Here is a 54,901-nt window from a genome sequence, read left to right as displayed (position 1 = left end):
TTGCAAGCGCTGCTGCAAGACGTCAGTGCGACGCCCGGCGTCGGCAAAGTCCACGTGCTCGCCCATTCGATGGGCGGTTGGCTGGCGATGGAGGCTTTGCGCCAGGAGGCGATCGCCGGCGATCGCGACCTCTCCGGCCATCTCGGCGATGTCATGCTCGCCTCGCCCGACATCGACATGGACGTCTTCGCCGGGCAGATGGCGCGCCTGAGACCAGCAAACGTCACCGTCTTCGCCACCGCCAACGATCGCGCGCTGTCGCTCTCCAGCGCCATCGCCCAGTCGCGCCAGCGGGTCGGCGCGATCAACCCGTCGAAGCCCGAGGACCGCGAGCGGCTCGAGGCGCTCGGCGCCAAGGTCTACGACCTCACCAATTTCTCCGACGGCTTCATCGACCACGGCGCCTATGCCGACGCGCCCGACGTGCTGCATGCGATCGGCGCGCAGATGGCGACGCCGCGGCCGCAGGACGCCAACACGATGTCGAGCATCGACGCGAGCGGCTACATCGATCCGTCGGCGCCCCCCGCCGCCGTTCCGACGCCCGCAGCGACGCCGGGTCAGGCGTCGGCGGTGACCGCGGCGCCGCTCCCGGCGGGGACGCCTGTCCCTGCCGCAACGCCAGCTTCCGTTGCGACGCCGCAGGCCGCCGCTCTTCCCGCGCCGACGGCGACGGCGAATTGAACGGTTCGCCGCAGAGGCGGCCCTTGCCCCCGCGCCCCGCTGCGCCCCATATTCAACTCGCGACTTTCGGAGCCCGGCCATGACGAGCAAGCTCGACCAATTGCGGACCATGACGACGATCGTCGCCGACACCGGCGACATGGAATCGATCCGCGCCTACCAGCCGACGGATTCGACCACCAACCCGACCCTGATCTTCAAGGCTGCGCAGCTTCCCGCCTACAGCTATCTGTTCGACGAGGCGGTCGGCTGGGGCCGCAAGACTGGGGCGTCGCCCGTGGCGGTGACCGAGCGGCTGATCATCGACTTCGGCGCGGAACTGACGCGCATCGTTCCCGGCCGGGTCTCGACCGAGGTCGACGCGACGCTGTCGTTCGACGTCGCCGCCACGATCGCCAAGGCGCGTGAAATCATCGCCGCCTACGCCGAGCGCGGCATCGGCCGCGAGCGCATCCTGATCAAGATCGCTTCGACCTGGGAGGGCGCGCAGGCCGCCGCCACGCTGCAGCGCGAGGGCGTCGACTGCAACATGACGCTGTTGTTCTCGCTGGCCCAGGCGGTCGCGGCCGCCGACGCCGGCGCATTCCTCATCTCGCCGTTCGTCGGCCGGATCTTCGATTGGCACGTCAAGGCGGGCGGCGGTCCCTACACCGGGGACACTGACCCCGGCGTAACGTCGGTGCGGTCAATCTACGCCTACTACAAGACCCACGGAATCAAGACGGTCGTCATGGGCGCGTCGTTCCGCAACACTGGCGAGATCGAAGCGCTCGCCGGCTGCGATCGGCTGACCATTTCGCCCGACTTGTTGCACAAGCTCGCCGACGACAGCGGCATGCTCGCGCGCCGACTTTCGCCGCAGGCCCCCGGCCCGGCGCCGGCCAAGATCGCCCTCGACGAAAAGAGCTTCCGTTGGCTCATGAATGAGGACGCAATGGCGACCGAGAAGCTTGCCGAAGGCATCCGCGCTTTCGCCAAGGACCTCGCCTCGCTGCGCGAACTGGTGTCGCGCAAGCTGGCGCTGGCGGCGTAGTTGCGCGACGTCGCGGCGCGCCTCGACAAATACACATGTTTATTACGTGTAATTGTCTCGAGACACCCAGCGTCGGCGACCAACGCTAGGCCGCGCGTGATTTGGCGCCTAGCGCTTTGAAATCGCGGCGACGCCGACCAAACCTGTCGCGGCCCTTGCCTTTGGCGGCCGCCTCCCTTATAGCCGCGGCCATTCCACAGGCGGATTTCTGCGCGCCCTGCTTCAAGGGTTCGCTCCGGTGGCCGGGTTCGCCCGGCCGACATGATCCGCCGAGGCTCAACCGGAAAGGACACCGCAGTGTCGCTGCCTGATTTCACTATGCGCCAACTCCTCGAGTCCGGCGCGCATTTCGGCCACCAGTCGCATCGCTGGAACCCGAAGATGGCGCCGTACATCTTCGGCACGCGCAACTCGATCCACATCATCGATCTCGCCCAGTCGGTGCCGCTGTTGCACCAGGCGCTGAAGGTTGTATCCGACACGGTCGCCAAGGGCGGCCGCGTGCTGTTCGTCGGCACCAAGCGCCAGGCCGCCGAGGAGATCGCCGAAGCCGCCAAGCGCTCGGCGCAGTATTTCGTCAACTCGCGCTGGCTCGGCGGCACGCTGACCAACTGGAAGACCATCTCCGGTTCGATCGCGCGGCTGCGCAAGCTCGACGAGCAGCTTGGCGAAGGCGCCAAGGGCCTGACCAAGAAAGAGCGTCTGATGATGTCGCGCGAGCGCGACAAGTTGGAGAAGGCGCTAGGCGGCATCAAGGACATGGGCGGCGTCCCCGACCTCGTCTTCGTCATCGACACCAACAAGGAAGCGCTGGCGATCAAGGAGGCCAACCGGCTCAAGATTCCGGTTTTCGCCATCCTCGACACCAATTGCGATCCCGACGGAATCACTTATCCGGTGCCCGCCAACGACGACGCGGCCCGCGCCATCAATCTCTACTGCGACCTCGTCGCGCGCGCGGCGATCGACGGCATCTCGCGCAGCCAGGGCGCGGCGGGCATGGACGTCGGCGCGGCCGAAGCGCCGATCGCGGAGGCCCTGCCCGAACCGACCGCCGCTGGCGAGACGGATGCCGCCGGCGAGATGGAACCGGCGACCTCGACCGACCGGTTCGAGCTGCTCGCCGCGCCGCGCGGCGCGCCCGACGACCTCGCCAAGCTGACCGGCGTCGGCCCGCAGATCGTCAAGAAGCTCAACGAGCACGGCGTCTTCCACTATTGGCAGATCGCCGCGATGACCAAGGACGAAGCCGACAAGCTCGACGCCGACCTCAAGTTCAACGGTCGCGTCGCCCGCGACAATTGGGTCGACCAGGCTCGCACGCTGCTCGCATCGGCGTGATTTCTCTCTCCCGCAAACGGGAGAAAGGCGCGCAACGGGGCGCAACTCCGCCGCTCCATTCGATTTCATTCTGGGGAATACTGCCATGGCCACGATTAGCGCCGCGCTGGTGAAAGACCTGCGCGAGAAAACCGGCGCGGGCATGATGGATTGCAAGACCGCGCTCGGCGAGACCGGCGGCGACATCGAAGCCGCCATCGACTGGCTGCGCAAGAAGGGTCTCGCCAAGGCGGCCAAGAAGAGCGGCCGCGTCGCCGCCGAAGGCTTGGTCGGCGTCGCGGTCGAAGCCAATCTCGGCGTCGTCGCCGAGGTCAATTCCGAGACCGACTTCGTCGCCCGCAACGACGACTTCCAGTCGCTGGTCCACGGCGTCGTCGCGGTCGCGCTCGACAAGGCGCCCGACATCGACGCCGAGTCGGTCAAGGGCGCGCATTATCCCGGCGGCGGCACGGTCGCCGACGCGATCGCCAACGCCGTCGCCACTATCGGCGAGAACATAACGCTGCGCCGGGCCGCCGGACTGCACGTGTCCAACGGCGTCATCGGACACTACGTCCACAGCCAGCTCGTCGACGGGCTCGGGCGCATCGGCGTGATCGTCGCGCTTGAATCGACCGGCGCGGCGGAGCCGTTGCGGGCGCTCGGCCGCCACGTGGCGATGCACGTCGCTGCGGCGAGTCCGCTCGCTCTCGATCCGGCCGGCGTCGACCCGGCGACGATCGCCCGCGAGAAGGCGGTGCTGGCCGACAAGAACGCCGGCAAGCCGCCGCACGTGCTCGAGAAGATCGTCGAGTCGGGCCTCAAGACCTTCTACAAGGAGGTCTGCCTGCTCGATCAGGCGTATGTCCACGACCCCGCCAAATCGGTCGCCCAGGCGGTCAAGGAGGCGGAGAAGAGCGTCGGCGCGCCGATCGCCGTCAAAGGCTTCGTTCGCTTCGCGCTCGGCGAGGGCGTCGAAAAACCGGCCGAAGAAGGGTAAACTTCCGAATCGAGCGGGCGGCCTGCGGGCCGCCCTTTTCTTAGGGGCCGACGACAGGAGACGAGCGTTGACCGACCGCGCGCGCGAAAAGCCGATGTTCGACCGGGTCGTCGTCAAGCTGTCGGGCGAGGCGTTGATGGGGCCGGACCCGTTCGGCCTCAATGCGCCGACGGTGCAGCGCATCAGCGCCGATCTCAAGGCCGCCTCCGAGCTCGGCGTCCAGGTGGCGGTGGTGGTCGGCGGCGGCAATTTTTTCCGCGGCCTGCTCGGCGCCGAAAAGGGCATCGAACGCGCCCGCGCCGACTCGATCGGCATGCTCGCGACCGTGATGAACGCGCTGGCGATGGAGGGCGCGCTCGAGCAGCTCGGCCAGCCGGCCCGCGTGCTGTCGGCGGCGGCGATGCCATCGCTGTGCCAGCCCTATTCGCGCCAGGCGGCGCTCGGCCATCTCGTCAAGGGACGGGTCATCGTGCTCGCCGGCGGCACCGGCAATCCGTTCTTCACCACCGACACCGGCGCCTCGTTGCGCGCCTGCGAGCTCTCCGCCGGGGCGGTGATGAAGGCGACCCAGGTCGACGGCGTCTACACCGCCGATCCGAAGCGCGACCCCAACGCCAAACGCTACGACCGCCTCACCCACGACGAAGCGATCGCCCGCAACCTGCAGATCATGGACACCGCCGCCTTCGCGCTGGCGCGCGACAATGGCATCCCGATTGTCGTCTTCTCGATCAACGAGCCCGGCGCGATTCGCGCCGCCCTGCTCGGCCAGGGCCGCGCGACCTACGTCATGCCGTGACCCCAGTCCGTGGTCACGACCGCGTGAAAGGCGCTTGGATCGGACGACGAATGGCTTAGGATCGCTTCCAGCGCCCAACGCGGCGAGGGAGGACTGTCCATGGGGCCCGCTTCGCCACGGCACGGGAAGATTCGCACCGTCGTCCAAGTGACGAGCGGCAATTTCCTGGAGATGTTCGACTTTTTCTTGTTCGGCATCTACGCCGACTATATCGGCAAAGCTTTCTTTCCTAACGAAAGCCAATTCGTTTCCCTCATGTCGGCGTTCCTCAGCTTCGCGGCGGGCTTCGCGATGCGTCCGATCGGCGCACTCGTTCTCGGCCCCTACATCGACCGGATCGGCCGCCGCAAGGGGCTGATCGTCACGCTCTCAATCATGGCCTGCGGCACAGTGCTGATCGCCTTCGTGCCCGCCTACGCCACGATCGGCCTTGCGGCGCCGCTGCTGGTGGTGACCGGGCGGCTGTTGCAGGGCTTCTCCGCCGGGGTCGAACTCGGCGGCGTGTCGGTTTACCTCTCCGAAATGGCGCCGCCGGGACAGAAGGGATTCTACGTCAGCTGGCAATCGGCGAGCCAGCAGGTCGCGATCGTCGTCGCCGCGCTGATCGGTTTCGCCATCGCCAAATTGATGGCGCCGGCCGACGTCGCGGCCTGGGGATGGCGCATTCCGTTCGTCATCGGCTGCCTGATCGTGCCGCTGCTGTTCGTGCTGCGCGCCTCGCTGCAGGAGACGGAGGAATTTCTCGCCCGCGTTCATCATCCGAGCTTCGCGGAAATCACGCGTACGCTGACCGCCAATTGGGCCGTGGTCGTCGGCGGCGTCGGCATGGTGGCGATGACGACCGTGTCGTTCTACCTGATCACCGTCTATACCCCCTCCTTCGGCAAGAATGTCCTGAAGCTCGCCGCGTCCGACAGTCTCCTGGTGACCATCGCAGTCGGCGCCTCGAACTTCTTCTGGCTGCCGATTTCCGGCGCGCTCTCCGACCGGATCGGCCGCCGGCCCATCCTCGTCGCCACGACTCTGCTGACGCTCGCCACCGCCTATCCCGCCCTGTCCTGGCTGGTCAGCGACCCGACGTTCGGCAAGATGACGCTGGTCGAGCTTTGGCTGTCGGCGCTCTACGGCTGGTACAACGGCGCGATGGTCGTCGCGCTGACCGAAGCCGTGCCGGCGAACGTACGCACCTCGGGCTTCGCGCTGGCTTACAGCCTCGCCACGACGCTCGGCGGCTCGTCGCTGGCGATCTCGACCTGGCTGATCCGCGAGACCGGCGACAAGGCCTCGCCGGGCTACTGGATGAGCTTCGCCGCGTTGTGCGGTCTCGCGGCCACCTTGTTCATTTATGCGGGCCGGGCGCGGCGCGCTGTCGCGGCTGCGCCGGCGTAATGGCCACAAAGCAGTTGCGCGGCAAAGAAAACGGCGCTCAACTGACGCAAGAGCTTTCGGTCGTAAACGAAAGCCACGGGAGAGGATTCCGATGGACGACAACGACGTCGAACGACGCGTCACGGCCAAGGTCGCCTGGCGTTTCGTGCCGTTTCTCGTGCTTTGCTACTTCATCGCCTATCTCGACCGGGTCAACGTCGGTTTCGCCAAGCTGACGATGGACGCCGACATCGGCATCACCGACACGATGTTCGGCTTCGGCGCCGGCGTGTTCTTCCTCGCCTATTTCCTGTTGGAGGTGCCGTCCAATCTCGTGCTCGACCGCGTCGGGGCGCGGCGTTGGATCGCGCGCATCATGTTCTCCTGGGGGCTGATCTCCGGCGCGATGGCCTTCATCCCGGCGATCGCCAAGGAAACCGACTTCAGCGGCGAGCACACGTTCTACTTCCTGCGCGTGCTGCTCGGCTTCGCCGAGGCGGGCTTCTTCCCCGGCATCATCTTCTTTCTGACGCTGTGGTTCCCCGCCGCCTATCGCGCGCGCATCATCGGCTATTTCATGGCTGCAATCCCGCTCTCCTCGGCGCTCGGCTCGCCGGTCTCCGCTTCGCTGCTCGGGCTCGACGGCGCGCTCGGCTTCAAGGGCTGGCAATGGCTGTTCGTCGCCGAGGCGGCGCCGGCGCTCGTGCTCGCGATCGTCACCTTTTTCTACCTCACCGACCGGCCGGCCGACGCGCATTGGCTCGAGGCGGAAGAGCGCGAGTGGCTGATCGACCGGCTCGCGGCTGAGGACAACGCGCGTGTTCACGTTTCGCCGGCCAGCGTGCTGCGCAGCCTCTACGACCCCCGCGTGCTCGCCGCTTCGCTGATCTATTTCGGCGTCGTCGCCGCGCTCTACGGCGTCGGCTTCTGGCTGCCGTCGATCGTCAAGGGTTTCGGCGTGTCGATCGCCCTCACCGGTTGGATCACCGCCATTCCCTACGCCGTCGGCTTCGTCGGCATGATCCTGTGGGGCATGAGCTCGGACTCGAGTATGGAGCGCATCGGCCACCTTTCGATCGCGCTGGCGATCGCCGCGATCGGCATCGGCGCCTCGGCGGCGCTCGACGATCCGCTGCTGAAGATGGTCGCGCTGACCTTCGGCGCCTTCGGCGTCTTCGCCTCGCTGCCGATCTTCTGGACCCTGCCGACGGCGATCCTCTCCGGCGCCACCGCGGCGGCGGGCATCGCGGCGATCAATTCGATCGGCAACCTTTCCGGCTATTTCGGCCCGTTCGTCATCGGCTGGATCAAGGATGCGACCGGATCGTTCGCCTGGGGCCTGGCCGCGGTCGCCGCCTGCGCTGCGGCGGCGCTGGTCATCGCCCTGGCGTTGGGACATGATCGCCAACTCGAGAAGGCTCCCGAAAAAGCGCGATTGTGAAGACGGACACCGCGGACAATTCCGAGCAGATCGCATTCTGGAACGGCGCCGCCGCGCGGCGCTGGCTCGACCTCGACGCCAAGCAGGACGTCGTATTCGCGCCGATCACGGAGGCGCTGTTCGAACGCGCCCGGCTCGCCGCGGGCGAGCGGGTCCTCGACGTCGGATGCGGCGGCGGCGGCACGACGATCGAGATCGCCCGCCGCGTTGGTCCGAGCGGGCGCGCGGTCGGCCTCGACGTCTCGGGACCGATGCTGGAGGCGGCCCGCCGGCGCGCGTCGCCCGAATCGCCAATCGCGTTCATCCTCGCCGACGCCGCCACCCACGTTTTCGCGCCGGCGTCGTTCGACGCACTCGTCTCGCGCTTCGGCGTGATGTTCTTCGCCGACCCTACCGGCGCCTTCGCCAATCTGCGCGGCGCGCTCAGGCGCGGCGGACGGGTCGTCTTCACCTGCTGGCGCGCGGCGAAGCTCAATGCCTGGCAGATGACGCCTCTGAGAGCGGCGCTGCGCTGCGTTCCGCGCCTGCCCGAACGCGGTCCTGAGGACCCTGGCCCTTTCTCGTTCGCCGACGAGGCCCGCGTGCGGCGCGTCCTCGATCGCGCCGGCTTCGTCAAAGTCGAGCTCGCCGCACTCGATCTCGAGATCGATATCGCCGCCGGCCTAGGTTTCGAATCGGCGGTGACGACGACGCAGTCGATTGGCGCGGCAAGTCGAGCGATGGAAGGGCGGCCGGACCACGAGCGCGCCGCCGCCGTGGCGGAGATCCGCGCCGCGCTGGCCCCGCTGCGCCGCGGCGACACGCTGCCGCTCGGGGCCGCGGTCTGGATCGTCGAAGCGGTCAATCCGTAGGTCTTGCGCTCAGGTCGGCCGGGCGATCTCGAGCACGACGTCGGCGAGACGGTCGGCGGCGTTGGCGACGCCGACGGACTGGGCGGCGGCGGCGGCTTTGCCGAGCGCCGCCGGGTCGGCGAGCGCGCCGCGCAGCAGGTCGGCGAGCCGCTGCGGCGTGAACTCGGCCTGCGGCAGAACGGTCGCCGCGCCGGCGGCGGCGAGGATCGCGGCGTTGGCGGCCTGATCCTGATCGAGCGCGTGCGGGAACGGCACCAGGATCGACGGCCGACCGATGACCGCGAGCTCCGACACGGTCGAAGCGCCGGATCGGCCGACGACGAGATGCGCGCCGGCGATCCGCGCCGGCAGGTCGGCGAAGAATTCGGCGAGCTCGACCGGAAACTGCAGCGCGGCGCAGGCGTCGGCGACGCGCCCGTTGTCCTCGCCGCGCGCCTGCATCGTCAAACGGATGCGCGCTCGCTCCTCGGCGCTGAGCAGCGCCAGCGCCGCCGGAACGACGTCGGCCATCACGCGCGCGCCTTGGGAGCCGCCGGTGACCAGGAGATGCAGGCAGCCGTCGTCGAAGCCGGGATAGGGCGTCGTAGCGGCGGCGATTGCCGCCGGGCGCACCGGATTGCCGGTGTAGCGCGACTTGGCGGCGAGTGCGGCGGCAAGCCCCTTGATCTCGGGAAATCCAGTCGCGATGCGCGACACGCGCGGGGCGAGAAAGCGATTGGCGCGGCCGACGACCGCGTTCTGCTCGTGCAGCACGCTCGGCGCGCCCAGCAGCCACGCGGCGAGCAGCGGCGGCACTGTCGGATAGCCGCCGAAGCCGACGACTGCGCGTGGCTTCAGCCGCGGCAGCAACGCCAGCGCCGCCAGAAGGCCGAGGCCGAGCACGAGCGTCGCGCGCGCCTTGTTGAGCGCGCCCGCGCCGGTGGTGGTCGCGGCGGGAAGGCTGTGGATCGCGTCGACGGGAATTTCGCCGCCGTACTTGAGCGCGCGCGCGTCGGTGACGAGCTCGACCGCGGCGCCGCGCTCGCGAAGCGCGGCGGCGAGCGCGACGGCGGGGAAGAGATGGCCGCCGGTGCCCCCCGCAGCGAGCAGGATCGGCCGGGGTCTGGTCACGCCGCCTCCGCCGTCCGGGCGCCGAGAACCGCGAGCGGCCGCCTGCGCGTGAGCGCGATGAGGAAGCCCATGCCGAGGCCGAGCGCGACCAGCGACGAGCCGCCGTAGGAGATGAACGGCAGCGTCATGCCTTTGGCGGGAATCGCGCGCAGGTTGACCGCCATGTTGATCCAGCTCTGCACGCCGAACATCAGCGTCAGGCCGGCGGCGGCGAAGCGGCAGAACGGATCCTCGTTGCGCAGCGCCAGCCACAGGCCGCGAACGACGATGAAGCAGAAGAAGGCGATCAGCGCCAGACAGGCGATCATGCCGAATTCCTCTCCGGTGACCGCGAAGACGAAGTCGGTGTGCGCATCGGGCAGGATGCGCTTGTACACGCCCTCCCCTGGCCCGCGGCCAAACCAGCCGCCCGAGAGAATGCTCTGCAGCGCCGTGTCCACCTGGAAGGTGTCGACGACCCCGCCGACCGAGTCGGGATCGAGGAACCGCAACACGCGTTCATGCACGTGCGGCGACAGCTTGAACGCGGCGAAGCCGCCGACCACGCCGGCGCCCCCCAAGCCAAACACCCAGAACCAGTGCAGCCCGGCCATGAAGAACAGCGCCGCCCAGACCACCGAGATCAGCATCGTCTGGCCGAAGTCGGGTTCGAGGATCAGCGGGACGATGGTCACTGGCAACAGCAGCAGCGCGAACAGCTTGCCGGCGAGCGTCGGCGCTCCGACCCGACCGCCCTCGGCGAAGGCCCAGGCGCACAGCACGACGAAAGCCGGCTTGACGAATTCCGACGGCTGCACGCCGCCGATCCACCGCCGCGAGCCTTTGACCTCGACCCCGAACATCAGCGCCAGGACGACCAGCGCCAGGCTGACGGCGAAGACGATCAGGGCTGTGCGGCGCACGCCGCGTGGCGTCAGGAACGAGACGCCGATCATCACCGCGGCCGACGGCGCGAGCAGCTCCGCCTGACGGTTGACGAAATGGAAGGTCGACAGGTTGAGTCGCTCGGCGACCGCCGGGCTGGCGGCGAGCGCCATCACCAAGCCGAACACCATCAGGGCGAAGAAGGATCCCAGCAGCCAGGGATCGACGGTACGAAACCAGTCGGCGACGGGCCCGCGCTCGGCTCTCGACATCATCTCCCGCTCCTTTGTCCCGTCTCAGACGCGGCGGCGATGCGCGCGGCGACCAGTGCGCGGAAGCGATCGGCGACCGGCTCGGCCGCGGCGCTCGCTAGCGCATCGCGCGCGGCGGCGGCGACCGCGTTCTCCAGCGTCCCGCAGCGCTCGAACGCGACCGCGCCCTCGAGCGTACGCGCGAATTCGTCGCTTGCGGCGCCGATCAGATAGGCCTTCGCGACGCGTGGAAAATGCGGCCGCAGCGGCTCGACGCCGCCGGCCTTGGCCTTGCCGCCGAGGATCCAGAAGATATCGTTGAAGCTCAACAACGCCTTTTCCGCCGCATCGGCGTTGGTCGCCTTGGAGTCGTTGACGAACAGCACGCGGCCGAGCCGCCCGACCTGCTCCATGCGGTGGGCAAGGCCGGGGAAACTCGCCATCGCCCGCGCGATCTCGGCTCCGCTCACGCCCAGCGCGCGCGCCGCGGCGAAAGCGAAGGCGGCGTTCTGGCCGTTGTGGACCCCGCGCAGCGCCGGCGCCTGCCTGAGATCGACGCGTTCAGGCTCGCCGCGCGCAACGACGAGGCGATCCTCGACCCAGACGTCGGCGAGCGGCGACGGCACGGCCGAGATCGTCACGACGCGCCGCCCCGCCGCGCCCAGTCGCTCGGCGACTGCGCGGCAATAGTCGTCGTCGACCCCGACCAGCGCCACGTCGGACCGCGCGACCAGGCGCTCCTTGATCGCAGCGTAATTTTCCATTGTTCCGTGCCGGTCGAGATGATCGGGCGTCAGATTGATTAGCGCGCCGACCGTCGGCTTGAGCGACGGCGCGAGATCGATCTGGAACGTCGAGCATTCGACGACGTGGACTCGCGAGAGCGCCGGCGGCGGCAGATCGAGGATCGGCACGCCGATGTTGCCGCCCATCGCGACGTCGCGCCCCGCTTCGCGAAGAACGTGGGCGATCAAGGCGGTGGTGGTCGACTTGCCGTTGGTGCCGGTGATCGCGACCAGCGGCGCCTCGGGCGCGCGGGCGGCGCGCTCACGCGCGTAGAGCTCTATGTCGCCGATGACCGCGACGCCGGCGTTTGTCGCCTTGTCGACTGTCCAGTGCGGTTTGGGATGGGTGAGGGGCACGCCCGGCGCGAGAACCAACGCCGCGAATCCGCGCCAGTCGGCGGCGGCGAGATCGACCGGCGCGAAGCCCGCCGCGACGGCGCGCTCGCGCGCCTTCGCGTCGTCGTCCCAGGCCGCGACCTCGGCGCCGCCGGCGACGAGCGCGCTGAGCGTCGACAGGCCCGAGCCGCCGAGGCCGAACAGCGCGACGCGTCGACCGCGAAAGGTTTCGACCGGCGTCATCGTCACCTCAGCTTCAGCGTCGCGAGGCCGATCATCGCCAGCACGAAGGCGATGATCCAGAAACGCATGACGATCTGCGGTTCTGACCAGCCGAGCTGCTCGAAATGATGGTGGATCGGCGCCATCTTGAACACGCGTTTGCCGGTGAGCTTGAACGACGCGACCTGCACCACCACCGACAGCGCCTCGATGACGAACAGCCCGCCGATGATCGCCAGCACGAACTCGTGCTTGATCGCCACCGCGGTCACGCCGAGCAGGCCGCCGAGCGCGAGCGAGCCGGTGTCGCCCATGAAGATCTGGGCCGGCGGCGCGTTGAACCACAGGAAGCCGACGCCCGCGCCGATCAGCGCGCCGCATATCACCATCAGGTCGCCGGCGTAGGGGACGTGATTGAGCAGCAGGTAACGCGAATAGAGCACGTTGCCGGCGAAATAGGCGATCAGCCCGAGCGTCGCGGCGGCGATCATCACCGGCACGATCGCCAGTCCGTCGAGCCCGTCGGTGAGGTTGACCGCGTTGCCGAAGGCGACGATGACGAACGGGCCGAACAGCAGGAAGCCCCAGCCGAGGTCGACGACGTAGCCGTTGTAGAACGGCAGCGCCAGCGAGGTCGCGCCGACCGCGCCGACGCGCATCAACCCGTAGCAGGCGACAAAGGCGATCGCGAACTCCGCCGCCAGGCGCGCGCGCCCGGAGAAGCCGAGATGCGACTGCTTGGTCACCTTGAGATAGTCGTCGTAAAAGCCGATCGCCGCGAAGCCGGCGGTGACGAACAGCACGATCCAGACATAGGGGCTTTCGAGGCTCGCCCACAGCAGCGACGAGGCGAACAGGCCGAACAGGATCATCAGGCCGCCCATCGTCGGCGTGCCCTTCTTGGTCAGCAGGTGCGAAGCCGGCCCGTCGGCGCGGATCGGCTGGCCCCTGCCCTGTCTCAAGCGCAACGCCGAGATGATCATCGGCCCGAAGAAGAAGACGAGCAGCAGCCCGGTCGTCGCCGCGCCGAGGGTGCGGAAGGTCAGATAGCGGAAGAGGTTGAAGACGCCCGCGACGTGTGAAAGATCGGCCAGCCAGGTCAGCATCGAGATTTCCTAACGTCGCGTTTCGGCGGAAGAGAATCGTTCGCGTAGGGCCGCCACCACCGGCCCCATGCGACTGCCGTTCGATCCCTTGACCATGACGACGTCGCCGCCGCGCAAAGCGTCGACGAGTCGGGGAAGAATGTCGTTCGACCGCTCAGCCCAGGCGGCGCGCATCGCCGCCGGCGCGGCGTCATAGAGCGCACGGGTCAGCGGGCCGGCGCCGAACAGCAGGTCGACGCGATTGTGTGCGAGCGCCGGGGCGAGCGCCGCGTGCATATCCGCGCTGTCTGGGCCAAGCTCGAGCATGTCGCCGATCACCGCGATGCGCCGTCCGGCGGCGGCAGGTTCGACGGCGCCGAGCAGCGCCAGCGCGGCGCGCATCGAGGCGGGATTGGCGTTGTAGCTTTCGTCGATGACGGTGAACGGGCCGCTGGCGCTTGTGAGCGTGAGACGCGCGCCGCGCCCCTGCTGCGGCGCGAATCCGGCGAGCGCCACCGCCGCGCCGGCGCCGTCGGCGCCCAGAGCGTCGCAGGCGAGCAGCACGCCGAGCGCGTTCTCGGCCATGTGCCGCCCCGGCGCGCCGAGGACGAAATCGAGTTCCCGCCCAAAGACGCGCGCGCGGACGCGCGAGCCGCCGTCGACCGCCGAGACCTCCACGAGTTGCGCGTCGCAGGCGGCGTCGGCGCCGAAGGTCGCGACCCGCGCGGCCCGCGCCCGCGCCGCGGCGGCGAGCCGCTCGAACTGCGGCGCGTCGCGATTGAGCACGGCGACGCCGCCGGGCTCGAGCCCGGAGAAGATCTCGGCCTTGGCGTTGGCGATTCCTTCGAGCGAGCCGAGATGCTCGATGTGCACCGGCGCGATCGTCGTCACTAGCGCGACATGCGGCCGCGCCATGGCGACCAGCGGCGTGATCTCGCCGGCGTGGTTCATGCCGATCTCGATCACTGCGAAGACGGCGCCGGCGGGCAGGCGCGACAGCGTCAGCGGCACGCCCCAGTGATTGTTGTAGGAGGCCGCGGAAGCATGGGTCGGTCCGAAGCGACCGAGCGCGACCCTCAGCATTTCCTTGGCGCTGGTCTTGCCGACCGAGCCGGTGACGGCGACGACGCGGGCCTTCGCGCGCGCCCGGGCGGCGCGCCCAAGCCGCTCCATAGCAGCCAAAGTGTCGTCGACGGCAAAGGTCGGCTCGTGCGCGGCGAGGCCTGCGCCGCGCGACTTGGCGATGACCGCTGCGGCGGCCCCCGCTTCGAAGGCGCGCGCGAGGTAATCGTGGCCGTCGCTCGCTTCGCCCTTGATGGCGAAAAACAGGTCGCCGGGCGCAAGCGTGCGGGTGTCGATCGACACGCCGCCGACCGGCGCGGCGAGCTTCGCGCTCGGCGCCCCGAGCGCGCGCGTCAGTTCGGCCTCGGTCCACAGCGCGGTCATTCCGCCCCCTCGAGCGCCGCCCGCGCGGCTTCCGCGTCCGAGAACGGCAAGGTCCGATCGCCGACGATTTGGCCGGTTTCGTGGCCTTTCCCGGCAATCAACAACGCATCGCCGGGATTGAGCGCTTCGATCGCGGCGCGGATCGCCTCGCCGCGATCGGCGAACTCGCGCGCCCGCGGCGCGGCGGCGAGAATGGCGGCGCGGATCGCCCGCGGATTCTCGGAACGTGGATTGTCGTCAGTAACATAGACGAGATCGGCGGCACGGGTGGCGATCGCCCCCATCATCGGCCGTTTGCCGATGTCGCGTTCGCCGCCGCAGCCGAAGACGACGGCGAGCCGTCCTGAGACGAAGGGCCTCAGCGCCGCAAGCGCCTTCTCCAGCGCGTCGGGCTTGTGGGCGTAGTCGACGAAGACCGGCGCGCCGTCCTTGTCGCCGACCCGCTCGAGCCGTCCCGGCGCGCCTTCGAGCCGCTCCAGCGCGGCGAACACCGTCTCCGGATCGGTTCCCGTCGCCAGACATAAGCCGGCTGCAACCAAGGCGTTGGAGACCTGGAAGTCGCCGGGCAGCGGCAGCCTCAGCGGATGCGCGCGCCCGCTGTGCTCGACGACGATGCGCGACGAGAATCCGTCGCGCACGGCGTCGATCAGCCGCAACGCGCCGCCGCGCCGCCCGACCACGTAGAGCCACAGACCGCGCGCGCGCGCCGCTTCGATCGCGCGCGGCGCAACATCGCTGTCGGCGTCGATCACCGCCGGCGTTCCACTCGGGAGCAACTCGCGAAACAGGCGCAGCTTGGCGTCGAGATAGGCTTCCTTCGTCGCGTGATAATCGAGGTGGTCGCGCGACAGGTTGGTGAAGGCGCCGGCGGCGAGCCGCACCCCGTCGAGCCGCTTCTGATCGAGGCCGTGCGAGGAGGCTTCAAGCGCGAGATGGGTGACGCCGACGCCGGCAAGTTTGTCGAGCGTCTGGTGCAGCGCGACCGTATCGGGCGTCGTCAGCGAGCCGTAGACTTCGAGCGGGCGCGAGACGACGCCGAGCGTGCCGAGCGAAGCGGCTTCGCGACCGGCCGCCATCCAGATCTGCCGAGTGAAAGCGGCGACCGAAGTCTTGCCGCTGGTGCCGGTGACGGCGACGATGCAATCGGGCTGGCGCGGATAGAAGCGCGCCGCCGCCTTGGCGAGCGCCGCGCGCGCGTCGGCGACCTTGACGAAGGGCGCGCCGCCTGCCGGCGCGCGCTCGCCGACGATGATCGCTGCGCCCTTGGCGAGCGCGTCGGCGACAAAGGCGAGGCCGTCCTGTTTGGCCCCGGCGAGGGCGAAAAAGGCGTCGCCGGGCCGCACCTTGCGGCTGTCGGCGGTCAGCCCGCCGATCGGACGCTCGGCCACCGCCGCTTCGCTAGGGCCGAGGTCGAGAATTTCGTCAAGCCGCTTCACTCTTTGCCTATCCGGTCGGCGTCCCCGCCCAGCCCCAGGCGCGCGAGGATCGGGAACGGCTGGTCGGGGAAATGGTCGGCAGGCGGCACGCCCTCGAGCGGCTCGATCCGCGTGATCAGATTCCCGGTGGTGCGCCCAGCGTTGTGGGCGGCGGTGTGGTAGCCGCCATCCTCCGGCAGGCCTTGCGGCTCGTCGTACATCACGAGGTAAAGATACTTCGGCTTGTCGGACGGCGCGATGGCCATGAAGGTGGTGAAGACCTTGTCCTGCGAATAGCGGCCGTTGACGATCTTGTCGGCCGTGCCGGTCTTGCCGCCGACGTAATAGCCGGGAATGTTGGCGAAGCCGGCCGAGCCGTGCGTGGCGTTGGACCGCATCAGATAGCGCATCGACTCGGAGGTTTGCGGGCTGATGACGGGACGGCTGGCGGCGCGCGCGTCGGCTGCGCTACGCGGCAGGAATGTCGGCGTCATCATTTCGCCGCCGTTGACCAGCGCCGCCACCGCCATCATCGCCTGCAACGGCGCGACGTTGAGCCCCTGACCGAAGGCGATCGTCATCGTGTTGAGCTCGCCCCAGTGCTTGGGCACCAGCGGCTCGGCGCTCTCCGGCAACTCGGTGCGCAGCCGATCGAGCTGCCCCATCTTCCGCAGGAACGCCTGGTGACCCTCAACGCCCACCATCAGCGCCAGTCGTGCGGCGCCGATGTTGGAGGAATGGGTGAACACTTCAGGCACGGTCAAAACGCGATGGGTGGCGTGAAAATCGTGGATGGTGAAGTGTCCGTAGCGCAGGCTGTCGCGCGCGTCGATGCGCGAATTGAGCGTGACCTTGCCCGAGTCGAGCGCCATCGCCAGCGACAGCGCCTTGAAGGTCGAACCCATCTCGTAGACGCCGACGTTGAGGCGGTTGATCCGCGTTGGGTCCTTGATGAAGTCGGCGGGATCGTTCGGATCGAAATCCGGCAATGATTCCAATGCGATGACTTCGCCTGTGGTGACGTCCAGGATCGCCCCGGCGGCCGCCTTGGCCTTGAAACGCGCCAGGCCGGCGACGAGTTCGTCGCGCAAGGCGTGGGTCGCCTTGAGGTCGAGCGACAGCTTGACCGGTTTCAGCGCCGCGGGATCGAGAACGAAACCCGGAACGTGCGGATCGGTGAGGCTCTGCTGGTCGAGATACTTCTCCATGCCGGCGATGCCGATGTTGTCGGTGTCGACAAAGCCGATCACATGGGCGCCGATCGGGCCATTGGGATAGACGCGCTTGTTCTCCGGCAGGAAGCCGACGCCGGGCAGGCCGAGATGAAAGATTTCCTCCTGCTCCTTGGCGGTGACCTGGCGCTTGACCCAGACGAAGCCCTTCTTCGACCCGAGCCGCTCGCGCAGTTCCTTAGCGTCGACGTCGGGCAGGACGGCGGTGATCAGCTCGACCGCCTCGTCCTTGTCGATGATGCGGCGCGGCTCGGCGAAGACCGACATCGTCTTGACGTCGGTCGCCAGGATCTCGCCGTTGCGGTCGAGAAGATCGGGCCGCGCGCCCGAGACCGCCTGGTCGGCCGCCACCCTGAGGGTCTGCGGCGGATCGTGGGAGACGCCGAGCGAGACCAGTTTCACGCCAATGCCGACATAGGCGAGCGCCATCGCCAGGGCGATGAAGCGGATGCGGCCGGCGCTCTTGTCGAGACGAGCCGAAAACAGCCGGCGCGCAAGTCCGCCGAGGCGCGCGATGAGCCCGGCGCGCCTCGCCGCCGCTTGGTGGGCGGCGATCTCGTCGGCTTCGGGACCCGGCGTCTCGATCATGACCTACCTCACCGCCGGCGTTGCGCCGGTGACGCCGGCGCTCGGCGTCGCCGATTCGCCCAGCAGGCCGAGCGACTCGAGCTTGCGGCCAATCGAGTCGACCTTCGGGGCCTGGTCGGGTAAGTCGTCGGCCTTGACGATCTGGTTGAGCGCCAGCGGCTGCATGTCGAGCTGCGCGTCGGCGAGCGCCTGCAAGCGATCGGGGCGCGTCAGATGGGCGAATTCGGCGCGCAGCAGATTGATTGCGTCGCGCTCCCTGGCGATCTGGTGACGCGTTTTGACGATCTGCTCGGAGGCGTAGATCGTCTGGTACTTGACCGAATAGACGTATGCCGCCGAACCGATCAGCGCGGCGATGGCGAAGACGTGCAACAGGCGCCACATCAGCCCCTCCCCGGTCGCTGCGGCGGCCTTGTCAGCGCCTCGATGGCGACGTCGCGCCCCTGCGGCGGGACATCGGCGCGCTCGGCGAAGCGCAGCTTGGCCGAACGGGCGCGCGGATTGGCGGCGAGCTCCGCGGCGCCCGGCGTGACCGGCTGTCCCCCGGCGAGGCGGAAGGTCGCGGGCGGCGGCGCCGGCTCGCCCGGCAACAGGCGCGAAGCGGCGCGGCCCCGCCCGCCGCGCCGGGCGAAGAACTGCTTGACGATGCGATCCTCGAGCGAATGGAACGTAACGACCGCGAGCCGGCCGCCCGGCGAGAGAATCCGCTCGGCCGCTTCGAGGCCGCCGAGCAGTTGGCCGAGCTCGTCATTGACCGCAATGCGCAACGCCTGGAAGGCGCGCGTCGCCGGATGGGTCGCTTCGCCCGGCCGCGCCGGCGCGACGCGGGCGATCATTTCGGCGAGTTGGAGCGTCGAGACATAGGGCGACGTCTTGCGGTCGGCGACGATCGCGCGGGCGATGCGGCGCGCGGCGCGCTCCTCGCCGAAGTAGAACAGGATATCGGCGATTGTCGCTTCGTCGTCCTCGCGCAGGACGTCAGCGGCGCTGCGGCCCTTGCCTTCCATGCGCATGTCGAGCGGCGCGTCGCGACGTAGCGAGAAGCCTCGCTCGGCCTCGTCGAGCTGCATCGACGAGACGCCGACGTCGAGCGCGACGCCGTCGACGACGGCGAAGCCGCAGCCGCGGGCGATCGCGTCGAGCTCGGCGAAGCGGCCCTCGACCAGCGTCAGCCGGCCGGCGAATTCGGCGACGAGCGGCGCCCCGCCGGCGATCGCCGCGGGATCGCGGTCGATCGCAACGACGCGCGCGCCGGCTTCGAGCAGCGCGCGCGAATATCCGCCGGCGCCGAAGGTGCCGTCGACGGCGACGCCGCCGGGACGCGGCGCCAGCGCGCCGAAGGTCTCAGCGAGGAGCACGGGAATATGGCGGGCCGGTCCGCCGGCGGCGATCCTGTCTTCGCCGCGGCCCGCTGTCATGCGCCCGCCTCCTTCGCCTTGACGCCGAGTTCCGCCCGCAGCCGCCGCACCCGAGCCTTGGCCTCCTCGAGATGCGTGGCGAAGCGCGACGGCTCCCAGATCTGAAACTTGTGGCCCTGGCCGACGAGGGCTGCTTCGTCGGTCAGCGCCAAGGTGGCGCGCAGGCGATCGCCCAGGACGATGCGTCCCTCGGAATCGAGGCGCAGGATCTCGCTCGCGCCGAGCAGCGCCGTCGCCAGGTCTTCGCGCTCGCGCGAGTAAGGCGGTTTCGATTCGAGCAGCGCGTCGATTTCCTTGAGCAGCGCTTTGCCGCCGCAATCGAGCGCCGGCGCGTCGAGCGCGGGCTGAACGAACAGCCCGTCGAACCCGTCCTTGACCAGAACCGCCCGAAATGGCGCCGGAACCGAGATGCGCCCCTTGGCGTCGAAGCGGTTGACGAAGTGCGAGAGGAAGAGATCCATGGGCCCGCCCTCCCGCGAGGCCGAGTCCGGCCATAGCCGGGGCCGGCGCGCTCCAGCGCGCCGCCGACCGCGCGCAGCGGCCTTCATGCGGGATTTCATGGGCTATCATGGGCTGCTATGGGCGTCAACGAAACTCCGGCCGCACCGACCGCAGGCGCGGCTGCGCCGTCCATTAGGGGTTGTTAGGGTTAAGACTCGGTTAGAAAATGGGTCCTTCGCGCGCCGCGGGCCGCGCCGCCGCTGCGTAAGCCGACTCCGGTCTCGCTCCGGCGCGGGAGGAAACCAATGAACGCCGTCCCCGTCCCGCTCGCCGCCGCCCTCGTCTTCGTCGCGGCCACTGCCGCCGCCGAGGAGCGCGCACCCGTGGCCGCGGGCGCGCCGCCGACCGTCGCCGTCGTCGGCCAGGCGAGCGAGGACGCCAAGCCCGACGTCGCGACGATCAGCCTTTCAATAGAAGTCGAGAAGCCGACCGTCGCCGAAGCTTCCAACGAGAACGCGCGCCGCGCCGAGGCGGTGGTCGCTGGACTGAAGAGCGCCGGAATCGCGGCCCAGGACATCGCGACCGTCGGCCTGTCGCTCTACCCGGTATGGGACAGCCAGGGCCAGACGCGCGCCGTTTCCGCCTATCAGGCGATCAACCGCATCGCCGTGCGGGTGCAGCCGCTCGACAAGGCCGGCGCGCTGATCGCCCAAGCGGTGCAGAATGGCGCCGATTACCAGGGCCTCAGCTTTGACGTCGCCGACCGCGAGGCGCGCGAGGACGCGCTGCGCGCCAAAGCGGTCGAGAACGCCGCCCATCGCGCCGAGCTTTACGCGCGCGGCGCGGCGATGAAGCTCGGGCCGTTGCAAGCGATCCGCGCCGACGCGACGCAGCCGGCGTTCCGACCGCTCATGGAGTTGGCGCGCGGCCCTGTGGGCGGCGGCGCGGCGAAACCGCCGCCGATCGAGCCCGGGCTGATCACCCTGACCGAAACCGTCTCGGCGAGCTGGGCGCTGGCGCCTGAGTGAGGCGCGCGCGCTTCACCCGGCGGCGCGGAACGCCGCGTAGCCGGCGGCGCGCAACGCGCAGGCGGGACAATGGCCGCAGCCAAACCCCCATTCGTGGCGGCGGCTGCGATCGCCTTCGTAGCAGGTGTGAGTCACTTCGCGCACGATGTCGACCAGCGTTTCGCCGCCGAGATCGCGCGCAAGCCGCCACGTCGCCGCCTTGTCGATCCACATCAGCGGCGTCTCGACCACGAGCCGCGTCGCCATGCCGAGGTTGAGCGCGACCTGCATCGCCTTGATCGCGTCGTCGCGGCAGTCGGGATAGCCCGAATAGTCGGTCTCGCACATGCCGGCGACCAGCCGCCGGGCGCCGCGACGATAGGCGAGCGCCGCAGCGAAGGTGAGAAACACCAGATTGCGGCCGGGCACGAAGGTGTTGGGCAGGCCGTCGGCGCGTGCGGCGATGGCGACGTCGCGCGTCATTGCGCTGTCGGAAATTTCGGCGAGCGCGGCGAGGTCGAGGACATGGTCCTCGCCAAGCCTGCGCCGCCAATGCGGAAACGCCGCCGCGATCGCCGCGCGCAGCTTGGGGCGCGCTTCGAGTTCGACGCGGTTGCGCTGGCGATAGTCGAAGCCGACCGTCTCGACGCGCTCAAAACGGTCGAGCGCCCAGGCCAGACACGTCGTCGAATCCTGTCCGCCGGAGAACAGCACCAGCGCGCTTTGCTCGTCCATCGTTTTATCCCATTCACGCCGTTGGCGCTCTACGACCGGTAGCGAAGCGCGTCCAGTATCAGCGTGAAGGCGGGGCTAGGCTGACGACGGCTCGGATAATAGAGGCGATAGCCGGGGAACCGCGGGCACCAATCATCGAGAACTTGGACGAGCCGCCCCTCGGCGATGGGCTTCGTGCAAACGTCCTCCGGCAGGTAGGCCAGGCCGTAGCCGTCCAGCGCCGCGGCCAGGATCTGGGGGACGCCGTTGAAGGCGAGTTGTCCGTCGACGCGAACCCTGACCTCCTCGCCGTCTTTGGCGAACTCCCAAGCGTAGAAGCCGCCGTAAGTCAGCAGGCGCAGGTTGATGCAGGGGTAATGGGTCAGCTCCCGCGGCGTCACAGGTCGGGCAGGGGTCTCGAAACACGACGGCGCGGCGGCGACGATCATGCGGGCGTCGGGCGCTATGCGGACCGCGATCATGTCCTTCTCCACCTGCTCGCCGAGGCGCACGCCGGCGTCGAAACGCTCCGCAACGATATCGGTCAGGGCGGATTCCGCGTTCAGCTCGACCTTGATGTCGGGGTAGTCCTTGAGCAGCTTCGACAGGACGGGCCAGAGGATCGTATCGATCGCGTGCTGGCCCGCCGTGATCCGGAAGCTTCCCGCCGGCTTGTCCCGAAATTCGTTCAAGGCCGTGAGCACGGCCTCGATGTCGCTGATCGCCGGGCCGAGCGCGCCGAGCAGACGTTCGCCCGCTTCAGTGGCCGAGACGCTGCGGGTGGTGCGGGTCAGCAGACGCATGCCGAGCCTCGCCTCCAACCGCCGGACCGTATAACTCAGCGCTGACTGCGAAGTTCCTAGCCGAGCCGCCGCGCGCGTAAAACTCCGTTCCTCGGCGACGGTGAGAAAGGCCGTCAGATCGCCTAGCTCCTCGCGTCGCATTGATGAATCTCCAATATGGCCGCTATCTCGATATAGCGTCTAATCGCGGCAATGCTTCTAGCCTATGTTTGGGTCGTCAAGGGCGTCTCCTGGAGGCTGAAAGGATTTCGACCATGGAAATCAAGCGAGGCGGCTCGCGGCCGTCCGGCAAAGGACCTTCGGACTGGTTCACCGGGACGGTTCGAATCGATCCCCTGTTCAGCGCCCCCGCCCCGGCCCGCGTCGGCGGGGCCTGCGTCACCTTCGAGCCAAGCGCACGGACCGCCTGGCACACCCATCCGCTCGGCCAGACGCTGATCGTCACCGCCGGCTTCGGTCTTGCGCAGCGGGAGGGCGGCCCGATCGAGCAAATCCGTCCCGGCGACGTCGTCTGGTTCGCGCCCGGCGAGAAGCACTGGCACGGCGCCTCGCCGACGACCGCCATGACCCATATCGCCATCCAGGAGTCTCTCGACGGCAAAGCGGTCGACTGGATGGAGCATGTCACGGATGCTCAGTACGCCGGCCGCGCCGAGCCGCACTCCGATCTGTGAAAGGGAAAAACAATGACGCTAGGCATCGAAAACAAAGTCGTCGTCATCACCGGCGCGAGCAGCGGGCTTGGCGAGGCTGCCGCCCGGCTTCTCGCCAAGAACGGCGCCAAGCTCGTGCTGGGCGCGCGGCGCATCGACCGGCTGCAGGCGCTGGCGAAGGAACTTTCGCTTGGGCCCGACGCCGTCGTCCAAACCGACGTGACCGTGCGCGATCAGGTCAAACGCCTAGTCGATCGCGCGGTGCAATCGCACGGCCGCATCGACGTGATCATCAACAACGCCGGCCTCATGCCGAGTTCGCGCCTCGAACGCCTTCACGTCGACGAGTGGGATCGCATGATCGACGTGAACATCAAGGGCGTGCTCTACGGCGTCGCCGCCGCCCTGCCCCACATGATCGCTCAGAAGAGCGGCCACATCATCAACGTGTCCTCGGTCGCCGGCCACAAGGTCGGCCCCGGCGGGGCGGTTTACGCCGCGACCAAACACGCGGTCCGCGCACTCTCCGAAGGGCTGAGGCAGGAGGTGAAGCCCTACAACATCCGCACCACCATCATCTCGCCGGGCGCGGTCGCAACCGAGTTGACTCACACCGTCACCGATCCGGTGGTCGCCGAGGGGATGCGCAAGACCTACGAGAACGCGATTCCCGCCGACTCCTTCGCCCGTGCGGTCGTCTTCGCCATGAGCCAGCCGGAGAACGTCGACATCAACGAGATCCTCTTCAGGCCAACCGCACAGGTCTACTGAGGAACACCTACGCCTGTCGGCGACGTTTGACCGCCTCCTGCAAACTGGTCGACGAGCGGAGCCTCGGATCAAGCGTCGGATTCTCTCCCCTCGGCGTCGCCGACGCCGTCCGCTCGCCGCGCCTGGACAATCGCGCCCAGGTGGGGAAGGCTGGCGGCGCAAGCGCGCGACCTTGGTCGCCGCTTCGCCGGGAGCCGGCCATGGATCTCGCAGCCTTTCGCGCTTCGCTCGCCGTCGCCGCGCCGCCTGAGGGCCTGGGTCAGGCGCTGCAGGCGCTGTGGTGGGAGGCCAAGGGCGACTGGGACCGTGCGCATGAGTTGGCGCAGGCCGACGAGGGCGGCGCCGGCGATTGGGTTCATGCCTATCTCCACCGCAAAGAGGGCGACGCCGGCAACGCCGGCTACTGGTACCGCCGCGCCAGCAAGCCGGCGAGCCGCGCGCCGCTCGTCGAGGAATGGGCGACGATCGCCGCCGCATTGCTGGCGCGAAAGGGCTGAGCGGACGTCGCGTCCTCGACCTCGACGCCGTCCGACTCGCGCTTTCTCGGCTTTGCGCGCGACGGCGCCTTGCCCATATGGAATGGGACGGAGGCCGGAGACGCGCATGAGTTGGAACCCTTCTCTCGAACCGAGATGCCCCGACGCCGTCGGCGCCGACGCGATCGAGACCCTGATCGTGCCGCGCGCCCGCGACATCGGCAATTTCGAGGTGCGGCGGGCCCTGCCCGCGCCGAAGCGGCAGATGGTCGGGCCGTTCATCTTCTTCGACCAGGCGGGCCCGGCCGAATTCGTCACCGGGCAGGGCGTCGACGTACGGCCGCATCCCCACATCGGCCTGGCGACCGTGACCTACCTCTATCGCGGCGAATTCCAGCACCGCGACAGCCTCGGCTCAAACCAGATCATTCGTCCGGGCGCGCTGAACTGGATGGTCGCCGGACGCGGCGTCACCCATTCCGAGCGCACCAGCGCCGAGACGCGCCGCGGCCCGCACAGCTTGTTTGGCGTTCAGACCTGGGTCGCCTTACCCGAGGCGCAGGAGGACGCCGCGCCGAGCTTCGAACACCACGCCAAGGCGGCGCTGCCGACGCTCGAAGCCGACGGCGCGCGGCTGAGGGTGATCCTCGGAAACGCCTATGGCGAGCGCGCGCCCGCCAGCGTGTTCTCGGACACGTTCTATGTCGACGCCGTGCTCGACGCAGGCGCGCGCCTGCCCCTGCCGGACGATCACGAGGACCGCGGGCTCTACATCGTCGAAGGCGCGGCGACGGTCGCCGGCCAGACGTTCGAAGCGGGCCGCATGCTGGTCTTCCGTCCCGGCGATCCGATCACGATCGGCGCGGGCGAAGCTGGCGCGCGCCTGCTGCTGCTCGGCGGCGCGACGCTCGGCGGCCCGCGCTACATCTGGTGGAACTTCGTCGCCTCGAGCCGCGAGCGGATCGAGGCGGCCAAAGAGGAATGGCGCAAGGCCGATTGGGGCAAAGGCCTGTTCGACCTTCCGCCCGACGATCGCGACGAATTCATCCCGGCGCCCTGATCCGGCTCTCCTTCCCGTCATTGCAATGACGGCGGATAGCGTGGCCACCTCGCGACTTTGCGCGACATCGGGCCGCACCGCGGCCTTCACGCGGCGGCCTATTCTGGCGACGTCGGCAACGCATCAGAGGAACGCAAAAGTCGTGAAATTGGCGCTGAGACTCGCCGGCGCACTCGCGCTGCTCGGCGGCGTCGCCTTCGTCGTCGTCGGCTGTCTTATCTATTTCCGCTTGCCCAGCGGTCCTGACGCCGATGCGCTCTTCGACGCGCTCGACGCGATTGCGGTCGGCGCGTTCGGCGCGCTCATCGGCGCCGGCCTGATCGTCTACGCCGGCCAGGCGTCGAAACGCGACGCCTGAGCCGAGGCTAGAAGGCAAAACGTCGCGGCCTCTCCCCTCAATTGAGGAAGAGAGGCCGCGCCTCCCTCAAGCGAACTTGGGGTCGAGCTCGCCGCTCGCGTAACGCTTGGCCATCTCGGAGAGCGAAAGGACCTTCTTGATCTTCGGCGCCTGTCCAGCCGTGCCGAACTGCTCGAAGCGCAGCTTGCAGATCTTGATCATCGCGTCTTCGGCCGGCTTCAGGTACTTGCGCGGGTCGAACTCTTCCGGATGCTCCTGGAACACGCGGCGGATCTGGCCGGTGATCGCCATGCGGTTGTCGGTGTCGATGTTGACCTTACGCACGCCGTGCTTGATGCCGCGCTGGATCTCTTCGATCGGCACGCCGTAGGTCTGCGGCATCTTGCCGCCGAACTTGTTGATGATGTCCTGCAAATCCTGCGGCACCGACGACGAGCCGTGCATGACGAGGTGGGTGTTCGGCAGCTTCTTGTTGATTTGCTCGATCACGGTCATCGCGAGGATGTCGCCGGTCGGCTTGCGCGAAAACTTGTAGGCGCCGTGCGAGGTGCCCATCGCGATGGCGAGCGCGTCGACCTTGGTCTCGCGCACGAACTTCACCGCTTCGTCTGGGTTGGTGAGCAGCTGGTCGTGGCTGAGCTTGCCTTCGGCGCCGTGGCCATCCTCTTTGTCGCCCGTGCCGGTCTCCAGCGAGCCGAGCACGCCGAGTTCTCCCTCGACCGACACCCCGCCGAGATGGGCGATGTCGGCGACCGTCTTGGTGACGCCGACATTATAGGCCCAGTCGGCCGGCGTTTTGCCGTCGGACTTGAGCGAGCCGTCCATCATCACCGAGGTGAAGTTGGCCTGGATCGCCGTGACGCACGTCGCCGGGCCGTTGCCGTGGTCGAGGTGCACGCAGATCGGAACCTGCGGATACATTTCGGTCAGCGCGTCCATCATATGCCGGAGCATGATGTCGTTGGCGTAAGAGCGCGCGCCGCGCGAGGCTTGGATGATGACCGGCGCTTCGAGGGCGTTCGCCGCCTCGCCGATCGCCAGCGCCTGCTCCATGTTGTTGATGTTGAATGCCGGCACGCCGTAGCCGTGTTCGGCGGCGTGATCCAGCAATTGACGAAGTGTGATACGGGACATTTGTGCTTCCTTCCAGACCTTATTTCGCGCGCAAAGCTTCGACGCCAGGCAGCGCTTTGCCTTCCATCCACTCGAGGAAGGCGCCGCCGGCGGTCGAGACGTAGGTGAATTGATCGGCGACGCCCGCCGCGTTGAGCGCCGCCACCGTGTCGCCGCCACCCGCAACGGACTTAAGCTTGTTGTCGATGGTCAAGAAAGCGGCGGTCTTGGCGATCTGCATCGTCGCCGCGTCGAACGGCGGCGTCTCGAAGGCGCCAAATGGACCGTTCCACACCAGGGTCTTCGCGCTCTTGAGGGCGTCCTCGACGGCGAGGATCGACTTCGGCCCGATGTCGAGGATCATTTCGTCGTCGCCGACGTGATCGACGTCGACGAAGCGCGCCGGCGCTTGCGCCTTGAGCTCCTTGGCGACATTGGCGTCGACCGGCAGCAGAATCTTGCAGTTCGCCGCCTTGGCGGCGGCGAGGATTTCCCGCGCCGTGCCGGCGAGATCCTTCTCGCACAGCGACGCGCCGACCGCCTTGCCCTGGGCAAACAGGAACGTGTTGGCCATGCCGCCGCCGATGATCAGGATGTCGACCTTCTTGACCAGATTGCCGAGCAGCTCGAGCTTGCCGGAGACCTTCGCGCCACCGACGACTGCCGCCAGCGGGCGGATCGGCGAGCTCAGCGCCAGCGTCAGCGCGTCGAGCTCCTTCTGCATCGCCCGGCCGGCGTAGGCCGGCATGTGGTGGGCGAGGCCCTCGGTGGAGGCATGGGCGCGATGGGCGGCGGAGAAGGCGTCGTTGACGTAGATGTCGCCCAGCTTGGCGAGCTCAGCGACGAACTCCGGCTCGTTCTTTTCTTCCGCCTTGTAGAAGCGGGTGTTCTCGAGGCAGAGAATGTCGCCGTTCTTCATCGCCGCAATCGCCTTGGCGGCCGGTTCGCCGATGCAATCGGAGGCGAAGGCGACCGGCCGTTTGACCACACCCGCCACCGCCGCGGCGACGGGCTTGAGGGTGAACGCCGGATCAGGCTTGCCCTTGGGACGGCCCAGATGGGCCATAAGAATGACTTTGCCGCCCTTGTCGGCGATCTCGAGAATCGTCGGCGCGACGCGCTCGATGCGGGTGAGATCGGTCACCCGCCCGTTTTCAATAGGAACGTTGAGGTCGACGCGTAACAGGACGCGCTTTCCTTTGACGTCGGCGGAATCGAGAGTGCGGAAGGCGGACATCGCCAAGCTCCATGGCTAAGCGGCGCGACAAAAGCCACTGTTGACGTCGACGGAGCCGGCGAAGCCGCCGGCTCCGCACTATTGGTTAGATCAGCTTGGCGAGCGCGACGGCGGTGTCGCCCATGCGGTTCGAGAAGCCCCACTCGTTGTCGTACCACGACAGAATGCGCACGAACGTGCCCTCGATCACCTTGGTTTGGTCCATATGGAAGACCGACGAGCGGCTGTCATGGTTGAAGTCGATGGAGACATTGGGACGTTCGGTGTAGCCGAGGATGCCCTTGAGCGGGCCGTCCGCCGCCGCCTTGATCGCGGCGTTGATCTCTTCCTTGGACGTGGCGCGCTTGGCGACGAACTTGAGGTCGACGACCGAGACGTTCGGCGTCGGCACGCGGATCGCCGAACCGTCGAGCTTGCCCTTGAGCTCGGGCAGAACCAGACCGACCGCCTTGGCGGCGCCGGTCGTGGTCGGGATCATCGACAACGCCGCGGCGCGAGCCCGGTAAAGGTCCTTGTGCAGCGTGTCAAGCGTCGGCTGATCGCCGGTGTAGGAGTGGATCGTCGTCATGAAGCCGTGGTCGACGCCGATCGCGTCGTTGAGCACCTTCACCACCGGCGCCAGACAGTTGGTCGTGCACGAGGCGTTGGAGATGACGAGATGATCCTTCGTCAGCTTGCTGTGATTGACGCCATAGACGACCGTGAGGTCGGCGCCTTCCGACGGCGCGGAGATGATCACGCGCTTGGCGCCGGCGGTCAGGTGCATCGCGGCCTTGTCGCGCGTGGTGAAGATGCCGGTGCACTCCATCGCGATGTCGACGCCGAGCGCCTTGTGCGGCAGCTGGGTCGGATCCTTGATCGCCGTCACTTTGATCTTGTGGCCGTTGACGACGAGCGAGTCGCCGTCGACGCCCACTTCGTGGGGGAAGCGGCCGTGCACGCTGTCGTAGCGCAGCAGATGGGCGTTGGTCTCGACCGGGCCGAGATCGTTGATCGACACCACGTCAATGTCTTTGCGGCCGGACTCGGCGATGGCGCGCAGCACCAGTCGCCCGATGCGTCCGAACCCGTTGATCGCAACCTTTACCGCCATCTTGTTACCTCCAGTTGGTCTCAGGGCCCTCGACACACGCCGGGGCGAAGCGCAAACAGCGCGCCTTTTCGACGATCCTCAGTCTAAAGTCTAGTGCGCACAGCGCTTTCTCAGCGTCCTCGCACGCCCGACCTCGCCGCTCTCAAAGAGCGGCGAGGGCGTCGATTAGCAGCGAGTCGGCGCCCGCGGATTGATCCAAATCCAGAAACGCGTGTCTTTTTGCCGCATTTCTCGTCAGGCGCCGAGCCGAGCGAGCGCCGCTTCAGCCACTTTCGCGGCAGTTATGCCAAAGAGCTCGTAAAGTTGTTTGTACGGCCCGCTGGCGCCGAATGTCGTCATGCCGACGAATGGACCGTCGCCGATCAGCGCGTCCCACCCCTGCCGCACCGCCGCCTCGACGCCGACTTTGACCCGCGCGTCGCCGATCACCTGCTTGCGGTAACTCTCGCTCTGCTCGAAGAACCGGTCAAAGCACGGCACCGAGACGACGCGCGCGGCGACGTTCTTTTCGGCCAGCAGCTTCTGGGCGGCGATCGCGATCGACACCTCCGAACCCGAGGCGAAGATCGACACCGCCGCCTTCTCCGGCGCCGCAGCGATTTCGTATGCGCCGAGCGCGCAGAGGTTCTCCGCGACATGAACCTTGCGCAGGGCCGGCAGGTTCTGTCGCGTCAACGCAAGGATCGAGGGCGAGCGCGACGCCGCCAGCGCCGCCTGCCAGCATTCGACGGTCTCGACCGCGTCGGCCGGCCGCCACAGCAGCAGGTTCGGGATCGCGCGCAGCGCGGCAAGATGCTCGACAGGCTGATGCGTTGGCCCGTCTTCGCCCAGGCCGATCGAATCGTGGGTGAAGACATGGACGACATGCGCCCCCATCAGCGCCGCCAGGCGCAGCGACGGCCGGGCGTAGTCGGTGAAGACCAAGAAGGTCGCGCCCGACGGGATGAAGCCGCCGTGTAGCGCCATGCCGTTGCAAGCCGCCGCCATGCCATGCTCGCGGATGCCCCAATGGACGTAGCGGCCGGACATGTCGCCAGCAGAAATCTCGGGCGTCGCCGGCACTTTGGTGTTGTTGGAGCCGGTGAGATCGGCCGAGCCGGTGATGAGCTCCGGAATGGCGGGTGCAAGGACTTTGAGCGCAGCCTCGCCCGACTTGCGCGTCGCCATCTCCGGCGCGTCGGCGGCGAGTTGGCGCTTGTAGGCGTCGACCGCTGCATCGAAAGCGGGCGGCAGATCGCCGCGTATACGTCGCTCGAACTCGGCGCGCCGCTCCGGCGGGAGCGCGGCCAGCGCCCGACGCCAGCGGGCGCGCTTGCCCTTGCCGCGCGCGCCGACGTCGCGCCAGGCGGCGAGCACGTCGTCGGGCACGACGAACGGGTCATAGGGCCACTTCAGCGCGGCGCGCGCGCCGGCGATCTCGGCCGCGCCGGGCGCCTCGCCGTGGGCTTTGTTGGTGCCGGCCTTGGTGGGGAGACCGAAGCCGATCGTCGTGCGGCAGGCGATCAGCGTCGGCTTGTCAGCTCGCTTAGCGGCCTTGATCGCCTTGAGAATCGCCTGCGGGTCGTGGCCGTCGATGCGCAGCGACCGCCAGCCGGCGGCGCGGAAGCGCACGAGCTGGTCAACCGAGTCGGAGAGCGAGGTCTTGCCGTCGATCGATATGCCGTTGTCGTCGTAAAGCACGATCAGCTTGGCGAGCCTGAGATGGCCGGCGATGGCGATCGCTTCCTGGCTGACGCCCTCCATCAGGTCGCCGTCCGAGGCGAGCACGTAGGTGTGGTGGTCGACCACTTCGCCGAATTCGGCCGCCAGCATCCGCTCGGCGAGCGCCATGCCGACCGCCGTCGCGAGCCCCTGGCCCAGCGGACCGGTCGTCGTCTCGACCCCGAGCGTATGGCCGTATTCCGGGTGGCCGGGGGTCTTGGAGCCGACCTGGCGGAACGCCTGCAGGTCGGCGATCGTCAGGCCGTCGCGGCCGCCAACGCCGGTCAAATAGAGCAAGGAATAGAGCAGCATCGAGCCGTGGCCGGCCGACAGTACGAAGCGGTCGCGGTCGGGCCATTTCGGGTCGGCGGCGTCGAACTTGAGGACGTCGCGGAACAGCACCGTGGCGAAGTCCGCCGCGCCCATGGGCAGGCCGGGATGACCGCTTTTGGCCTTCTCGACCGCGTCGACCGACAGGAAGCGGATCGCGTTCGCCATCGCGTCGTGAGAGACCTGAGCCGTCATGCTTTCTCCGAGGAAAAGGCGCGGCGCGTCGGCCGCGCTTCATTGCGCCGCGTTGATAGGCGTGGCTGCATTCTCCTGTCAATTGCAGCATTGACGCGTTGACGCGCGCTTCATGCGTCGCGTAAACGTTGGGCTCTAAGGGATGGAGTCCAATGGCCCTCGGTCCTTTCGAGCCGTCGTTGAAGCGGATGCGGGCGGCGGTCGATCTGCTTGAGGCGGCGGTCGAGCGTCGCGTGCGGCGCGACGCCAAGCGCGGCGACTCCGATGAGGAGCTGGCGCTGATGCAGGACGATCGCGACCAGCTCGCGGTCGAGCTCGACAGCGCGCTCAGCCGCAATCGCGCCCTGGAGGCGGCCAATTCCGAAGCGGCCAAGACCCTGGCGCACGCCACCGCTGCGCTCGAAGCGGTGATCGAGCGCATGCTCGCCGCCGACGGCGACTAGCGCGTTTTCGAAAGGCGGGCGGCGATGGCGCAAGTGGCGGTCACGATCGGCGGACGCACCTACCGCCTGGCGTGCAATGAGGGCGAAGAAGAGCATTTGGAGTCGCTGGCGCGCTTGGTCGACAGCAAATTCGATACGATTCACAAGTCTTTCGGTGAGATCGGCGACCAGCGGCTGATTGTCATGGCGGCCCTCACGATCGCCGATGAGCTCACCGAGGCGCGCGCCCAGATCGCCACTCTCGAGGCGGAAGCGGGGCGCGGCGCCGATCGCGAGCGGGCCGGCCGGCATGACGCCGAAATCCAGGCCGTCGCCGTCGCCCAGGCGTTTGGCGACCTCAGCCAGCGGATCGAGAAGCTCGCCGCGGCGCTGAGCGGCGCCGCGACGACCTGAGCGCTAAGGCTGTGGCGAAATCACGCCAAAATAGATCTGCGGCGGCGCCTTGACCCCAGGCAGGGTCGGCCGGACGAAAGCCGTCAGGTCGAGAACCTCGATCGGCGCGCCGTCGATCGTCGCCTTCAAGTCTGGCCCGGCGGCGACCACTAGCGCGCCGCGCCGCTTGAGATCGGCGACGTCGAGCCAAGGCGCGTTGTGCGTGTCGCCCCCGTCTAGCGCCCGCACCCGGTAAGGAAGATCGAAAACGATCGACCCCGCCGCCTGGAAGCCGATCTTGCCGTCGTAGCTGACGAGGTAGGGGATAGGGCCGCCGCCGTGGCCCGCCCAATAGCGCTCGGCGAGCGCCGCGAGCGCCGGACCGTCCATTTCAGGATAGGCGCCGGTGCTAAGCGGCGCCTGCAGGCGCCAGGCTTCACGCTCGCCGACATAGCCGACGACGACGACGACGGCCCAGGCTGCGAAGACGAACCAGACGCGGCGTGGCAGGACCTGGAGGCCCGCCCGCGCCGCCGCATGGCCCCACCAGGCGGCGAAGCCGACCGTGACCGGCGTCAGCCAATGATAGAAGACGCGCACGCCGAACGGCGCGGCGAGAATGATGAGCACGACCGGGCCAACGACGGCGAAATGCAGAAAGAGGTCGAGCCGGGTGCGCGTCGCCGGCGCGATCATCGCCCGGATCGCCGCCTTGAGCCGCTCGCCTCCGCATGCCAACCAGGCGATCAGGGCCATCGGCGCATTGGCGAGCGCCGCGTCGATAACGAACGCCGCCATCCAGCCGATGCGCTCGCCCGCGCCCGAATGCGTCGTGTGGGTCGCCCACTTGAGGGTCGTGGCGCCGTGGCGCGCGACGTCGATCGCCTGCGGCGCGACGATCGCGACGGCGATCGCCGCCGCCAGCCACGGACCCGGCCCGGCAAGCCGCTTGCGCCATTCGGGCGTCAGAAGGAAAGCCACACCGAGCGGAGCGACGAGGTGAAGGATCGCGTATTTCGCCCACAGACTGAAGCCGACCGCCGCGCCGAACAGCGCCCAGCTCGCCAGCGATCCGCCCTCGAAGGCGTTCCACGCCGTCCACAGGACGAGCGCCCAGAACGGCATCACGCCGATGTTGTGGTTGAACTTGAGCGGCCAGTAGGTCGCGTAGGGCGAGCCGAGGCCCGCCAGCAAAGCGACGAGGCTCGCGGCCGATCCATCGACGCGACGGATGAACAGCGAGACCAGCGCGAACGCGCAGCAACCGAAGGCGACCGCGATTGCAAACAGAACAAGGTAGCGCCACGGTCCGGTTGTCGAGGCGACGCCGCTGAGCCACGACGACAGCGGCGGGTGGCGCAAATAGGAGAGCCGCCATTCCGGGCCGTCGACCACCCCTTCGGCGACGTCGGCGTCGATCGACCCTTCGAACAGCGCGCCCAGCGCTGTCCAAGCGCAGATCTGCACGGCGACTAGCGCGACAGGCGCCCAACGCGCGGGCGGCGCGGCCTCGCTGCGCAGCGAGACCGGCGGAGATATGGCGCGTTCGGTCACAGGCGGCTCACCATGCTGGCGGCGCGCCCGCGCCGCTTGCGGCGACCGTTTGAGGCCGGTCGCCGTTTGGACCGGGGCATAAAGGCGTCCATGCCGCGGGGCAAGGCAGGCGCCCTCTCCGGCCGCCTTTTCCGTGCTTGACGCCCTCATCGCCCAAGATGCTAGAGTTTGGCGGACCCCGCCAGCCGCCAAAGGAGCGCCGCATGCGCAAGCCCCTCTCATTGCTTTTTGCTTTCGCCGCAGTGATCGCCGCTTCGACGGCCTTCGCCGCCGACAAGGACGGCGTGACGATCGGCATGGCGCTCGAACCGCCGACGCTCGATCCAACCACCGGCGCGGCCGCTGCGATCGGCGAGATCACCCACTACAACATCTTCGAAGGGCTGGTTAAGCTCGACGACAATTTCAATGTTACGCCGCTCCTCGCCGAGAAATGGGCATTCTCACCCGACCTCAAGACGCTGACTTTCACGCTGCGCCAAGGGGTCAAGTTCCAGGACGACGAGCCTTTCAGCTCCAAGGACGTCAAATTCGCGTTCGAGCGCGCCGCCGGCAAGGACTCGACCAACAAGGAGAAAGCGTTCTTCGCCTCGATCCAGTCGATCGACGCCAGCGACCCGGCGACGATTACGCTGACGTTCAAGGACCCGAGCTTCCAGGCGCTCTATCACCTCGGCCTCAACACCGCCGTGATCGTCGACGAAAAGAGCGCCGCGACCGACGCGACCGCTCCGGTCGGCACCGGCCCCTACAAGTTCGTCTCCTGGAACAAGGGCGCCTCGGCGACTCTGGAGAAGTGGGACGGGTTCCGCGACGCGGCCAAGATCGCGATCAAGCACGTCACCTTCAAATTCATCAGCGACCCATCGGCCGAAATGGCGGCGCTGCTCGCCGGCGACATCGACGCCTTCCCGCGCTTCCAAGGACTGCAGAACGTCGCCCAGTTCCAGGCTGATCCGCGCTTCCAGGTACTCACTGGCGGCACCGACGGCAAGACGATCCTCGCCATCAACAACAAGAAGAAGCCGTTCGACGACCTGCGCGTGCGTCAGGCGCTCGCCTATGCGATCGACCGCAAGGCGATCATCGACGGCGCTCAGAATGGTCTGGCGACGCCGATCGGCAGCCACCTCGTCCCCAACGACCCCGGCTACGTCGACTTGACCGGCGCCTATCCGCACGACCCCGAGAAGGCCAAGGCGCTGCTCAAGGAAGCGGGCGTGACGACGCCGCTGCAGGTGACGCTGACGCTGCCGCCGCCAGACTATGCCCGCAAGAGCGGCGAGATCATCGCGGCCGAGCTCGCCGAAGTCGGCGTCCAGGCCAAGATCGAGGAAGTTGAATGGGCGCAGTGGCTGTCAAACGTTTACAAGGGCCACAACTTCGATCTGACGATCATCAGCCACGTCGAGCCGCTCGACATCGGCATCTACGCCAATCCCGACTACTACTTCCAGTATGATAGCCAGGCGTTCCGCGACATCTTCGCCCGCATCCAGGCGGCGCCGGATCTCGACGCTTTCAAGACAGCGATTGGCGACGCACAGCGACAGATCGTCAAGGACTGCGTCAACGGATTCCTCTTCCAACTCCCCGACGTGACGATCGCCGACGCGCATTTGCAGGGCCTGTGGAAAAACGCGCCGATCTTCGCCAACGACGTCGGCGCGATGTCGTGGAAGCAGTAGAGATCGCGGCCGCACCCGATCCGGGCGGGGGCGGCGCGGCCTTGAGAGGTGAAACAGGTTCATAGATGCAACCGTTCCGGATGAGCGCGACCGCGCTGCTCGAGGCTTACAAGAGCGGCGCGTTGTCGCCGCTCGAGGCGATGCGCAGCGTGCTCGATAGGGTCGCGCGCTTCGAGCCGCATATCTCGGCGACCTATCTCCTCTCGCCTGAGCGCGCGCTCGCAGAAGCGAACGCGTCGGAAGAGCGCTGGCGACGCGGCCAGCCGATCGGTCCGCTCGACGGCGTGCCGGCGACGATCAAGGACAACATCGCCACCAAGGGCGAGCCGATTCCCGTCGGCACGGCGGCGAGCGACATGGCGCCCGCCGCCGCCGACGCGCCGCCGGCGGCGCGCTTGCGCGAAGCTGGCGCGATCCTGTTCGCCAAGACGACGATGCCTGACTACGGCATGCTGTCGTCCGGCCTGTCGAGCTTCCACAAGCTCGCGCGCAATCCATGGAACGTCGCGCGCAACCCCGGCGGCTCGTCGGCCGGCGGCGCCGCCGCCGCCGCGGCGAGTTATGGGCCGCTGCACGTCGGCACCGACATCGGCGGCTCGATTCGCCTGCCGGCCGGCTGGTGCGGCCTCATCGGCCTCAAGCCGAGCGGCGGCCGCGTCCCGATCGATCCGTCCTATTACGGCCGCGCCGCCGGGCCACTGACGCGCACGGTCGAAGACGCGGCGCTGATGATGGCGACGCTGACCAAGCCCGACGCGCGCGACTATTCGAGCCTGCCGCCGCAGACGCTCGACTGGCGGGTCAAGCCGCTCGATTGGCGCGGCCGCAAGGTCGGGTTGCTTGTCGAGGCGGGCTGCGGCGACAAGCCGACGCCGACGGTCAGGCGCGAAATCGAGCGCGCGGCGCGCGACATCGCTGCGGCGGGCGCCGTCATCGAGCCACTCGCGCCGTTCCTGACCCAGGACATGCTCGACGGCCTCGACCGCTTCTGGCGCGTGCGCTCGCTGATCGACCTTACCGCGCTGCCGATCGAGAAGCGCGCCAAAGTGCTTCCGTTCATCCGCGCCTGGGCGGAGGCGGCGACTGGCCTCGACGGCGAGACCGTGTTTCGCGGCTTCAATCAGATGCGGGAAATGGCCAAGGCGACGGTCGCCGCGACCCTCCCCTACGACTTCGTGATTTCGCCGACTTCGCCCGACGTAACCTACCCCGCCGAATGGGCGATGCCGAGCAACGACCCCTACAACGCCATGGCCCACATCGGCTTCACCGTCGCCTACAACATGTCGGAGCAGCCGGCGGCGACGGTCAATTGCGGCTATGACCGTGACGGCCTGCCGATCGGACTGCAAATCGTCGGCCGCCGCTTCGACGACCTCGGCGTGCTGAGCGCGGCGATGGCGTTCGAGGAAATGCGCGCCGGCGAAGCGCGCCCGTGGCCCGAGCCGCCCAATCAAAACTGAGAGGAAACGCGATGTTCGACTACTCAAAGATGTTCGATCTTTCCGGGCGCCGCGCGCTGGTGATCGGCGGGGCGAGCGGGATCGGCCAGGCGAGCGCGCTCGGCCTTGCCGCTCACGGCGCGGAGGTCGTCGTCGCCGACGTCAACGTCGCGCTCGCCGAGGAGACAGTCCACGAAATCAACAAGGGCGGCGGCAAGGGCGCAGCGATGAAGATCGACATGCGAGACAAAGCGATCATCGAGGCGGTGGCGCAAAGCCTCGGCGCGCTCGATGCGCTGGTCGTCACGCCGTCGATCAATGTGCGCAAACCGCTGCTCGATCTCACCGACGACGAATTCGACCGCGTCGTCGACCTCAACCTCAAGGGCGTGTTCCGCGTCCTTCGCGCGTTCGCCCCGCCAATGGCGGCGCGCGGCAGGGGCTCGATCGTCGCCTTCTCGAGCGTACGCGCCCAGGTCGTCGAGCCCGGCCAGGGGGTCTACGCTGCGACCAAGGCCGGCACCTTGCAAATGATCCGCGCGCTCGCCGCCGAGCTCGGGACTTCAGGCGTGCGGCTCAACGCCGTGGCGCCGGGCGTGGTCGAGACGCCGCTGACCAAGCAGATCATCGAGAACGAGGCCTGGTATCGCGCCTACGCCGACAAATCGATGCTGAAGCGCTGGGCGAGCCCGGCCGAGATGGCCGGCGCGGTGGTGTTCCTCTGCTCCGACGCGAGCTCCTACGTCACCGGCTCGTACCTGCTGGTCGATGGCGGCTGGACGGCGGCTGACGGCCGCTTCACCCCGCCGCTGCCGAAGCGCGCCGGCTGAGAGGCGTCAGAGCGCGAAGCCGCCGTCGACGATGTGAGCCTGGCCGGTGGTGAAGGCGCTTTCGTCCGAAGCGAGATAGACGGCGAGCGCCGCCACCTCCTCGGGTTTGCCGATCCGGCCCATCGGCTGGCGATCGATGAACGCCTTGCGCACATCCGCGACGCTCTGCCCTGATTGGGCGGCGAGCGTCGCGATGCGCTGGTCGAGCGACGGGCTCTCGACCGTCGCCGGGCAGATCGCGTTGCAGCGGATTCCGCGGCGAATGAAATCGGCCGCGACGGCCTTGGTCAAGCCGATCACCGCCGCCTTCGAGGCGCCGTAGAGATAGCGGTTGGGAATGCCGCGCACCGAGGAAGCGGCCGAGGCGACGTTGACAATCGAGCCGCCGCCTTTCTCCAGCATGCCTGGCAGGAAGGCGCGGATGGTTCGGTGCATCGACTTCACGTTGAGGTCGAAGGAAAAGTCCCAATCCCCTTCGGTGCAATCCAGGATCGTCCCGTGATGGACGAAGCCGGCGCAGTTGAACAAAACGTCGATCGGACCGATCTCGCGCGCCAGCGCGCCGACCGCCTCGCTCGAGCGCACGTCGAGTTGGCGCGTCGCGCCGGCGAGCCCCTTGAGCCCGTCGAGATTGAGATCGGTGGCGACGATCTTCGCCCCTTCGGCGGCGAACGCCTCGGCGGCAGCGCGGCCGATGCCCGCCGCCGCCGCGGTCAGCAACGCAACCTTTCCTTCGAGCCTGCCGGCCATGGTCCTGCTCCGCTCCCTCAATGTCGCCGAGCGCCTTACAGTCGGTCTCGCGTCCAACCGATCAACACATCGGCGCGCGGCGCGCAAGAGCCGGCGCTCTTTTGACCCCGCCTCGCGCCGCGCCTATTTCTGCGCCCGCCGCTTCTGGCCCGCGAGTCGGATCCGATGACCTATCCGAGCATCCTCGACACCCACCTCCACCTCATCGACCGCAGCGTCCTCGCCTATCCCTGGCTCGCCGACGTTCCGGCGCTGAACCACGACTTCCGGCTCGAACGCTATCAGGCGGAAGCGTTTCGCTGCGGCATCGGATCGGCGCTGCACATGGAAGTCGACGTCGCCGAAAATCAGATCGAGGCCGAGTCGGAACAGGTGAAGCGCCTCGCGGCCCGGCCAAAGAGCCCGCTGATCGGCGCGATCAGCTCATGCCGACCCGAGCGCGCGGACTTTCCTGCCTTTCTCGAGCGCCAGCTCGCCAATCCGCTGGTCAAGGGCTTCCGCCGCGTGCTGCATGTCGTCCCCGACGGCGTGAGTCTGTCGCCGCTCTTCCGCGTCAACGTCGCGCGGCTCTCGGGGACCGGACGTCCGTTCGACCTCTGCGTCCGCTCCGACCAGATCGACAAAGCGATTGCGCTCGTCGACCTCTGCCCTGACGTGCAGTTCGTCCTTGACCATTGCGGCGCGCCGAAGATCAAAGAGCGCGAGGAGCACCTGTGGCGCGAGCGGATCGTCGAGATCGCGCGTCGACCGAACGTTGCGGTGAAGATTTCCGGCGTCGTCGCCTACGCCGACGCGGAAAGCTGGACGCTCGATGACATTCGCCCCTACGTCGAGCACGCGATCGCCAGCTTCGGTTGGGACCGCGTCGTCTGGGGCAGCGACTGGCCGGTATGCACGCAGACCGCCTCGCTGTCGATCTGGGTCGCGGCGACTCACGCCATCGTCAAGGGCAGCAGCCTCGACGAACAGACGCGACTGTTCCGCGGCAACGCGACGCGGATCTGGCGGCTCGCCGCGTGATCGCGGCCGGCTTTACCGACCTCGATGTCGCCGCTAGCTTCGGCTCGGACCTCTGAATCGCCGGGACGAAGCCGATGAAGCCCCAACCGCCGCGCGCGTTCGAAACGCCGGTCGACCTCGATGCGATGGTCGGCAAGGCGCGCGAGGCGAGCGTGTTCCTCAAGGCGCTGGCGCAGGAATCGCGGCTGTTGATCCTGTGCGCGCTCGCCGGCGGCGAGAAATCGGTCGGCGAGCTGGAGGCGTTCCTGTCGCAGCGGCAGTCGACCGTGTCGCAGCAATTGGCGCGGCTCAGGCTCGAGAATCTGGTGGCCGCCCGGCGCGACGGCGCGACCGTCCACTATCGCCTGGCGAACGAAGAAATCCGAACGATGCTGGCGGCGGTCCACGAGATGTTTTGCGCGCCCAAGGACGGCGCGGGCCCGTGACCGCACGCCGCCCCGGCCGCAATCAGTCGGTCGTCACCGTCTTCAGCTTGTCGATACCGAGCATCTTCAACGCTGCCGACTCGTAGAAGGGCTCGCTCGCGCCTTTGCGCATCTTGCGCAGGAAATACTTCTCGAAACCCAGCTTGGCCGCGTGCACCCACCGGCCCGACGACGACCAGTTGACGTTGCGCGGCGGGATTTGCGGCTGGGCGACGAAGGCGACGCCGGAATCGCCGAAGTCGGCGAGGCAGACGGCATTCCAGGTCCCCTGGTGGGTCGGCTTCTCGCCGCGCAGCATCTGGCCGATGTTGAGCGCGGTCGCGGTGACCATCGACTCGATCATGAAGCCCGTCTTCGGCACGCCGCATGGCACCGGCGTCGGTCCGACCGGCGCAATCGCGACGCACACGCCGACGCCGAAGACATTCGGATATTTCGGGTTCTGCTGGTGCTTGTCGACGACGACGAAGCCGCGCGGATTGACGAGGCCGTCGATCCCGCGCAGCGGCGCGATGCCGCGGAAGGCGGGCAGCATCATCGAATAGGCGAACGGCAACTCGCGCGTCGCCTTGACCGAGCCGTCGTCGGCGACTTCCTCGATCGTCATCTTGCCCGGCTCGACCTTTTTCACCCGCGCGCTGGTGATCCACTTGATGTGGTGCTCGCGCATTTCGCTCTCGAGCAGGCCCTTGGTGTCGCCGACGCCATCGAGACCGAGATGGCCGATATACGGCTCGGCGGTGACAAAGGTCATCGGCACGCGGTCGCGAATGCGGCGACGCCTGAGTTCGGTCTCGAGGATGAAGGTGAACTCGTAGGCGGGGCCGAAGCACGAGGCGCCCTGCACCGCGCCGGTGACGATCGGGCCGGGATTCTTGCAGAACTCCTCGAAGCTGACGCCGGCCTTCAACGCGTGGTCGATGTGGCAGATCGACGAGGTGTTGGCGTCGGGACCGAGGCCCTCGATCTCGTCAAAGGCGAGCTCGGGACCGGTAGCGATGACGAGGTAGTCGTAACGGATCGCCGAACCGTCGGCGAGCTCCAGGCGGTTCTCGTTGGGAAACACCTTGACCACCGGCACCGGCTTGAAGGTGATCCCGCGCTTGGCCAGCGTCGGGGCGAGGTCGACCTCGACCGCCTGGCGAGAACGCCAACCGACCGCGACCCACGGGTTCGACGGGACGAAATGATAGATCGGGTCCTTGGTGACGACCGTCAGCTTGTCCTGCGGCCGCATCTGGTCCTTCATTTCGTAGGCCATGACGGCGCCGCCAAGTCCGGCGCCCATGATGACGATTTCAGCCACCTTTCCCTCTCCTGCGTTTCCCCGTCTCGCGCGGCCATGGTCGGCCTGCTGCATATATTAGAATATCATGTTATTCTAATTTGTCTAGGGTCGCCCTGTGCGTCTTTCGGCGTGGGCGGCGGCCCGGCGGCGGTCGCGGCGCCGGCGCCCTTCCCCGCCCCGGCGCATTCCGCTAGCGTCGCCGCCGGCGCACGACGCCCGGAAACGCAATCGATTCCCTTGGCAACCGAACCGCATCCTTTCGCGCGATTCATCGCCGTTCTCGGTCGCGGCAAGTCGCTGACGCGCGCCCTGACGCTCGCCGAGGCCGAAGAAGCGATGGCGATGATCCTCGCCGGCGGCGCGCGACCCGAGCAGATCGGCGCCTTCCTGATGCTGCTCAGGGTCAAGGAGGAGACCGGCGACGAGATCGCTGGTTTCGTGCGCGCTGTCCGCGCGACCCTGTCCAAGCCGGCGATCCGCGCCGACCTCGACTGGCCGAGCTACGCCGGCAAGCGCCGGCGCCTGCCGTGGTTCCTGCTCGCGGCGCTGACGCTCGCCGACGCCGGCTGGCGCGTCGCGATGCACGGGCTCGAAGGCCACACCGCCGGGCGCCTTTACACACGCGAGGCGATCGCCCGCCTCGGCCTGCCGATCGCCGCCGACCTCGACGAAGCCGCCGCCCATCTCGAAGCGCGCAATTTCGTCTATCTGCCGCTCGACGCCTTCTGCCCGCGGCTCGCCGAGCTATTCGCCTTGCGCACGATCCTCGGCCTGCGCTCGCCGGTCCACACGCTGGCGCGGCTCGTCAATCCATTTGGCGCGCCGGCTTCGATCCAGTCGGTGTTCCATCCCGGCTACATGGCGATCCACCGCGACGCCGCGCTCAGGCTCGACGAAGCGCGCATGACGGTGTTCCGCGGCGAAGGCGGCGAAGCGGAGCGGCGGCCCAACAAGCCGTGCGAAACACTCACCGTCGCCGACGGCGCAGCCGGCGAAACGCGCTGGCCGCCGCTGCTCGATGACCCACACGCAATTCCCGATGAAAACCTCGATCTCGACCGCCTCGCGGCGCTGTGGCGTGGCGAGACACAGGACGAATACGCGACCGCGGCGATCATCGGCACCGTCGCGATCGCGCTGGCGACGCTCGGCGTCGAGCGCGATCCCGCCGCTGCCGGGGCGCGGGCCAAGGCGCTGTGGCGCGCGCGCAATCGCGCCCGCCTCGCCGATGCGGCCTGAGCCGATGCGCGACTCCATGAGGCGCTGATGAGCGAAGACGGTCCCGATCCCGCGGCCGCGGCGACGACGCCCTACCTGCCGATGTTCCTGCGCGCCTGCGGTCAGAAAGCGGCGGTCGTCGGCGGCGGTCTTGTCGCGGCGCGCCGCGTCGAAACGCTGGCGCGCGCCGGCGCGCTCGTCTCGATCTACGCGCCGCGGCTCGACGAGGAGGAGTTCGCGCCGCTCAGCGAGCGCTTCGCCTTCACCCATGTCGCGCGCGAGCCGGCGCACGCCGATCTCGCCGGCTGCCTCGTCTGCTATATCGCGACCGGCGATCCCGCCGCCGACGAACGGCTCCACGCCGCGCTCGCCGGCGCCGGCCCGCCGATCAACGTCGCCGACCGCTCCGATCTCAGCGATTTCATTTCACCCTCGATCCTCGACCGCGCGCCGCTCGTCGTCGCGGTCTCAACCGGCGGCGCTTCGCCGCTTCTTGGGCGAATGCTGCGCGCTCGGCTGGAAACGCTGATCCCCGCCGCCTACGGCCGGCTCGCCGCCTTCGCCGGCCGCATGCGCGCGCAGGTCAACAGCAAGCTGCGCTCGCCGGTCGCGCGGCGGCGCTTCTGGGAGCGCGTCCTCGACGGGCCGATCGCCGAGCTGGCGCTCGCCCGCAACGAACCGGCCGCCGAGGCCGCACTCGTCGAGGCTCTCGATCGCGCTACGGAAAGCGGCGAAGGCCCGTGGCTCGGCGAGGTCTATCTCGTCGGCGCCGGTCCGGGCGATGCCGACCTGTTGACCTTCCGCGCGCTCAGACTGATGCAGAAGGCCGACGTCGTGCTCTACGACCGGCTGGTCGATCCGAGCATCGTCGATCTCGCGCGGCGCGAGGCCGAGCGCATCTATGTCGGCAAGCGCCGCGCCGACCACGCGCTGCCACAGGAAGAGATCAGCGATCTGCTGGTCAGGCTCGCGCGCGAGGGCAAGCGGGTGCTGCGGCTCAAAGGCGGCGACCCATTCATCTTCGGCCGCGGCGGCGAAGAGATCGAAAAGCTCGCCGAACACGGCATCCCGTTCCAGGTCTGTCCCGGCGTCACCGCCGCGACCGCCTGCGCCGCCTATGCCGGCATCCCGCTGACCCATCGCGACCACGCCCAGGCTTGCGTCTTCGTCACCGGTCATGGCCGCGACGGCCCGCTCGATCTCGACTGGGAAACGCTGATCAAGCCCAACCAGACCGTCGCGATCTACATGGGTCTCGACCGTGTTGAAGAGCTGATGCAGGCCTTCGTCGCCCGCGGCGGCGACCCCGCCCTGCCCGCGGCGATCATCGACAACGGCGCGCGCGTGAACCAGCGCGTCGTCGTCGGGACGCTCGCCGACCTCGCCGCCAAGGCGCGCGCGGCGAACCTGCGTGGCCCAACGATCGTCATCGTCGGCACAGTCGTGTCGCTGCGCGAGAAGCTGAACTGGTACGCGCCGGAGGGCGCGACTCAGCGGCCGCGCGATTTGCCGCCCGCCGGGGGCGCGCAATAGATGCCGTGCAGCGTCTCGAGCACCGCCGCAGCCGCGCCGCCGGCCAAGCGATAATAGATCGTCTGCGTTTCGCGGCGCGTCTCGACCAACTTCGAGCGCCTGAGCACCGCCAGATGCTGCGACAGCGCCGACTGGCTGAGGCCGACGATGCGTTGCAGCTCGCCGACCGAACGCTCGCCGTGCACGAGATTGCACAGCACCAGCAGCCGCGCCTTGCCGCTCATCGCGCGCAACAACGCCGCTGCGGCTTCGGCGTGAGCGCCGAGTTCGGTCGGATCAATCGCCAAGCGCGCTCCGCCGGGCGCGACCTGCGCCTTAGCTGCGACGCGCTTGTCCATGATCGCTCCCGTGCGAGACCGCGGCGCAGCCGCGGCGGGCGCGCTTTTCGCGCCTGGGTCCTCATTACACGCAAACGAGCGCCGCCAAAAGCCGACCCAAGGATTTCGTCGGCCTGCGCAGGTCGATCAGACCGCTTGCAGCGCGCGCGACAGTCGCTCAGCGACTTCTTCGGCGACCGCCGAGAGCGCCGGGTTGCCGACCCGCTGCATCGCCGCGCGCGGATCGATCGCTGCCAGTTCCGCGCCCCCTTCCGCCCTCTCCTGCACGATGACGTTGCACGGCAACATCACGCCGATCTTGTCGTCGGCGGAAAGCGCCTTGTGCGCCAGCGGAGGATTGCAGGCGCCGAGAATGCGATACTTGCGGAAGTCGACGCCGAGCTTCTGCTTCAGCGTCGCGGCGATGTCGATGTCGGTCAACACGCCGAAGCCCTCGGCCTTGAGCGCCGCGATCGTCTTGGCGACCGCCGCCTCGAAATCCAGCGCGACCGAACGCGAGAGATAGTAGTTCATCACTGACCTCCTTTGCGCGGCCCGCGCGTCAGCGAAACGCCTGACCGGGCCGCACGCCGACGCACCGCAGCGCAATCGCCAGCGGGCAGAAGCCGGTGAACGAGGCCTGCAGCAGATTGAGCCCGACGAAAGCTGTCAGCAGCAGCCAATAGAGGCTGAGCCACAGCGAAAGCCCCAAGCTAAACAGAACCACCGTCCCCGCGAACGCCATCACCGCCTTGTCGATCGTCATCGCTTCGCCTCTCCTTGTTCTTTGGCTTTCGTTTCGACGCCGCATTCGGGCGCGCAATAGAGCTGGTAGAGCAGGTCGATCAGCTTCCTGACGCGCTCGCTCTCCAGCGAATAGTAGATCGTCTGCGACTCGCGCCGAGTCGCGACGATGCGGTCGGCGCGCAGCCGCGCGAGATGCTGCGACAGCGCCGATTGGCTCAGTCCGATCGCCTCGCCCAGATCCGACACAGAACGTTCGCCGCGCGACAGTTCACACAGGATCGTCAGCCGGCGGCGATTGGCGACCGCCTTGAGCAGGCCCTCCGCCGCGCCCGCCTGACTTTCCAGCTCCTCTAAATTCATGCTTGCTAAATTAGAATATCCGAATATATGTGTCAAGCCTCGCTGGAGGGGAGCCCATGCGCCGCCTGTTGCTGATCGCCGCCATCGCCTTGCCTCAGGCCGCTTTTGCGGCGGATCGAATCGTCGTCCATGCGGTCGAGGTCCAGGATCAGAAGGCGGTCGTCGCCACCGTCGAGCCCGTCCATCAGCTCGTCGCCCGTGCGCGGCTCGGCGGCACGATCGTCTCGCTCAAGGCAAAAGAGGGCGAACGCGCCGAGGCCGGCGCGGAACTCGCGACCGTCGCCGACCCCAAGCTCGTGCTGCAGATGCAGGCGCTCGACGCCCGCATTGAATCGCAGCAGGCGCAGGTCGACAAGGCCAAGACGGATCTCGACCGCGTTGACGAATTGCTGCGCAAGGGCGTCAGCGCGCAGGTCCAGGTCGACGCCGCCCGCACCGCCTACGATGTCGCTGAACGCAATCTCGACGCGATGCGCGGCGACCGCAGCGTCATCGCCCAGCAGATGAGCGAGGGCGCTGTGCTCGCGCCCGGCGCCGGCCGCATTCTCTCGGTACCGGTTTCAGAAGGGCGCGTCGTCATGCCCGGCGAAACCGTCGCCACCCTCGCCGAGGATCGCTACATCCTGCGCCTGCAACTGCCTGAACGCCATGCGCAGTTCATGCGCGCCGGCGACAAGGTGCAGATCGGCTCACGCGGCCTCACCGAGTTGACGGACGAAACCCGGCGCGAAGGCCGCGTGACGACCGTGTACCCCGAGATTCAGGGCGGCCGCGTCATCGCCGACGTCGAAGTGCCCGGCCTCGGTGACTATTTCGTCGGCGAACGCACGCTGGCCTGGGTCTCGGCCGGGGCGCGGCGCGTCATTGTCGTGCCCGCCGCCTTCGTCTTCCGCCGCGCCGGGGTCAACTACGTCAAGACCGCGGACGGGTCCGAGGTCGTCGTCCAGCCCGGCGAGCGCCACGGCGACGCGATCGAGATTCTCGCCGGCCTCGCCGACGGCGACGCGCTGGTCGCGCCATGAAGCTCGGCATCTCTGGCGCGCTGACCCGCGTCTTCATCAATTCGCCGCTGACGCCGCTGCTGCTGCTGGCGGCGCTCGCCGCCGGCGCCCTCGCCCTCGTTTCGCTGCCGCGCGAGGAAGAGCCGCAGATCAGCGTGCCGATGGTCGACATCATGGTGACGACCAACGGCTACAAGGCCGCAGATGCGGTCGAGCTCGTCACCCGACCGCTCGAGGACATCGTCAAGGGCATCGACGGCGTCGAGCACGTCTATTCGCAGACCCAGGACGATAAGGTCGTCGTCACCGCGCGCTTCCTGGTCGGGACCGACGAAGACGTCGCGCTCCTGCGCATCCACGAGAAGATCCGCGCCAACATCGTCGCGCTGCCCAAGGGAATCCCCGAGCCGGTGATTGTCGGTCGCGGCGTCAACGACGTCGCCATCGTCGACCTGACGCTGTCGGCGGACCCCGCCCACGCCGGCCAATGGACCGATAACGGCCTCTATCAGGTCGCCGACGAGCTGCAGCACGAACTCGCCAAAGTCGACAACGTCGGCGGAACCTACATCGTCGGCGGCAGCCGCAACCAGATCCGCGTCGAGCCCGACCCCGAGCGGCTCGCGCTCTACGGCGTCACGCTCAACCAGCTGGTCGACAAGCTCGCCAACGCCAACCGCTCGTTCGTCGTCGGCGCGCTGCGCGAGGACGGCCGCTCGCTGCCCGTCGTCGTCGGCCAGACCTTGCAGGGCGTGCCCGACATCGGCTTGCTGCTGCTGACCACGCGCGACGGCCGACCCGTCTACGTCAAGGACGTCGCCAATGTCGTGGTCGGCGCCGCCGAGCCGGATCATCGCGCTTGGACGATGACCAAGCTCGACAACGGCGATCTTCAGCGCAGACCAGCCGTCACGCTCGCGATCGCCAAGCGAAAAGGCGCCAATGCTGTCGCGGTGGCCGACGACGCGCTGCATCGCCTCGAGATCGTCAAGGGCCGCATCATTCCGCCAGGTCTCGAAGTCACGGTCACGCGCAACTACGGCGCGACCGCGACCGAGAAGGCCAACGAATTGCTGTTCCATCTCGGCCTCGCCACGCTGTCGATTGTCGCCCTGATCGCCTTCGCCATCGGCTGGCGCGAAGGCGTGGTGGTGTTCATCGTCATCCCCACCACCATCCTAATGACGATGTTCGCCTCGTGGCTGATGGGCTACACGATCAACCGCGTCAGCCTGTTCGCACTGATCTTTTCGATCGGCATTCTCGTCGACGACGCGATCGTGGTGGTCGAGAACATCGCCCGGCATTGGTCGATGCGCGGCGAGCGCGGCTTGGTCGAGACTGCGGTCGAGGCCGTCGCCGAAGTCGGCAATCCGACCGTCATCGCGACCTTGACGATCGTCGCCGCGCTGCTGCCGATGATGTTCGTCAGCGGCATGATGGGCCCCTACATGAGCCCGATCCCGGCCAACGCCTCGATCGCGATGCTGTTCTCGTTCGGCGTCGCGGTCACAGTCACGCCGTGGCTGCTACTGCACATCGCCGGCCGTCACGCCGGCAAGATCGAACACAGCGAGGGCCATGCGCACGACATCGGCGCGCTCGGCCGGCTCTATTCGAGGGTCGCCACTCCCCTCTTGCGCGGCCGACGCCGCTCGCAAGTCTTCCTGCTGGCTGTCGGCCTCGCGACCGTCGCTGCCTGCGCGCTGTTCGCCACCGAGAACGTGCGAGTCAAGCTACTGCCGTTCGACAACAAGTCGGAAATCCAGGTCGTGCTCGACCTGCCGCAAGGAACGGCGCTGGAGGAGACCGACCGCGCGCTGATGGCCGCCGCCGAGCGGCTCAAGAACCTCCCGGAGCTGACCTCGATCCAAGCCTACGTCGGCGCGGCGGCGCCGTTCAACTTCAACGGCCTGGTGCGCCATTACTACCTGCGCGACGAACCGCAGCAGGGCGATCTCGCCGTTAATCTGGTCGACAAAGGGATGCGCAGGCGCGCGAGCCACGCCATCGCCCTCGACATTCGGCGCCGCCTCGCCGACCTGCCGCTGCCCGCCGGCACGGCCCTCAAAGTGGTCGAGGTCCCGCCCGGTCCGCCGGTGCTCGCCACGGTGCTCGCCGAGATCTATGGCCCCGACGCGGCGAGCCGTCGCACGATCGCGGCGAAAGTGCGAAAGGCCTTCGCGGCGGTCGACTTCGTCGTCGACGTCGACGACAGTTTTCCCAAGCCGGCCGAACGCCTGCGCATCTCGATCGATCAGGAGGCGCTCGAGTTTCACGGCGTCGAGGAACAGGCGGTCTACGACACCATCGCCGGCTTGCTCGGCGGCGCGCCGATCGGCTTTTCGCAGCGCGGCGACGGACTCAAGCCGATCGACATCTCCGTCGCCCTACCCCTCTCGGCGCGCACGCCCGACGAGCGCATCCTGTCGACCCCGCTGCCGGCGGGCGGCACAGTTCGCCAAGGCGCCAACGTCGAGCTCGGCGACGTCGTCAGGCTGACGCGCGAGCCCGCCTCCTATCCGATCTTCCGCCACAACGGACGCTTCGCCGAGATGGTGACGGCCGATGTCGCCGGCCGCTTCGAGGCGCCGATCTACGCCATGCTGGCGATCGAAGGCGAAATGGCGAGGCAGGACTGGGGCAAGGACGGCGCGCCGGCGATCCGCTATCACGGCCAACCGGAAAACGACGCCGCGCCGACCCTGCTGTGGGATGGCGAATGGGAGGTCACTTATGTGACCTTCCGCGACATGGGCGCGGCGTTCATGGTGGCGATCCTCGGCATTTATCTGCTGGTCGTCGCGCAATTCGGTTCATTCAAGCTGCCGCTGGTGATCCTGACGCCGGTGCCGCTGACGCTGATCGGCATCTTGCTCGGCCATTGGTGGCTCGGCGCCGCATTCACCGCGACCTCGATGATTGGCTTCATCGCGCTCGCCGGCATCATTGTGCGCAACTCGATCCTGCTGGTCGACTTTATTCGTCGCCGGCGCGCCGAAGGCGCCGAGCTGCGCGCAGCGCTGATCGACGCTGGCGCGGCGCGGGTCAAGCCGATCGTGCTCACCGCTGCGGCGGCGATGATCGGCTCGGCCTTCATCCTCGCCGACCCGATCTTCCAGGGCCTGGCGATTTCGCTGGTGTTCGGACTCGCTTCGTCGACCGCGCTGACCCTGCTGGTCATTCCGGCGATCTACGTCTGGCTGCGCGACGACGAGCGCCCCGCCCCGACCTCTTCGTGACTCGAAAGCAAAGGAGTAACCCCATGGGCAAGACCGATTGGCCGGAGACGGCGCAGGAGCTCAGCGCCGAACTCAAGAATTTGCGCGCCGGCGCGAGCGACGTGATGAAGGCGTTTTCAACGATCGCCCAGGCCGCGCTCACCCCCAGGGCGCTCGACGTCAAGACCAAGGAGCTCATCGCTCTGGCGATCGCCGTGGCGACCCGCTGCGACGATTGCGTCGCATTCCACACCAAGGCGGCGGTCGAACAGGGCGCGACGCGCGACGAAGTCCTCGAAACCCTCGGCATGGCGATCTACATGGGGGCTGGACCTTCCGCCATGTACGCGAGCCACGCCCTCGGCGCCTTCACCCAGTTCGAGGCGGCCAAAGCCGCTTCGGCCAACCGTGGATGACCTGCGATGATCTTCTCCAGTCTATTCGGCAAGTCCGATCCGAACGCGTCGCCGCGCGACGTCGGCCATGACGAGTTGCAGAAGGCGGTCAGCGAGGGCGGCGTGACCGTCGTCGACGTGCGCGAGCCGCACGAATTCGCCGGCGGCCATATCCCAGGCGCGATCAATTTGCCGTTATCGCGATTCAAACCCGATCAGATTCCGGCCGGCAAGCCGCCGGTGCTGATCTGCCAGGCGGGCGCGCGCTCGGGCGCGGCGTTGCGCCAGGCGCACGCCGCCGGCGCGACCCACGTCCGACACTATCCAGGCGGCATGAATGGCTGGCGGGCGCGCGGCGGCGCCGTCACGGCCTGACGCGGATCGTTGCGGCTCGCCTCAGGGTGCGGTCCGCAGCGACAGCGACGCAACGCCGGCGGCGAGCGCGACGCCCGATTGCACCTCGACCGAAAGCGGCTGGAGGGTGAACGAGCGATCGAAGCCGCCGACCAGCGCGTTGGCGCCGACCCCCGCCCCCACCGCCACCGACGCGTCGGCGCCGACATAGTCGCCGGCGAGCGCGCCGCGCCGCGCCCCGGCGGTCGGCGCGAACACCGCCCAGGCAAGCACGCCGCGGCTGGTCGCGCCGAGATCGAGGCCGAACTTGCGGATCGTGCCGTAATACCACTCGCGATAGCCGTGGGCGGAACTGAAGAAGCAGCGCATCTCTTTCGAAGAAGTGATGATCAGGCCGAGCCCGCCGGAAACGTCGCAACGCAACGCGCCGATCTTCACCGCGGCTTCGGCAGGGAACGGCGCCGCTAGCGCCGGAAGGACAACGGCGGCGATCGCGATCGTCAGGCTGCGAAATCTCATATGGCGCTCCTCTCGCGCGATGGCGCGCGCTTCCGTCACGAGAAGGCGCCGCCGATTAGGCGCGACCTTAGCGGCGTCGAAAACATCGCGCCATCGCGCCTTGGGCCAACGCGATTCTATCATGGGCGGAGCGGGCCCATCATGACAAACCGCCGCTTCGCGCCTAAGTAGGCGGCTGGGCTCGCTCTGACCGCCAGCCGCCTTTCAAATATCGCCGGCGTTCGACTGGCCCCGTCGGGAGGCGAACATGCGCGGTTATTCGAGGCTTTTCGGTGCGACGCTGGTCTCGCTCGCCTTCGCGTCGCCGGCGGCCGGCGGCCTGTCCGGCGCTGGCCCCTCCGGCGGCGGCGGTTCGTCGGGCGCCAATAACGGGCCGATTCCGCACTCGCGCGGCCTTTCCGGTCAGGGAGCTGGAATCGTATCGCCCTCGACCTTGGGCGAACCAAATTCCGATCCCCCAGCGCCGCATCCCGGCGCGACGCCGTCTCCCGCGCCCCCAAGCTTGGCCGGTCACGGCTCCAACGTTGATTGCTGGGCGCGCCCCGACTTCTGCAAGGGCCAATAAGGCGGCCGCGATCAATCCTGCGCGACTGCCTCTCGCTGTCGCCCCATGCGGAACACATATTCTACGCGAACGTTCGCGTCACGACGTAGCGGCGCGCGCCTTCGGCGGCGGACCAGACGTCAGGCTTTTCGCCGCCAACGAGCGCCGCGTCCTTTGAGGAGGAGGCTTCCATGCGCACATTGGCGAAAATCTTCGCTCTCTCGCTCGCCACGACGATGCTCGTCGCGCCCGCCTACGCGGGGCCGATGGGAGGCGGGGGTGGCGCAGGCGGAGGCGCTGGCGTAGGCGGAGGCGGCGGCGCAATCCTGCCGGGCGGCGGGGGCGGCCCACCGGCCGGCGGGGGCGGCGCACCGACCGGCGGCGGCGTGGTCCCAGGCCTTGGCGGTCACGTTTCGGGCGGCGTCTTTACGCCGCGCTCGCAGGCGACCCCCAACGGCGGCTTCGTGCAGCAGAGGTTGTCGGGCGGATGGGTCGGCGGCAAGCCCTCTGGCGGCGACGTCTGGCGGCGTCATCACCCGTGGCCCGGCGGCCCGGTTTTCGTGCCCACCGGCCCGTATTATTCCTACGGCGACGATTATGATTACGACGAAACCGACGTGAGCCACTGCTGGGTCTACCGCAAGGCCTACAACAGTCGTCACCAGTTCGTCGGCTGGACGCACGTGAACGAATGCGCCGGCTAATAGCGCCGCCGCAAGCAGGCGCGCTCAGCTCGCGTTGCGGCCCTCGCCGCCGGGCGGACGCGCCAGCGCGATGAGCGACTCGACGACGGCGTAATCCTGGTAGCCGCATCGCGCCAGCGGTTGCGCCGCAGCCGTGTCGAAGCGCCCGTCGCGGATCAGCGCGTCGTCGATATGGAAGCCGACGACCTCGCCGAGCACGAGATAGGAGTCGATCGCTTCGCCGGCCGAGTCCTTCAAAGGCACGACGCCGATGACCTTGCACTCCAGCGCAGCGTGCGCCTCGGCGACCCGCGGCGCCTTGACCAGCCGACACGGCGCCATCGCTAGGCCGGCGTGGACAAATTCGCTGTCGCCGCGCGGCAGCGGCGCCGAAGTTAAGTTCATCGCCTGCATCAGATCGCGGCTCGCCAGATTGGCGACGAACTCGCCGCTGTCGCGCGCGAACGAGGCTGAATCTTTGCAGCCCTCGCTGGAAAAGCCGACGATCGGCGGAGCCGAATTGAAGGCGTTGAAGAAGCTGTAGGGGGCGAGATTGACCCGCCCGTCGGGGGCGCGGGTCGAGATCCAACCGATCGGCCGGGGCGCGACGATCGCCTTGAACGGGTCGCGCGGCAGCAGCGCCTTGTCGCGCAGCGCGGTCTCGTAAAACATGAGCGCCTCCCTCTAGGGCGCGAACGTGGTTACGATTTCCGCCAGCGGCGGTCGCGGCCGGTCCTGCGGTTCGACCTTCGGTCGGCCAATGTGGATGAAGCCGGCGATCCGTTCATGGTCAGAAAGCCCGATCGCCGTCGCGAAGCGCCGGTCGTAGGCGCACCATTCGGTCAACCAGGTCGTCGCATAGCCGAGCGCACTAGCGGCGACGGTCAGATTCATGCAAACCGCGCCGGCCGACAAGACCTGCTCCCACTCGGGAATCTTGACGTGTGGGGCGGCGCGCGAAACGACGGCGACGACCAGCGGCGCCAGCGTAAAGCGCGCGAGTTCGGCCGATCGCGCCGTTTCGGCGAGACCGCGATCGTCGGCGAGCTTGATCTGCAGGGCGATCCGCCCCACCCGTTCGCGCGCCTCGCCTTGGAACACGATGAAGCGCCACGGTGCGAGCTTGCCGTGGTCGGGAACCCGCGAGGCGACGGTCAGCAGCGTTTCGACCTCAGCTGCGCTCGGACCCGGCTCAGTCAGGTTGGCGGGAGCGAGCGACCGCCGGCGCTGAAGAAGGCGAATCGTCTCGTTCATGGCTGCTCAGGCTCCGCAATTGCCGCCCCGTTCGGGCGAAGCCATCCATGGCGGCATTTTCGCCGCGCGTAAACCGCCCTCGATCCGCCTCATTGTCGCGCCACCAGCCAGGGCGCGCGACGAAGATTGGCCGGCGTCGAGGATTGACCGGCATCGAGGATCGCGGCAAGGCAATCGACCATGTTTCGCTTGACGTTTCTCCTGGCGCTGGGGCTGGCGGTCAGCGCCGGCGCGCCCGCCGCTGCCCAGACGGCCGGGACGCTGGATGGCGGCCTCGGCACGCTGCGCCTTTCGGCGAGCCTTTCCGGCGCGACGACGCCCCTGACCGGCGGGCTGCACTGGCGGCTCTTCTCGGCCCGCGCCGAGCCGGACGGCTCGCGGCCGCTGATCGTCGAATCGAACGACGCCCAGCCGACGCTGACCGCTCCGCCGGGCGACTACGTCGTCCACGTCTCGCTCGGCCTCGCCAGCGCCGCCCGGCGTCTGACCCTTGGCGCCGAAGTGCGCAGCGAACGGCTGACCCTCGCCGCCGGGGCTTTGCGCATCACCGGCACGCTCAGCGGTCCGGGCCCGAGCGGCGGTTCGCCGATCGACCCGTCTAAGCTGTCGATCGCTCTCTACGTGCCCGATCGCAACAATCCCGAGGCCAAGCTCGTCTATTCCAAGGCGCGCGCCGGCGACATCATCGGGCTGCCGGAAGGCGCCTACCATATCGTCTCGACCTTCCTCGACACGGTCGGGATCGGATCGGTCGGCGTCAGCAAGGCGGCGGGGGGCGCCAGCGCGCCGACGCCGACCAATTCGATCGTCGCCGCCGACATCAAGGTCGCCGCCGGCAAGCTGGTCGACGTGACGCTACGCCACCGTTGCGCGACGGTGACGATCAAGCTCGTCAATGCACCCGGCGGCGAAGCGCTCGCCAACAGTAATTTCACGGTGCTGACGCCGGGCGGCGACCTCATCCGCGACCTGATCGGCGCCTTCCCTTCGCTGGTGCTCGGAGAGGGCGAATACGTCGTCATCGCTCGCCACGAATCGAAGACCTACCAAGCGACGTTCGAGGTGCAATCGGGTATGGACCGCGACGTCGAAGTTGTTGCACAAGAGGGCGCGAAACCAGAGGCCGCCAAGCCCGAAAGCGCCCCGCCCGAGAGCGCCAAGCCCGAAGGCGCCAGTCAGGATTGATGATTCATGCAGACGTTCTTCGTCCAGATCAAATGCGCGCTGGGACGGACCTACGAAGTGGCCAGCGCCCTCGCCGAGGCCGAGATCGCCTCGGAAATCTACTCGACCGCGGGCGACTTCGACATCCTCGCCAAGTTCTACGTCGAACAGGACGTCGATATCGGCCATTTTGTCGGCCATCGCGTGCAGGTCATCCCGGGCATCGTCGACACGCGGACGATCATCACCTTTAAAGCGTTCTGACCGGCGCCGCCCCATGACCGCCGCTCCCGCCATGCGCCTCTCCGTCTTCCTCGCCCTTCTCGTCGCCTCGGTCGCCAGCGCCGCCGCGGCGGCCGAAGACGGGGCGTTCCTCTTCGACGCCCTGCGCGAGCGTCCCTACCGCGCCGCCTGGGACAGGCTGATGAAAGAAGTGCAGCCGACGCCCGACTGGCTGATGCAGTTCAACCGCAATTACGACGGCGTCAGCGGCGCGCTGAAGGCGGTCGACGTCGGCGGCAAACCTTACCGCGAAGCCTTCGTCTGCAAGCCGCAGGATTGCGGCGACCGCAAGTTCGA

At 68.2% G+C, this 54,901-nt stretch carries 56 protein-coding genes and 1 pseudogene (1 of these 57 cut by a window edge); 31 read left to right on the top strand and 26 right to left on the bottom strand.

The annotated features are described in order from the left end of the window. The 8 genes from ABSF49_RS03235 to ABSF49_RS03200 all read left to right on the top strand — a co-directional run. Positions 1-684: the 3' portion of an alpha/beta hydrolase gene (locus tag ABSF49_RS03235; RefSeq protein ID WP_424111192.1), read on the top strand. 579 nt of this gene lie to the left of the window's left edge; 684 of the gene's 1,263 nt are visible here — the last part of the coding sequence; its start codon lies off the left edge, out of view; it ends in the stop codon at positions 682-684. A 79-nt stretch (positions 685-763) separates the two neighbouring features. Beyond that, positions 764-1,717, top strand: a complete 954-nt coding sequence (gene tal / locus ABSF49_RS03230) for a transaldolase (RefSeq protein WP_424111191.1) — start codon at positions 764-766, stop codon at positions 1,715-1,717. Positions 1,718-2,014: 297 nt separating this feature from the next. Beyond that, a complete protein-coding gene (locus ABSF49_RS03225; protein ID WP_424111190.1) occupies positions 2,015-3,058 on the top strand; it encodes a 30S ribosomal protein S2 in 1,044 nt (347 codons plus the stop codon). Between the two features lie 85 nt (positions 3,059-3,143). Next, positions 3,144-4,037 (top strand): translation elongation factor Ts, encoded by an 894-nt coding sequence (gene tsf, locus ABSF49_RS03220; protein WP_424111189.1) that lies wholly within the window; start codon positions 3,144-3,146, stop codon positions 4,035-4,037. A 94-nt stretch (positions 4,038-4,131) separates the two neighbouring features. Beyond that, on the top strand, positions 4,132-4,836 hold the full coding sequence (pyrH, locus tag ABSF49_RS03215; RefSeq protein ID WP_424111203.1) for a UMP kinase: 705 nt from the start codon (positions 4,132-4,134) through the stop codon (positions 4,834-4,836). A 99-nt stretch (positions 4,837-4,935) separates the two neighbouring features. Then, a complete protein-coding gene (locus ABSF49_RS03210) occupies positions 4,936-6,225 on the top strand; it encodes an MFS transporter (RefSeq protein ID WP_424111188.1) in 1,290 nt (429 codons plus the stop codon). Between the two features lie 91 nt (positions 6,226-6,316). Beyond that, the gene (locus ABSF49_RS03205; protein WP_424111187.1) at positions 6,317-7,645 is read left to right on the top strand and encodes an MFS transporter; all 1,329 of its coding nucleotides are present in this window, start codon (positions 6,317-6,319) and stop codon (positions 7,643-7,645) included. Then, positions 7,642-8,496 carry a class I SAM-dependent methyltransferase gene (locus ABSF49_RS03200; protein ID WP_424111186.1) on the top strand — a complete coding sequence of 285 codons (855 nt, stop codon included), beginning with the start codon at positions 7,642-7,644 and terminating at the stop codon, positions 8,494-8,496. The genes ABSF49_RS03205 and ABSF49_RS03200 overlap by 4 nt, the downstream gene beginning before the upstream one ends. Positions 8,497-8,505: 9 nt before the next feature. On the opposite strand, the gene murG is transcribed toward ABSF49_RS03200, so the two are convergent. From murG to ABSF49_RS03150, 10 genes are read right to left on the bottom strand one after another with little or no spacing between them, the layout of a single operon-like run. After that, positions 8,506-9,606: an undecaprenyldiphospho-muramoylpentapeptide beta-N-acetylglucosaminyltransferase gene (murG, locus tag ABSF49_RS03195; RefSeq protein WP_424111185.1), complete on the bottom strand. Its 1,101-nt coding sequence runs from the start codon at positions 9,604-9,606 to the stop codon at positions 8,506-8,508. Beyond that, the gene (locus tag ABSF49_RS03190) at positions 9,603-10,745 is read right to left on the bottom strand and encodes an FtsW/RodA/SpoVE family cell cycle protein (RefSeq protein ID WP_424111184.1); all 1,143 of its coding nucleotides are present in this window, start codon (positions 10,743-10,745) and stop codon (positions 9,603-9,605) included. The genes murG and ABSF49_RS03190 overlap by 4 nt, the downstream gene beginning before the upstream one ends. Further along, positions 10,742-12,085, bottom strand: coding sequence for a UDP-N-acetylmuramoyl-L-alanine--D-glutamate ligase (gene murD, locus ABSF49_RS03185; protein WP_424111183.1), 1,344 nt, complete (start codon positions 12,083-12,085; stop codon positions 10,742-10,744). The genes ABSF49_RS03190 and murD overlap by 4 nt, the downstream gene beginning before the upstream one ends. 2 nt (positions 12,086-12,087) lie before the next feature. Next, complete coding sequence (gene mraY / locus ABSF49_RS03180; RefSeq protein ID WP_424111182.1) at positions 12,088-13,170, bottom strand: phospho-N-acetylmuramoyl-pentapeptide-transferase; 1,083 nt, start codon at positions 13,168-13,170, stop codon at positions 12,088-12,090. A gap of 9 nt (positions 13,171-13,179) precedes the next feature. Then, positions 13,180-14,595: a UDP-N-acetylmuramoylalanyl-D-glutamyl-2,6-diaminopimelate--D-alanyl-D-alanine ligase gene (locus ABSF49_RS03175; RefSeq protein ID WP_424111181.1), complete on the bottom strand. Its 1,416-nt coding sequence runs from the start codon at positions 14,593-14,595 to the stop codon at positions 13,180-13,182. After that, on the bottom strand, positions 14,592-16,031 hold the full coding sequence (locus ABSF49_RS03170) for a UDP-N-acetylmuramoyl-L-alanyl-D-glutamate--2,6-diaminopimelate ligase (RefSeq protein WP_424111180.1): 1,440 nt from the start codon (positions 16,029-16,031) through the stop codon (positions 14,592-14,594). Before ABSF49_RS03170 ends, ABSF49_RS03175 begins: the two co-directional genes overlap by 4 nt. Then, on the bottom strand, positions 16,028-17,830 hold the full coding sequence (locus tag ABSF49_RS03165) for a peptidoglycan D,D-transpeptidase FtsI family protein (protein WP_424111179.1): 1,803 nt from the start codon (positions 17,828-17,830) through the stop codon (positions 16,028-16,030). The genes ABSF49_RS03170 and ABSF49_RS03165 overlap by 4 nt, the downstream gene beginning before the upstream one ends. 3 nt (positions 17,831-17,833) lie before the next feature. Next, positions 17,834-18,214, bottom strand: coding sequence for a cell division protein FtsL (gene ftsL / locus ABSF49_RS03160; RefSeq protein WP_424111178.1), 381 nt, complete (start codon positions 18,212-18,214; stop codon positions 17,834-17,836). Beyond that, a complete protein-coding gene (rsmH, locus tag ABSF49_RS03155) occupies positions 18,214-19,248 on the bottom strand; it encodes a 16S rRNA (cytosine(1402)-N(4))-methyltransferase RsmH (protein ID WP_424111177.1) in 1,035 nt (344 codons plus the stop codon). The genes ftsL and rsmH overlap by 1 nt, the downstream gene beginning before the upstream one ends. Beyond that, positions 19,245-19,709 (bottom strand): division/cell wall cluster transcriptional repressor MraZ, encoded by a 465-nt coding sequence (locus ABSF49_RS03150; RefSeq protein WP_424111176.1) that lies wholly within the window; start codon positions 19,707-19,709, stop codon positions 19,245-19,247. The genes rsmH and ABSF49_RS03150 overlap by 4 nt, the downstream gene beginning before the upstream one ends. A gap of 285 nt (positions 19,710-19,994) precedes the next feature. Between ABSF49_RS03150 and ABSF49_RS03145 the strand changes: the two genes are divergently transcribed. Continuing rightward, complete coding sequence (locus ABSF49_RS03145; RefSeq protein WP_424111175.1) at positions 19,995-20,717, top strand: SIMPL domain-containing protein; 723 nt, start codon at positions 19,995-19,997, stop codon at positions 20,715-20,717. A 12-nt stretch (positions 20,718-20,729) separates the two neighbouring features. Here ABSF49_RS03145 and queC read toward each other — a convergent pair whose 3' ends face one another. Continuing rightward, positions 20,730-21,431, bottom strand: coding sequence for a 7-cyano-7-deazaguanine synthase QueC (gene queC / locus ABSF49_RS03140; protein ID WP_424111174.1), 702 nt, complete (start codon positions 21,429-21,431; stop codon positions 20,730-20,732). A gap of 29 nt (positions 21,432-21,460) precedes the next feature. After that, entirely contained in the window at positions 21,461-22,354 is an 894-nt protein-coding gene (locus ABSF49_RS03135) for a LysR family transcriptional regulator (RefSeq protein ID WP_424111173.1), read from the bottom strand. Positions 22,355-22,467: 113 nt separating this feature from the next. Between ABSF49_RS03135 and ABSF49_RS03130 the strand changes: the two genes are divergently transcribed. The 5 genes from ABSF49_RS03130 (at position 22,468) to ABSF49_RS03110 (ending at position 25,531) form a co-directional block, all read left to right on the top strand. Further along, the gene (locus tag ABSF49_RS03130; RefSeq protein ID WP_424111172.1) at positions 22,468-22,887 is read left to right on the top strand and encodes a (R)-mandelonitrile lyase; all 420 of its coding nucleotides are present in this window, start codon (positions 22,468-22,470) and stop codon (positions 22,885-22,887) included. Between the two features lie 12 nt (positions 22,888-22,899). Then, on the top strand, positions 22,900-23,637 hold the full coding sequence (locus ABSF49_RS03125; RefSeq protein WP_424111171.1) for an SDR family oxidoreductase: 738 nt from the start codon (positions 22,900-22,902) through the stop codon (positions 23,635-23,637). 200 nt (positions 23,638-23,837) lie between these two features. Beyond that, positions 23,838-24,134 carry a hypothetical protein gene (locus tag ABSF49_RS03120; protein ID WP_424111170.1) on the top strand — a complete coding sequence of 99 codons (297 nt, stop codon included), beginning with the start codon at positions 23,838-23,840 and terminating at the stop codon, positions 24,132-24,134. Between the two features lie 106 nt (positions 24,135-24,240). Next, positions 24,241-25,173 carry a pirin family protein gene (locus ABSF49_RS03115; RefSeq protein ID WP_424111169.1) on the top strand — a complete coding sequence of 311 codons (933 nt, stop codon included), beginning with the start codon at positions 24,241-24,243 and terminating at the stop codon, positions 25,171-25,173. A 142-nt stretch (positions 25,174-25,315) separates the two neighbouring features. Next, entirely contained in the window at positions 25,316-25,531 is a 216-nt protein-coding gene (locus ABSF49_RS03110) for a hypothetical protein (protein ID WP_424111168.1), read from the top strand. 66 nt (positions 25,532-25,597) lie between these two features. Here the strand turns inward: ABSF49_RS03110 and fba are convergent, their stop codons facing one another. The 4 genes from fba to tkt form a co-directional block, all read right to left on the bottom strand. Beyond that, positions 25,598-26,665: a class II fructose-bisphosphate aldolase gene (gene fba / locus ABSF49_RS03105; RefSeq protein WP_424111167.1), complete on the bottom strand. Its 1,068-nt coding sequence runs from the start codon at positions 26,663-26,665 to the stop codon at positions 25,598-25,600. Between the two features lie 19 nt (positions 26,666-26,684). Beyond that, positions 26,685-27,881, bottom strand: a complete 1,197-nt coding sequence (locus tag ABSF49_RS03100; RefSeq protein ID WP_424111166.1) for a phosphoglycerate kinase — start codon at positions 27,879-27,881, stop codon at positions 26,685-26,687. A gap of 85 nt (positions 27,882-27,966) precedes the next feature. Continuing rightward, positions 27,967-28,974, bottom strand: a complete 1,008-nt coding sequence (gene gap / locus ABSF49_RS03095; RefSeq protein ID WP_424111165.1) for a type I glyceraldehyde-3-phosphate dehydrogenase — start codon at positions 28,972-28,974, stop codon at positions 27,967-27,969. A gap of 234 nt (positions 28,975-29,208) precedes the next feature. Further along, positions 29,209-31,200 (bottom strand): transketolase, encoded by a 1,992-nt coding sequence (gene tkt / locus ABSF49_RS03090; protein WP_424111164.1) that lies wholly within the window; start codon positions 31,198-31,200, stop codon positions 29,209-29,211. A gap of 152 nt (positions 31,201-31,352) precedes the next feature. Here tkt and ABSF49_RS03085 point away from each other — a divergent pair, with 152 nt between their 5' ends. Together ABSF49_RS03085 and ABSF49_RS03080 are read left to right on the top strand one after the other, a co-directional pair. Next, positions 31,353-31,643, top strand: coding sequence for a DUF4164 family protein (locus ABSF49_RS03085; protein ID WP_424111163.1), 291 nt, complete (start codon positions 31,353-31,355; stop codon positions 31,641-31,643). Positions 31,644-31,667: 24 nt separating this feature from the next. Then, positions 31,668-32,036, top strand: a complete 369-nt coding sequence (locus tag ABSF49_RS03080) for a cell division protein ZapA (RefSeq protein ID WP_424111162.1) — start codon at positions 31,668-31,670, stop codon at positions 32,034-32,036. Between the two features lie 3 nt (positions 32,037-32,039). On the opposite strand, the gene ABSF49_RS03075 is transcribed toward ABSF49_RS03080, so the two are convergent. Beyond that, entirely contained in the window at positions 32,040-33,569 is a 1,530-nt protein-coding gene (locus ABSF49_RS03075) for a glycosyltransferase family 39 protein (protein ID WP_424111161.1), read from the bottom strand. 203 nt (positions 33,570-33,772) lie between these two features. Between ABSF49_RS03075 and ABSF49_RS03070 the strand changes: the two genes are divergently transcribed. The 3 genes from ABSF49_RS03070 to ABSF49_RS03060 all read left to right on the top strand — a co-directional run bounded on the left by ABSF49_RS03070 (position 33,773) and on the right by ABSF49_RS03060 (position 37,529). Next, positions 33,773-35,257: an ABC transporter substrate-binding protein gene (locus tag ABSF49_RS03070; protein ID WP_424111160.1), complete on the top strand. Its 1,485-nt coding sequence runs from the start codon at positions 33,773-33,775 to the stop codon at positions 35,255-35,257. 80 nt (positions 35,258-35,337) lie between these two features. Continuing rightward, on the top strand, positions 35,338-36,720 hold the full coding sequence (locus ABSF49_RS03065; RefSeq protein ID WP_424111159.1) for an amidase: 1,383 nt from the start codon (positions 35,338-35,340) through the stop codon (positions 36,718-36,720). Positions 36,721-36,731: 11 nt separating this feature from the next. Next, positions 36,732-37,529, top strand: coding sequence for an SDR family NAD(P)-dependent oxidoreductase (locus ABSF49_RS03060; protein ID WP_424111158.1), 798 nt, complete (start codon positions 36,732-36,734; stop codon positions 37,527-37,529). 6 nt (positions 37,530-37,535) lie between these two features. Here the strand turns inward: ABSF49_RS03060 and ABSF49_RS03055 are convergent, their stop codons facing one another. After that, a complete protein-coding gene (locus tag ABSF49_RS03055) occupies positions 37,536-38,279 on the bottom strand; it encodes an SDR family oxidoreductase (RefSeq protein ID WP_424111157.1) in 744 nt (247 codons plus the stop codon). A gap of 165 nt (positions 38,280-38,444) precedes the next feature. Here ABSF49_RS03055 and ABSF49_RS03050 point away from each other — a divergent pair, with 165 nt between their 5' ends. Together ABSF49_RS03050 and ABSF49_RS03045 are read left to right on the top strand one after the other, a co-directional pair. Next, a complete protein-coding gene (locus ABSF49_RS03050) occupies positions 38,445-39,299 on the top strand; it encodes an amidohydrolase family protein (protein ID WP_424111156.1) in 855 nt (284 codons plus the stop codon). Positions 39,300-39,373: 74 nt separating this feature from the next. Beyond that, positions 39,374-39,724: an ArsR/SmtB family transcription factor gene (locus ABSF49_RS03045; protein WP_424111155.1), complete on the top strand. Its 351-nt coding sequence runs from the start codon at positions 39,374-39,376 to the stop codon at positions 39,722-39,724. 22 nt (positions 39,725-39,746) lie between these two features. On the opposite strand, the gene ABSF49_RS03040 is transcribed toward ABSF49_RS03045, so the two are convergent. Further along, positions 39,747-41,030, bottom strand: coding sequence for an NAD(P)/FAD-dependent oxidoreductase (locus ABSF49_RS03040; protein ID WP_424111154.1), 1,284 nt, complete (start codon positions 41,028-41,030; stop codon positions 39,747-39,749). Positions 41,031-41,249: 219 nt separating this feature from the next. On the opposite strand from ABSF49_RS03040, the gene ABSF49_RS03035 reads away from it, so the two are divergent. Both ABSF49_RS03035 and cysG read left to right on the top strand, forming a co-directional pair. Then, positions 41,250-42,251 carry a glycosyl transferase family protein gene (locus ABSF49_RS03035; RefSeq protein WP_424111153.1) on the top strand — a complete coding sequence of 334 codons (1,002 nt, stop codon included), beginning with the start codon at positions 41,250-41,252 and terminating at the stop codon, positions 42,249-42,251. A 27-nt stretch (positions 42,252-42,278) separates the two neighbouring features. Then, positions 42,279-43,763: a siroheme synthase CysG gene (gene cysG / locus ABSF49_RS03030; RefSeq protein ID WP_424111152.1), complete on the top strand. Its 1,485-nt coding sequence runs from the start codon at positions 42,279-42,281 to the stop codon at positions 43,761-43,763. On the opposite strand, the gene ABSF49_RS03025 is transcribed toward cysG, so the two are convergent. The 4 genes from ABSF49_RS03025 to ABSF49_RS03010 all read right to left on the bottom strand — a co-directional run bounded on the left by ABSF49_RS03025 (position 43,721) and on the right by ABSF49_RS03010 (position 45,187). Then, a complete protein-coding gene (locus ABSF49_RS03025) occupies positions 43,721-44,101 on the bottom strand; it encodes an ArsR/SmtB family transcription factor (protein WP_424111151.1) in 381 nt (126 codons plus the stop codon). The genes cysG and ABSF49_RS03025 overlap by 43 nt on opposite strands. Positions 44,102-44,227: 126 nt before the next feature. Then, the gene (locus ABSF49_RS03020; protein WP_424111150.1) at positions 44,228-44,614 is read right to left on the bottom strand and encodes a DUF302 domain-containing protein; all 387 of its coding nucleotides are present in this window, start codon (positions 44,612-44,614) and stop codon (positions 44,228-44,230) included. Positions 44,615-44,642: 28 nt separating this feature from the next. Beyond that, entirely contained in the window at positions 44,643-44,846 is a 204-nt protein-coding gene (locus ABSF49_RS03015) for a YgaP family membrane protein (RefSeq protein WP_424111149.1), read from the bottom strand. Next, positions 44,843-45,187, bottom strand: coding sequence for an ArsR/SmtB family transcription factor (locus ABSF49_RS03010; RefSeq protein ID WP_424111148.1), 345 nt, complete (start codon positions 45,185-45,187; stop codon positions 44,843-44,845). The genes ABSF49_RS03015 and ABSF49_RS03010 overlap by 4 nt, the downstream gene beginning before the upstream one ends. Positions 45,188-45,243: 56 nt before the next feature. Between ABSF49_RS03010 and ABSF49_RS03005 the strand changes: the two genes are divergently transcribed. Genes ABSF49_RS03005 through ABSF49_RS02990 form a run of 4 tightly spaced genes read left to right on the top strand, consistent with a single transcriptional unit; the run spans position 45,244 to position 50,179 of the window. Next, a complete protein-coding gene (locus tag ABSF49_RS03005; RefSeq protein ID WP_424111147.1) occupies positions 45,244-46,209 on the top strand; it encodes an efflux RND transporter periplasmic adaptor subunit in 966 nt (321 codons plus the stop codon). Continuing rightward, positions 46,206-49,430, top strand: a complete 3,225-nt coding sequence (locus tag ABSF49_RS03000; protein ID WP_424111146.1) for an efflux RND transporter permease subunit — start codon at positions 46,206-46,208, stop codon at positions 49,428-49,430. The genes ABSF49_RS03005 and ABSF49_RS03000 overlap by 4 nt, the downstream gene beginning before the upstream one ends. Positions 49,431-49,453: 23 nt before the next feature. Continuing rightward, entirely contained in the window at positions 49,454-49,825 is a 372-nt protein-coding gene (locus ABSF49_RS02995; protein ID WP_424111145.1) for a carboxymuconolactone decarboxylase family protein, read from the top strand. 6 nt (positions 49,826-49,831) lie between these two features. After that, the gene (locus tag ABSF49_RS02990) at positions 49,832-50,179 is read left to right on the top strand and encodes a rhodanese-like domain-containing protein (protein ID WP_424111144.1); all 348 of its coding nucleotides are present in this window, start codon (positions 49,832-49,834) and stop codon (positions 50,177-50,179) included. Positions 50,180-50,200: 21 nt separating this feature from the next. Here ABSF49_RS02990 and ABSF49_RS02985 read toward each other — a convergent pair whose 3' ends face one another. Further along, positions 50,201-50,677 carry a DUF992 domain-containing protein gene (locus ABSF49_RS02985; protein WP_424111143.1) on the bottom strand — a complete coding sequence of 159 codons (477 nt, stop codon included), beginning with the start codon at positions 50,675-50,677 and terminating at the stop codon, positions 50,201-50,203. Between the two features lie 735 nt (positions 50,678-51,412). Here ABSF49_RS02985 and ABSF49_RS02980 point away from each other — a divergent pair. Beyond that, the gene (locus tag ABSF49_RS02980) at positions 51,413-51,925 is read left to right on the top strand and encodes a hypothetical protein (RefSeq protein WP_424111142.1); all 513 of its coding nucleotides are present in this window, start codon (positions 51,413-51,415) and stop codon (positions 51,923-51,925) included. A 24-nt stretch (positions 51,926-51,949) separates the two neighbouring features. Here the strand turns inward: ABSF49_RS02980 and ABSF49_RS02975 are convergent, their stop codons facing one another. Next, entirely contained in the window at positions 51,950-52,576 is a 627-nt protein-coding gene (locus ABSF49_RS02975; RefSeq protein WP_424111141.1) for a flavin reductase family protein, read from the bottom strand. A 12-nt stretch (positions 52,577-52,588) separates the two neighbouring features. Further along, positions 52,589-53,158 carry a nitroreductase family protein gene (locus tag ABSF49_RS02970; protein WP_424111140.1) on the bottom strand — a complete coding sequence of 190 codons (570 nt, stop codon included), beginning with the start codon at positions 53,156-53,158 and terminating at the stop codon, positions 52,589-52,591. A 180-nt stretch (positions 53,159-53,338) separates the two neighbouring features. Between ABSF49_RS02970 and ABSF49_RS02965 the strand changes: the two genes are divergently transcribed. The 3 genes and pseudogenes from ABSF49_RS02965 to ABSF49_RS02955 form a co-directional block, all read left to right on the top strand. Next, the gene (locus tag ABSF49_RS02965; RefSeq protein WP_424111139.1) at positions 53,339-54,343 is read left to right on the top strand and encodes an RgsD C-terminal domain-containing protein; all 1,005 of its coding nucleotides are present in this window, start codon (positions 53,339-53,341) and stop codon (positions 54,341-54,343) included. Positions 54,344-54,349: 6 nt separating this feature from the next. After that, positions 54,350-54,586 carry an Lrp/AsnC ligand binding domain-containing protein gene (locus ABSF49_RS02960; protein ID WP_424111138.1) on the top strand — a complete coding sequence of 79 codons (237 nt, stop codon included), beginning with the start codon at positions 54,350-54,352 and terminating at the stop codon, positions 54,584-54,586. A gap of 13 nt (positions 54,587-54,599) precedes the next feature. Further along, a pseudogene (locus ABSF49_RS02955) lies at positions 54,600-54,901 on the top strand (Ivy family c-type lysozyme inhibitor); the annotation flags it as partial.

Origin of the sequence: Roseiarcus sp., assembly GCF_049514155.1 — a bacterium.
Taxonomy (GTDB): domain Bacteria; phylum Pseudomonadota; class Alphaproteobacteria; order Rhizobiales; family Beijerinckiaceae; genus Roseiarcus.
The sequence above is the reverse complement of the archived record's forward strand: the minus strand, read 5'-3'. Positions and strand labels throughout refer to the sequence as shown.

Bases quoted from the DNA above. Each gene is read 5' to 3' on its own strand.
- ABSF49_RS03055 (WP_424111157.1), bottom strand. From the start codon at position 38,279: ATGGCCGGCAGGCTCGAAGGAAAGGTTGCGTTGCTGACCGCGGCGGCG.
- ABSF49_RS03015 (WP_424111149.1), bottom strand. From the start codon at position 44,846: ATGACGATCGACAAGGCGGTGATGGCGTTCGCGGGGACGGTGGTTCTG.
- mraY (WP_424111182.1), bottom strand. From the start codon at position 13,170: ATGCTGACCTGGCTGGCCGATCTTTCACACGTCGCGGGCGTCTTCAAC.
- tsf (WP_424111189.1), top strand. From the start codon at position 3,144: ATGGCCACGATTAGCGCCGCGCTGGTGAAAGACCTGCGCGAGAAAACC.
- ABSF49_RS03175 (WP_424111181.1), bottom strand. From the start codon at position 14,595: ATGACCGCGCTGTGGACCGAGGCCGAACTGACGCGCGCGCTCGGGGCG.
- ABSF49_RS03060 (WP_424111158.1), top strand. From the start codon at position 36,732: ATGTTCGACTACTCAAAGATGTTCGATCTTTCCGGGCGCCGCGCGCTG.
- ABSF49_RS03045 (WP_424111155.1), top strand. From the start codon at position 39,374: ATGAAGCCCCAACCGCCGCGCGCGTTCGAAACGCCGGTCGACCTCGAT.
- ABSF49_RS03150 (WP_424111176.1), bottom strand. From the start codon at position 19,709: ATGGATCTCTTCCTCTCGCACTTCGTCAACCGCTTCGACGCCAAGGGG.
- fba (WP_424111167.1), bottom strand. From the start codon at position 26,665: ATGTCCCGTATCACACTTCGTCAATTGCTGGATCACGCCGCCGAACAC.
- ABSF49_RS03010 (WP_424111148.1), bottom strand. From the start codon at position 45,187: ATGAATTTAGAGGAGCTGGAAAGTCAGGCGGGCGCGGCGGAGGGCCTG.
- ABSF49_RS02985 (WP_424111143.1), bottom strand. From the start codon at position 50,677: ATGAGATTTCGCAGCCTGACGATCGCGATCGCCGCCGTTGTCCTTCCG.
- ABSF49_RS03080 (WP_424111162.1), top strand. From the start codon at position 31,668: ATGGCGCAAGTGGCGGTCACGATCGGCGGACGCACCTACCGCCTGGCG.
- ABSF49_RS03145 (WP_424111175.1), top strand. From the start codon at position 19,995: ATGAACGCCGTCCCCGTCCCGCTCGCCGCCGCCCTCGTCTTCGTCGCG.
- ABSF49_RS03000 (WP_424111146.1), top strand. From the start codon at position 46,206: ATGAAGCTCGGCATCTCTGGCGCGCTGACCCGCGTCTTCATCAATTCG.
- ABSF49_RS03070 (WP_424111160.1), top strand. From the start codon at position 33,773: ATGCGCAAGCCCCTCTCATTGCTTTTTGCTTTCGCCGCAGTGATCGCC.
- ABSF49_RS02990 (WP_424111144.1), top strand. From the start codon at position 49,832: ATGATCTTCTCCAGTCTATTCGGCAAGTCCGATCCGAACGCGTCGCCG.
- ABSF49_RS03065 (WP_424111159.1), top strand. From the start codon at position 35,338: ATGAGCGCGACCGCGCTGCTCGAGGCTTACAAGAGCGGCGCGTTGTCG.
- ABSF49_RS03205 (WP_424111187.1), top strand. From the start codon at position 6,317: ATGGACGACAACGACGTCGAACGACGCGTCACGGCCAAGGTCGCCTGG.
- ABSF49_RS03085 (WP_424111163.1), top strand. From the start codon at position 31,353: ATGGCCCTCGGTCCTTTCGAGCCGTCGTTGAAGCGGATGCGGGCGGCG.
- gap (WP_424111165.1), bottom strand. From the start codon at position 28,974: ATGGCGGTAAAGGTTGCGATCAACGGGTTCGGACGCATCGGGCGACTG.
- rsmH (WP_424111177.1), bottom strand. From the start codon at position 19,248: ATGACAGCGGGCCGCGGCGAAGACAGGATCGCCGCCGGCGGACCGGCC.
- ABSF49_RS02965 (WP_424111139.1), top strand. From the start codon at position 53,339: ATGTTTCGCTTGACGTTTCTCCTGGCGCTGGGGCTGGCGGTCAGCGCC.
- ABSF49_RS03165 (WP_424111179.1), bottom strand. From the start codon at position 17,830: ATGATCGAGACGCCGGGTCCCGAAGCCGACGAGATCGCCGCCCACCAA.
- tal (WP_424111191.1), top strand. From the start codon at position 764: ATGACGAGCAAGCTCGACCAATTGCGGACCATGACGACGATCGTCGCC.
- ABSF49_RS03020 (WP_424111150.1), bottom strand. From the start codon at position 44,614: ATGAACTACTATCTCTCGCGTTCGGTCGCGCTGGATTTCGAGGCGGCG.
- ABSF49_RS03120 (WP_424111170.1), top strand. From the start codon at position 23,838: ATGGATCTCGCAGCCTTTCGCGCTTCGCTCGCCGTCGCCGCGCCGCCT.
- ABSF49_RS03190 (WP_424111184.1), bottom strand. From the start codon at position 10,745: ATGATGTCGAGAGCCGAGCGCGGGCCCGTCGCCGACTGGTTTCGTACC.
- ABSF49_RS02970 (WP_424111140.1), bottom strand. From the start codon at position 53,158: ATGAACGAGACGATTCGCCTTCTTCAGCGCCGGCGGTCGCTCGCTCCC.
- ABSF49_RS03115 (WP_424111169.1), top strand. From the start codon at position 24,241: ATGAGTTGGAACCCTTCTCTCGAACCGAGATGCCCCGACGCCGTCGGC.
- ABSF49_RS03130 (WP_424111172.1), top strand. From the start codon at position 22,468: ATGGAAATCAAGCGAGGCGGCTCGCGGCCGTCCGGCAAAGGACCTTCG.
- cysG (WP_424111152.1), top strand. From the start codon at position 42,279: ATGAGCGAAGACGGTCCCGATCCCGCGGCCGCGGCGACGACGCCCTAC.
- ABSF49_RS03025 (WP_424111151.1), bottom strand. From the start codon at position 44,101: ATGGACAAGCGCGTCGCAGCTAAGGCGCAGGTCGCGCCCGGCGGAGCG.
- pyrH (WP_424111203.1), top strand. From the start codon at position 4,132: ATGTTCGACCGGGTCGTCGTCAAGCTGTCGGGCGAGGCGTTGATGGGG.
- ABSF49_RS03100 (WP_424111166.1), bottom strand. From the start codon at position 27,881: ATGTCCGCCTTCCGCACTCTCGATTCCGCCGACGTCAAAGGAAAGCGC.
- ABSF49_RS02960 (WP_424111138.1), top strand. From the start codon at position 54,350: ATGCAGACGTTCTTCGTCCAGATCAAATGCGCGCTGGGACGGACCTAC.
- murD (WP_424111183.1), bottom strand. From the start codon at position 12,085: ATGACGCCGGTCGAAACCTTTCGCGGTCGACGCGTCGCGCTGTTCGGC.
- tkt (WP_424111164.1), bottom strand. From the start codon at position 31,200: ATGACGGCTCAGGTCTCTCACGACGCGATGGCGAACGCGATCCGCTTC.
- ABSF49_RS03005 (WP_424111147.1), top strand. From the start codon at position 45,244: ATGCGCCGCCTGTTGCTGATCGCCGCCATCGCCTTGCCTCAGGCCGCT.
- ABSF49_RS02980 (WP_424111142.1), top strand. From the start codon at position 51,413: ATGCGCACATTGGCGAAAATCTTCGCTCTCTCGCTCGCCACGACGATG.
- queC (WP_424111174.1), bottom strand. From the start codon at position 21,431: ATGGACGAGCAAAGCGCGCTGGTGCTGTTCTCCGGCGGACAGGATTCG.
- ABSF49_RS03135 (WP_424111173.1), bottom strand. From the start codon at position 22,354: ATGCGACGCGAGGAGCTAGGCGATCTGACGGCCTTTCTCACCGTCGCC.
- ABSF49_RS03125 (WP_424111171.1), top strand. From the start codon at position 22,900: ATGACGCTAGGCATCGAAAACAAAGTCGTCGTCATCACCGGCGCGAGC.
- ftsL (WP_424111178.1), bottom strand. From the start codon at position 18,214: ATGTGGCGCCTGTTGCACGTCTTCGCCATCGCCGCGCTGATCGGTTCG.
- ABSF49_RS02995 (WP_424111145.1), top strand. From the start codon at position 49,454: ATGGGCAAGACCGATTGGCCGGAGACGGCGCAGGAGCTCAGCGCCGAA.
- ABSF49_RS02975 (WP_424111141.1), bottom strand. From the start codon at position 52,576: ATGTTTTACGAGACCGCGCTGCGCGACAAGGCGCTGCTGCCGCGCGAC.
- ABSF49_RS03210 (WP_424111188.1), top strand. From the start codon at position 4,936: ATGGGGCCCGCTTCGCCACGGCACGGGAAGATTCGCACCGTCGTCCAA.
- ABSF49_RS03050 (WP_424111156.1), top strand. From the start codon at position 38,445: ATGACCTATCCGAGCATCCTCGACACCCACCTCCACCTCATCGACCGC.